The 57671-nt window shown below is 58.8% G+C and carries 49 protein-coding genes, 1 tRNA gene and 1 other RNA gene; 22 read left to right on the forward strand and 29 right to left on the reverse strand.

All coding sequences use genetic code 11. The features are described 5' to 3' along the window. The coding region (locus ACEG18_RS03465) for a toprim domain-containing protein (RefSeq protein ID WP_372541251.1) at positions 1–1159 on the forward strand (1159 nt) is incomplete at its 5' end. Positions 1160–1204: 45 nt separating this feature from the next. Beyond that, the gene (locus tag ACEG18_RS03470; RefSeq protein WP_372541252.1) at positions 1205–3445 is read left to right on the forward strand and encodes a DNA gyrase subunit A; all 2241 of its coding nucleotides are present in this window, start codon (positions 1205–1207) and stop codon (positions 3443–3445) included. Positions 3446–3538: 93 nt separating this feature from the next. Here ACEG18_RS03470 and ACEG18_RS03475 read toward each other — a convergent pair whose 3' ends face one another. Further along, positions 3539–4747 (reverse strand): ATP-binding protein, encoded by a 1209-nt coding sequence (locus tag ACEG18_RS03475; RefSeq protein ID WP_195404655.1) that lies wholly within the window; start codon positions 4745–4747, stop codon positions 3539–3541. A gap of 62 nt (positions 4748–4809) precedes the next feature. Here ACEG18_RS03475 and ACEG18_RS09705 point away from each other — a divergent pair, with 62 nt between their 5' ends. Continuing rightward, complete coding sequence (locus ACEG18_RS09705) at positions 4810–5022, forward strand: DUF8462 domain-containing protein (protein ID WP_505442469.1); 213 nt, start codon at positions 4810–4812, stop codon at positions 5020–5022. A gap of 108 nt (positions 5023–5130) precedes the next feature. Here the strand turns inward: ACEG18_RS09705 and ACEG18_RS03485 are convergent, their stop codons facing one another. Further along, on the reverse strand, positions 5131–5661 hold the full coding sequence (locus ACEG18_RS03485; protein WP_372541254.1) for a flavodoxin family protein: 531 nt from the start codon (positions 5659–5661) through the stop codon (positions 5131–5133). Between the two features lie 320 nt (positions 5662–5981). On the opposite strand from ACEG18_RS03485, the gene ACEG18_RS03490 reads away from it, so the two are divergent. Continuing rightward, positions 5982–6866 (forward strand): LPXTG cell wall anchor domain-containing protein, encoded by an 885-nt coding sequence (locus tag ACEG18_RS03490; RefSeq protein ID WP_372541255.1) that lies wholly within the window; start codon positions 5982–5984, stop codon positions 6864–6866. A 289-nt stretch (positions 6867–7155) separates the two neighbouring features. Here ACEG18_RS03490 and ACEG18_RS03495 read toward each other — a convergent pair whose 3' ends face one another. Continuing rightward, complete coding sequence (locus ACEG18_RS03495; RefSeq protein WP_372541256.1) at positions 7156–7440, reverse strand: hypothetical protein; 285 nt, start codon at positions 7438–7440, stop codon at positions 7156–7158. 70 nt (positions 7441–7510) lie between these two features. Here ACEG18_RS03495 and ACEG18_RS03500 point away from each other — a divergent pair, with 70 nt between their 5' ends. Beyond that, a complete protein-coding gene (locus tag ACEG18_RS03500; RefSeq protein ID WP_372541257.1) occupies positions 7511–7801 on the forward strand; it encodes a hypothetical protein in 291 nt (96 codons plus the stop codon). Here the strand turns inward: ACEG18_RS03500 and ACEG18_RS03505 are convergent. After that, positions 7798–8562: a carboxymuconolactone decarboxylase family protein gene (locus ACEG18_RS03505; protein ID WP_372541258.1), complete on the reverse strand. Its 765-nt coding sequence runs from the start codon at positions 8560–8562 to the stop codon at positions 7798–7800. The two genes, ACEG18_RS03500 and ACEG18_RS03505, sit on opposite strands and share 4 nt — an antisense overlap. Before the next feature lie 187 nt (positions 8563–8749). Here ACEG18_RS03505 and ACEG18_RS03510 point away from each other — a divergent pair, with 187 nt between their 5' ends. The 3 genes from ACEG18_RS03510 (at position 8750) to ACEG18_RS03520 (ending at position 10257) form a co-directional block, all read left to right on the forward strand. Further along, complete coding sequence (locus ACEG18_RS03510; protein ID WP_372541259.1) at positions 8750–9190, forward strand: MerR family transcriptional regulator; 441 nt, start codon at positions 8750–8752, stop codon at positions 9188–9190. A 140-nt stretch (positions 9191–9330) separates the two neighbouring features. After that, a complete protein-coding gene (locus ACEG18_RS03515; RefSeq protein ID WP_372541260.1) occupies positions 9331–9537 on the forward strand; it encodes a hypothetical protein in 207 nt (68 codons plus the stop codon). Between the two features lie 300 nt (positions 9538–9837). Further along, positions 9838–10257 (forward strand): YjdF family protein, encoded by a 420-nt coding sequence (locus ACEG18_RS03520; protein WP_372541261.1) that lies wholly within the window; start codon positions 9838–9840, stop codon positions 10255–10257. A 102-nt stretch (positions 10258–10359) separates the two neighbouring features. Here ACEG18_RS03520 and ACEG18_RS03525 read toward each other — a convergent pair whose 3' ends face one another. The 4 genes from ACEG18_RS03525 to ACEG18_RS03540 form a co-directional block, all read right to left on the reverse strand. Continuing rightward, on the reverse strand, positions 10360–11082 hold the full coding sequence (locus ACEG18_RS03525; protein ID WP_372541262.1) for an AAA family ATPase: 723 nt from the start codon (positions 11080–11082) through the stop codon (positions 10360–10362). Positions 11083–11283: 201 nt separating this feature from the next. Then, positions 11284–13539 carry a YecA family protein gene (locus ACEG18_RS03530; protein ID WP_372541263.1) on the reverse strand — a complete coding sequence of 752 codons (2256 nt, stop codon included), beginning with the start codon at positions 13537–13539 and terminating at the stop codon, positions 11284–11286. A 5-nt stretch (positions 13540–13544) separates the two neighbouring features. Further along, positions 13545–13784, reverse strand: coding sequence for a hypothetical protein (locus ACEG18_RS03535; RefSeq protein WP_372541264.1), 240 nt, complete (start codon positions 13782–13784; stop codon positions 13545–13547). A 543-nt stretch (positions 13785–14327) separates the two neighbouring features. Continuing rightward, complete coding sequence (locus ACEG18_RS03540; protein ID WP_372541265.1) at positions 14328–15881, reverse strand: AlbA family DNA-binding domain-containing protein; 1554 nt, start codon at positions 15879–15881, stop codon at positions 14328–14330. A gap of 1327 nt (positions 15882–17208) precedes the next feature. On the opposite strand from ACEG18_RS03540, the gene ACEG18_RS03545 reads away from it, so the two are divergent. Further along, entirely contained in the window at positions 17209–17883 is a 675-nt protein-coding gene (locus ACEG18_RS03545; protein WP_372541266.1) for a DUF3800 domain-containing protein, read from the forward strand. 257 nt (positions 17884–18140) lie between these two features. Here the strand turns inward: ACEG18_RS03545 and guaA are convergent, their stop codons facing one another. Then, positions 18141–19739, reverse strand: coding sequence for a glutamine-hydrolyzing GMP synthase (guaA, locus tag ACEG18_RS03550; RefSeq protein ID WP_035136929.1), 1599 nt, complete (start codon positions 19737–19739; stop codon positions 18141–18143). Positions 19740–20007: 268 nt separating this feature from the next. Here guaA and ACEG18_RS03555 point away from each other — a divergent pair, with 268 nt between their 5' ends. Continuing rightward, a complete protein-coding gene (locus ACEG18_RS03555) occupies positions 20008–21021 on the forward strand; it encodes an asparaginase (RefSeq protein ID WP_372541267.1) in 1014 nt (337 codons plus the stop codon). A 22-nt stretch (positions 21022–21043) separates the two neighbouring features. Here the strand turns inward: ACEG18_RS03555 and ACEG18_RS03560 are convergent, their stop codons facing one another. Beyond that, the gene (locus tag ACEG18_RS03560) at positions 21044–21262 is read right to left on the reverse strand and encodes a helix-turn-helix domain-containing protein (RefSeq protein ID WP_035136926.1); all 219 of its coding nucleotides are present in this window, start codon (positions 21260–21262) and stop codon (positions 21044–21046) included. Between the two features lie 76 nt (positions 21263–21338). On the opposite strand from ACEG18_RS03560, the gene ACEG18_RS03565 reads away from it, so the two are divergent. Then, positions 21339–21728, forward strand: coding sequence for a hypothetical protein (locus tag ACEG18_RS03565; RefSeq protein WP_372541268.1), 390 nt, complete (start codon positions 21339–21341; stop codon positions 21726–21728). Positions 21729–21737: 9 nt separating this feature from the next. On the opposite strand, the gene ACEG18_RS03570 is transcribed toward ACEG18_RS03565, so the two are convergent. From ACEG18_RS03570 to ACEG18_RS03595, 6 genes are all read right to left on the reverse strand, one after another. Then, positions 21738–22121 carry a DUF1648 domain-containing protein gene (locus tag ACEG18_RS03570; RefSeq protein WP_118384797.1) on the reverse strand — a complete coding sequence of 128 codons (384 nt, stop codon included), beginning with the start codon at positions 22119–22121 and terminating at the stop codon, positions 21738–21740. An 11-nt stretch (positions 22122–22132) separates the two neighbouring features. Further along, complete coding sequence (gene ychF / locus ACEG18_RS03575; protein ID WP_118095113.1) at positions 22133–23209, reverse strand: redox-regulated ATPase YchF; 1077 nt, start codon at positions 23207–23209, stop codon at positions 22133–22135. Between the two features lie 114 nt (positions 23210–23323). Then, on the reverse strand, positions 23324–24577 hold the full coding sequence (locus ACEG18_RS03580) for a 4Fe-4S binding protein (RefSeq protein WP_372541269.1): 1254 nt from the start codon (positions 24575–24577) through the stop codon (positions 23324–23326). A 151-nt stretch (positions 24578–24728) separates the two neighbouring features. Continuing rightward, a complete protein-coding gene (locus tag ACEG18_RS03585) occupies positions 24729–25796 on the reverse strand; it encodes a glycerol dehydrogenase (RefSeq protein WP_118270536.1) in 1068 nt (355 codons plus the stop codon). A gap of 113 nt (positions 25797–25909) precedes the next feature. Further along, complete coding sequence (locus ACEG18_RS03590; protein ID WP_152078432.1) at positions 25910–27010, reverse strand: glycerol dehydrogenase; 1101 nt, start codon at positions 27008–27010, stop codon at positions 25910–25912. An 84-nt stretch (positions 27011–27094) separates the two neighbouring features. Next, the gene (locus ACEG18_RS03595; RefSeq protein ID WP_055251037.1) at positions 27095–28318 is read right to left on the reverse strand and encodes an iron-containing alcohol dehydrogenase; all 1224 of its coding nucleotides are present in this window, start codon (positions 28316–28318) and stop codon (positions 27095–27097) included. A gap of 500 nt (positions 28319–28818) precedes the next feature. Between ACEG18_RS03595 and ACEG18_RS03600 the strand changes: the two genes are divergently transcribed. From ACEG18_RS03600 to ACEG18_RS03615, 4 genes are all read left to right on the forward strand, one after another. Further along, positions 28819–29895, forward strand: a complete 1077-nt coding sequence (locus ACEG18_RS03600; protein ID WP_099432707.1) for a tetratricopeptide repeat protein — start codon at positions 28819–28821, stop codon at positions 29893–29895. Then, entirely contained in the window at positions 29895–30938 is a 1044-nt protein-coding gene (locus ACEG18_RS03605) for a hypothetical protein (protein WP_372541270.1), read from the forward strand. The genes ACEG18_RS03600 and ACEG18_RS03605 overlap by 1 nt, the downstream gene beginning before the upstream one ends. Positions 30939–30983: 45 nt before the next feature. After that, entirely contained in the window at positions 30984–33161 is a 2178-nt protein-coding gene (locus ACEG18_RS03610; protein WP_372541271.1) for a MurT ligase domain-containing protein, read from the forward strand. 298 nt (positions 33162–33459) lie between these two features. Then, positions 33460–33536, forward strand: a tRNA-Glu gene (locus ACEG18_RS03615). Positions 33537–34173: 637 nt separating this feature from the next. On the opposite strand, the gene ACEG18_RS03620 is transcribed toward ACEG18_RS03615, so the two are convergent. Continuing rightward, positions 34174–36261 (reverse strand): glutamine synthetase III family protein, encoded by a 2088-nt coding sequence (locus ACEG18_RS03620; protein WP_372541272.1) that lies wholly within the window; start codon positions 36259–36261, stop codon positions 34174–34176. Between the two features lie 427 nt (positions 36262–36688). Between ACEG18_RS03620 and ACEG18_RS03625 the strand changes: the two genes are divergently transcribed. The 6 genes from ACEG18_RS03625 (at position 36689) to ACEG18_RS03650 (ending at position 44078) form a co-directional block, all read left to right on the forward strand. Next, positions 36689–37561 (forward strand): methylenetetrahydrofolate reductase, encoded by an 873-nt coding sequence (locus ACEG18_RS03625; RefSeq protein WP_372541273.1) that lies wholly within the window; start codon positions 36689–36691, stop codon positions 37559–37561. Next, positions 37561–38349, forward strand: a complete 789-nt coding sequence (locus ACEG18_RS03630) for a hypothetical protein (protein WP_372541274.1) — start codon at positions 37561–37563, stop codon at positions 38347–38349. Before ACEG18_RS03625 ends, ACEG18_RS03630 begins: the two co-directional genes overlap by 1 nt. Before the next feature lie 9 nt (positions 38350–38358). Further along, on the forward strand, positions 38359–40917 hold the full coding sequence (locus ACEG18_RS03635) for a homocysteine S-methyltransferase family protein (RefSeq protein WP_372541275.1): 2559 nt from the start codon (positions 38359–38361) through the stop codon (positions 40915–40917). A 108-nt stretch (positions 40918–41025) separates the two neighbouring features. After that, entirely contained in the window at positions 41026–42390 is a 1365-nt protein-coding gene (locus tag ACEG18_RS03640; RefSeq protein WP_372541276.1) for a PFL family protein, read from the forward strand. A gap of 375 nt (positions 42391–42765) precedes the next feature. Then, positions 42766–43596, forward strand: coding sequence for a methyltransferase domain-containing protein (locus ACEG18_RS03645; protein WP_372541595.1), 831 nt, complete (start codon positions 42766–42768; stop codon positions 43594–43596). Between the two features lie 182 nt (positions 43597–43778). Further along, positions 43779–44078 carry a YhbY family RNA-binding protein gene (locus tag ACEG18_RS03650; RefSeq protein WP_117786383.1) on the forward strand — a complete coding sequence of 100 codons (300 nt, stop codon included), beginning with the start codon at positions 43779–43781 and terminating at the stop codon, positions 44076–44078. Between the two features lie 69 nt (positions 44079–44147). Here ACEG18_RS03650 and ACEG18_RS03655 read toward each other — a convergent pair whose 3' ends face one another. The 8 genes from ACEG18_RS03655 to ssrA all read right to left on the reverse strand — a co-directional run bounded on the left by ACEG18_RS03655 (position 44148) and on the right by ssrA (position 53466). Further along, positions 44148–47147 carry an AfsR/SARP family transcriptional regulator gene (locus ACEG18_RS03655; RefSeq protein WP_372541277.1) on the reverse strand — a complete coding sequence of 1000 codons (3000 nt, stop codon included), beginning with the start codon at positions 47145–47147 and terminating at the stop codon, positions 44148–44150. A gap of 443 nt (positions 47148–47590) precedes the next feature. Further along, positions 47591–48319, reverse strand: coding sequence for a glucosamine-6-phosphate deaminase (gene nagB, locus ACEG18_RS03660; RefSeq protein ID WP_372541278.1), 729 nt, complete (start codon positions 48317–48319; stop codon positions 47591–47593). 272 nt (positions 48320–48591) lie between these two features. Next, a complete protein-coding gene (locus tag ACEG18_RS03665) occupies positions 48592–49059 on the reverse strand; it encodes a PTS sugar transporter subunit IIA (RefSeq protein ID WP_320676340.1) in 468 nt (155 codons plus the stop codon). 101 nt (positions 49060–49160) lie between these two features. Then, the gene (glmM, locus tag ACEG18_RS03670) at positions 49161–50498 is read right to left on the reverse strand and encodes a phosphoglucosamine mutase (RefSeq protein ID WP_055251011.1); all 1338 of its coding nucleotides are present in this window, start codon (positions 50496–50498) and stop codon (positions 49161–49163) included. Positions 50499–50621: 123 nt separating this feature from the next. After that, on the reverse strand, positions 50622–51017 hold the full coding sequence (rpsI, locus tag ACEG18_RS03675) for a 30S ribosomal protein S9 (RefSeq protein WP_022094634.1): 396 nt from the start codon (positions 51015–51017) through the stop codon (positions 50622–50624). 2 nt (positions 51018–51019) lie between these two features. After that, the gene (gene rplM / locus ACEG18_RS03680; protein WP_022094635.1) at positions 51020–51463 is read right to left on the reverse strand and encodes a 50S ribosomal protein L13; all 444 of its coding nucleotides are present in this window, start codon (positions 51461–51463) and stop codon (positions 51020–51022) included. A 193-nt stretch (positions 51464–51656) separates the two neighbouring features. Then, entirely contained in the window at positions 51657–52535 is an 879-nt protein-coding gene (locus tag ACEG18_RS03685) for a patatin-like phospholipase family protein (protein WP_148346525.1), read from the reverse strand. A gap of 567 nt (positions 52536–53102) precedes the next feature. Then, positions 53103–53466, reverse strand: a transfer-messenger RNA (tmRNA) gene (gene ssrA / locus ACEG18_RS03690). Positions 53467–53705: 239 nt separating this feature from the next. Here ssrA and ACEG18_RS03695 point away from each other — a divergent pair. After that, the gene (locus ACEG18_RS03695) at positions 53706–54140 is read left to right on the forward strand and encodes a hypothetical protein (RefSeq protein ID WP_372541280.1); all 435 of its coding nucleotides are present in this window, start codon (positions 53706–53708) and stop codon (positions 54138–54140) included. A gap of 58 nt (positions 54141–54198) precedes the next feature. On the opposite strand, the gene ACEG18_RS03700 is transcribed toward ACEG18_RS03695, so the two are convergent. From ACEG18_RS03700 to ACEG18_RS03715, 4 genes are all read right to left on the reverse strand, one after another. Further along, a complete protein-coding gene (locus ACEG18_RS03700) occupies positions 54199–54714 on the reverse strand; it encodes a type II toxin-antitoxin system VapC family toxin (protein WP_372541281.1) in 516 nt (171 codons plus the stop codon). After that, on the reverse strand, positions 54711–55064 hold the full coding sequence (locus tag ACEG18_RS03705) for a hypothetical protein (protein WP_372541283.1): 354 nt from the start codon (positions 55062–55064) through the stop codon (positions 54711–54713). Before ACEG18_RS03705 ends, ACEG18_RS03700 begins: the two co-directional genes overlap by 4 nt. A 139-nt stretch (positions 55065–55203) precedes the next feature. Continuing rightward, positions 55204–57219, reverse strand: a complete 2016-nt coding sequence (locus tag ACEG18_RS03710) for a heavy metal translocating P-type ATPase (protein ID WP_372541284.1) — start codon at positions 57217–57219, stop codon at positions 55204–55206. A 78-nt stretch (positions 57220–57297) separates the two neighbouring features. Next, positions 57298–57543 carry a DUF6110 family protein gene (locus ACEG18_RS03715; RefSeq protein ID WP_022094642.1) on the reverse strand — a complete coding sequence of 82 codons (246 nt, stop codon included), beginning with the start codon at positions 57541–57543 and terminating at the stop codon, positions 57298–57300. Positions 57544–57671: the final 128 nt, after the last annotated feature.

Here is a 57671-nt window from a genome sequence, read left to right on the forward strand (position 1 = left end):
CACCTTCATGATGCAGGAGTACTACCACAACTCGTCATGGCTCGAGAACGGCGGTTCGCCCGAGAAGGCGGCCCGCAGTGCTCTGACTAGCGCCATCGACGCCTACATCAAGCAACAGGGCAAGTACAACAAAAACGAGAGCGGCATCAAATGGCAGGACGTCCAGGACTGCCTGGTGCTGGTGACCAACTGCTTCTCCACCCAGACGTCCTACGAAAACCAGACTAAGAAGGCCATCAACAACCGCTTTATCCAGCAGGCCATGACTGCCTTCTTTAAGGAGCGCCTCTCGACCTACTTGATCGAGAACAAAGACGCTGCCAACAAGATCATGGAGCAGGTGCTCATCAACAAGCGTTCGCGCGAGAACGCCGAGAAGACGCGCCAGAGCATCAAAACCAACCTGCAGCAGAAGACCGACATGGCCAACCGCGTGCAGAAGTTCATCGACTGCCGCTCCAAGGACAAGGACCGTCGCGAGATCTACATCGTAGAGGGCGACTCGGCAGCAGGCGCCATTCGCACCTCGCGCGATGCTGAGTTCCAGGGCGTTATGCCCGTCCGCGGCAAGATCCTCAACTGCCTAAAGGAAGATTATCCGCGCATCTTTAAGTCCGACATCATCATGGACCTCATGCGCGTGCTGGGCTGCGGTGTGGAGATCAAGGACAAGCGCATCAAAAACCTTGGTGCCTTCGACCTAGACAACCTCAACTGGAACAAAGTCATCATCTGTACGGACGCCGACGTCGACGGTTACCACATCCGCACGCTCGTACTCACCATGCTCTATCGACTGGTGCCCACGCTTATCGACGAGGGCTACGTCTATATCGCTGAGTCGCCGCTCTACGAGATCAACTGCAAAGAGAAGACCTACTTTGCCTACACCGAGCTCGAGAAAAACGGCATCCTTAAGGAGATCGGCGACCAGAAGTGCTCGATCAACCGCTCCAAGGGTCTTGGTGAAAACGATCCGGACATGATGTGGCTCACCACCATGAACCCCGAGACGCGCCGCCTGATCAAGGTGGAGCCCGAGGACGTCACCAAGATGGAGACCATGTTCAACCTGTTGCTGGGCAACGACGAGGCGGGCCGTAAGCGCCATATCTCCGAGCACGGCAAGGAATATCTGGACCAGCTGGACCTGCAATAGCAGCTAATAGATAACGACGGCCCATAAGAAGTTCAAGAGGATATCGTGGCAAAGAAGAAGACGAAGAACCAGCCAAAGAAAAAGCAGGTTAACGCCGAGAACGTCATCGGCCTGCACTCCGAGGTCACCGACCAGCCGATCACGCAGACGCTCGAGGTCAACTACATGCCCTACGCCATGAGCGTCAACGTCTCGCGTGCATTTCCCGAGATTGACGGCTTTAAGCCCTCGCACCGCAAGCTGCTCTACACCATGTACAAGATGGGCCTGCTCAAGGGCGAGCGCCAGAAGAGCGCCAACATCGTGGGCCAGACCATGAAGCTCAACCCACACGGCGATGCCGCGATCTACGAGACGATGGTGCGCCTGGCCACCGGCAACGAGGCGCTGCTCGCCCCCTTCGTGGAGTCGAAGGGCAACTTTGGCAAGTACTATTCGGGCGACCTGAGCTACGCCGCCTCGCGCTATACCGAGGCCAAGCTCTCCCCCATCAGCGCCGAGATCTTCAAGGACATCGACAAAGACCCGGTCGACTTCGTCGACAGCTACGACGGCGCCATGAAGGAGCCGCGCCTGCTGCCCACCACGTTCCCCAATATCCTCGTCTCGGCCAACAAGGGCATCGGCGTCGCCATGGCGTCCGATATCTGCGGTTTCAACCTCAACGAGGTCTGCACCGCCACGATGCACTACCTGCAGGATCCCAACTGCGACTTGCTCGAGTACATGCCCATGCCCGACTTCTCGACCGGCGGCGAGATCATCTACCGCCGCGAGGAGATGGAAAAGATCATCGAGACCGGCCTCGGCAGCTTCCAGATTCGCTCCCGCTGGCGCTGGATTCCCGAAGAGCGCATCATCGAGGTGTACGAGATCCCCTACACCACCAAGACCGATGTCATCATCGAGCGCATCGTCAAGCTCTCCAAGGAGGGCAAGGTCAAGGAGATCGCTGACATCCGCGACGAGACCGACCTCTCGGGCCTGCGCATCGCCATCGACCTTAAGCGCGGCGTCGACCCCGACAAGCTCATGGCGAAGCTCTATCGCTCGACCACGCTGCAGGATTCGTTCTCGTGCAACTTCAACGTGCTCGTCGACGGCTATCCCCGCGTTATGGGCGTGCGCCAGATCCTGCACGAGTGGGTCAAGTGGCGTATTGAGTCCACGCGCCGCCGCATTAACTTTGACCTGGGCAAAAAGTCCGAGCGCCTGCACCTGCTGCACGGCCTTGAGGCAATCTTGCTCGATATCGACAAGGCGATCGCCATCATCCGCGGCACCAAGCTCGAGGCCGAGGTCGTGCCCAACCTTATGAAGGGTTTCGACATCGACGAGACCCAGGCCGAGTTTGTTGCCGAGCTCAAGCTCCGCAACATCAACGAGGAGTACATCCTCAACCGCACCAAGGACATTGCCAAGCTTGAGGGCGAGATTGCCGAACTTGAGGAGATCCTCTCCAGCGAGGAGAACATCAAGAAAGTCATCAGCGACGAGCTGGCCGCGGTCAACAAGAAGTACGTGATGCCGCGCCGCACGGGCAGGATTGAGCCCCATGAGGTCATCGAGGTGAGCCTGGAGCCCGAGGTCGAGGAGTACCCGGTCACCATCATGCTCTCGCGCGATGGCTACCTTAAGAAGATGACGGACCGCGTGCTCAAGAAGGCGACCACGCTCAAGTACAAGGACGGCGACAAACCCTTTATCGAGTTCCCGTCCTCCAACACCCACGAGCTGCTGGTCTTTACCAACAAGAGCCAGGTGTACAAGTGCAAGGTTGCAGCGTTTGAGGACACCAAGTCGGCCCAGCTGGGCTCGTACCTGCCGACCGATCTTGAGATGGAACCCGATGAGAGCGTGATTTGGATCATCGACCCCGAGGATTACAAGGCCGACGTGCTCTTTGTCTTTGAGAACGGCCGCGTGGTGCGCGTCGCGCTTTCTGGATACGTCACCAAGACCAACCGCAAGCGCCTCAAGAACGCCATCTACGGTGGCAGCAAGCTGCTGTATGCCCAGGTGCTCAAGGAAGACCGCGACATCGCGCTGGTCTCGAGCGACTATCGTTTGATGAACTTCAACACGTCGCTGCTCAAGACCAAGACGACCACCAACACGCAGGGCGTCCAGGCTTTCACGGCCAAGAAGGGCCGCTCGGTCACCACTGTCGGCACAACCGAGGACATCCTTGGCGCTGGCGTCTCGGCCGAAAAGTTCACCGCGCAGAGCCTGCCCTCCGCCGGTGCCCTCATGAAGGAAAACGACATGCCAAGTTTGTTTGACTAAAACAACGGTGGCCAAACCGTCATGGTTTTACAAAGCAGCGGGGCCCGGAGCGCAGCAACATCGCGCTCCGGGCCCCGCTCGTTGCAACGTATATCATATGCCCCACACGGGAATCGCTTGGACATCCTTGGTAATAAGGTATGGATCCGGGGTTTGACAGACAACGTGTCCAAACCCAATTTCATAGCCGGTCAGGCCCTCGAGACAGGAAAAATTCTTTACTGCATCTTTGCCCACCGTGGCTGACATCTTCACCTCGACGGGATGGAGAATATGGCCCTCTTGAATGAGCAAATCAATTTCGCGCTTCTTTTGGTCTCGATAGAACCATACGTCGCGAAGGCTCTTCCCCGCGTTCATAAAGCTCTTCAAAATTTCCGAGACAACGAACGTCTCAAATATATGCCCCGCCGCGGCCCCGTTGCGCAATTGCTCCGGCGTTATCCACCTCGTTAGATGACAAACAAGACCTGTATCCATAAAGAATATCTTAGGGGTCTTGGTCAGACGCTTATCGACATTAGGCCAAAAGGGCTCGACAATCCGAACGATGTTCGACGCCTGCAAAACCGAGAGCCAAGCCTTCACCGTCTTACGGTCGACGTCAACGGTGTTTCCAATATCGGTGGCATTTAACAGTTGCCCCGTTCTCGCTGCGCACGCGACCATAAAGCTGTAGAACTTCGCCTCATCCTTCACGTTTACAAGATCGCGAACATCGCGTTCGAGATATGCGGCAACGTAGTCGGAATAATAGGAGTCCCAATCGATATTTGGGTCTTGCAGTTCGGGCATCGAACCCCTATGGATGATGTTCCAAATATTTCCCGAAGACATCTTAGAGGCCAAGGAAACCTTTTTGGGGATATACGGACGAGGGCCCTGGGAACCACCAACAAGCTCTCGCAAGCTTAAAGAGGGCATCTCCAGAATTCTAATCCTCCCCGCCAAAGATTCGCTCACCCCTTTCATGAGGTGATATGTCTGGGATCCCGTGAGGACGATTCGGCCCTTCTCCTCTGATTGATCGACAACCCACTTCACCGGAGAAAAAAGCTCAGGCACGCGCTGAATCTCATCAATGATGATCGGCAAATCATGAGACTCGAAAAACAGGGCGGCATCCTCTTTTGCAAGAAGATAATCCCGCGGGTTCTCCATCGAAACATAGTCGAATCGGTCGCCTAGATGTTGCTTGAGAACCGTCGTCTTCCCAACTTGGCGCGCTCCGGTCACCAGGACAACTTTTCCCTGTCCCAGCATCGAATCTATCGTCTGTTCAATTTCGCGCTCGATGTACATAGAATCGCCTCCCGTTATGGAGCCTATTATCTCGTACAAACGTTAATTGGTCAAAATCGGGAGTGCTACTCCCGATTTTCACTCACAATCTTCTGCCTGATTCTGGATCCAGCAGGGTCTCGGAGATCGCCAAGCGTATGGGCGTCGCCAGCAACTACGCAAGCCAGTACAAGCGCCGCCTCCTCGAGGACGGCGTTATCGGGAAACGTGGACGTGGCCTCGTCGGCTTCGACATCCCCGCATTCAGGGAGTTCCTGAGCGAGAAGGCCTCCTAGCACGCCGAGATTGTCCGAAAGGGCATCAGCGCATGGCAATCAGCACTCTTCTTGGTAAGGGCAGCAAGCATTTCCGCTAGTGCTGATTGCCATGCGCTCTTCTTGCCCTTAGGCGAGCTTGCGGGCGAGCTCTCGCACCTCTTCCAGCTTGGGCGAGGAGGCCATGCTGTCGCGCTCGGTCATACCGCTGATGGTGACAATGCCCCGGTCCTCCCACTTGCAGTATGCGCAGGTTGACTTGTACATGGCGATCGCCGCGTCATAGACACCCTCGCTGTGACTATCGAGCAAAAGGGCCACCTTGGTGAACGGGAATCCCGTGGCACCGAAGGCGTACAGGCGGTCGATGGCGGCCTTCTCCTGCGCGGTGATATCAAACCAGTAGATAGGCGAGGCGAAGACGACCATATCTGCGTCTTTCAGCGACTCGATCACGTCGGCCATGTCATCCTTCTGCACGCAGACGCCCTCATGGGCGAAGCAGTACTGGCATCCCAAGCAGCCGGCGATCTTCTTGCCGGCAACGCGGATGACCTCGACCGTATGGCCGGCCTCGAGCGCGGTCTCGGCAAACGCCTCGACCATGGTATCGGTATTGGCGCCCTTACGCGGGCTGCCGCTCAACACAATGATATTCATAGGATTCCCTCTCTTTCATGCCGCAGGCGCGCGGCACACATTTCGTTGTAACCAAAACGGATGGAGCTATCCAGTCGTCCGCAGACCACATCTCCCGTTCGCGCTCTCTAGGCACAATCTCATTGCCTGACAACTCCTCAACTGTCTTGATTCTCTCTCCGAGAATTGAACAGCAAATCGTTGGCCGCAAAGTGTCGACTGTGGGAAAATTAACTAGAGCTTTCTCCTGCTCGCGTGAGCGTTCGCGTGTATGAGCCTGGCCGAATCGGGCAGGCGCAATATAGATCCAAGGAAACCGGCCTACGAACAAGGAGCGCCTTATGTATGGACAGCATGTTGCACCGCAAACCCATAACAAACGCACTGGCCTGTCTATCCGCAACGTCAAGCTTCATGCAGGCGCCAGAGTCGTCGCCTTCGGAGTAAGCATTCTTATGGCAGGGCAGCTTTTGCTACCCTGCGCAGCACTGGCGACCGAAATGCCCGAACCCGATGTCGCAGCACCCATCACCTGCGAAGAAGTCAACGCGGAAGGCAGCCTCACAGCAACCACCGTCGTCGATCATTACTACGATTTGGAGCTACCCCCTGCTTTTGAGTTGGTCCAGAACGAGGCTCTTGTATACGATTTTCCAGACAAACCCGAGGACTTCATCTACGAGCTTAACGACACCGTCCATCTCTTCAAGATCGACACCGATACCGAAAGCCTTATAAAAACCGAGAACCCCAAAGAGGCCAGCGTCTCTATTGCCCTGACCATGATCGACAATCACGTTAGAGCAACCGTAGTCTTTACAGGCAGTTACGCCGACGACCAAATCCCTTACAGGCTGAACCTCAACAGCTCAACCTACCTTGGCACACACGTTGACCGTGACTTCGACAGCGGGCAGGGGATTATGCACGAGACGCGGCACGATTACTACATCCGTTACGTCTTCGACAGTGACGTGCACTTGATTGCAACCGATACGAGCAGTTCCAAACCCGAACCGGAAACCAAGCCCGAGCCCACACCGCAGCCCAATGCAAAAAAGCCCACGGCAAATCCCGTTTCCACCAAGGCAGTAGCGGCGGTTAAACCAGCCGGGGCCACCCTACCCGCGACGGGCGACAACGGTGCGATGGCTGCCGCCCTGAGTGTTGCCGGTGCTGTAGTTGCGGCAGTTGGCATTTCTGCAACAAGGCGTCGCAACCGCTAGCCAGCATTTCGTACCCCGCAGACAAAGCTCATCCCCGCTCCGATGAGCTTTACTCACCGAGAAGTTTCTTCCCCACGGAAATGAGCTTTTCCAACAGTCGCCTTCACGCCATCAACGCCCCGCGAAACCGATGAAACAGACTGTGCCGAACCGCCATCGAGCTCTGCCCCATCGCAAACAGCGTCGACGGCGTCTTCTGGCAACATTTTTGGTCGCCATAGCTCCGATTCGGCAGGGCCCAGTCTCCGCTCGATCTCGAGCAAGACTTGTAAGGAGTCCACAGTCAAGATCAACTACGGAAATCGTGACGAGTCGATACCGCCCGCATGCCCCCTTCGGAATAGGCGCTGAGCAGCTCCTGGGCGTGGGCGAACTCGGGCCCTCGCCTCCAACCGAGCAGGCGGTTGACCGCTAGATTTCCCTGAACGCTGTGGACAAAGAGCAGTACCGCAAGGTATCCGACTGGTTCGATGCGCACGCGCATCAGAAGATTCTTTTCCTTGAACTGGGCGTGGGATTGCGCAACGGCGTCATAAAGCACATGCTCGCTCAGATCGCAAACGCCTGCGAACACACCACGTGCACCGTGCTCAACTACAGCCAGACCATGGCGCTCGATGCTTCGTGCGAGACGATTCTCGTTGATGGCGATATGGCCCCGGCCTTCGCGCGAGAACCTCGAGCGATACGAGCGCTTTGTGAGCGAGCGCGGCAATGGCCGCATGCTGTTGCTGGAGCTCGGCGTGGGCGAAATGACCCCTGGCATCATCACGCTCCCGTTCTGGAGCATGACCGCGAAGCTGCCGGATGCGCACCTGTTGAGCGTCAACATCACGGGCGACTCAGCCCCATTGCAGCTTGGAAGCAAGGCAGAGGCGATCCAGGCCGATTTGGGCGCCCTGCTCTCGGTGACGCGGACGGGCGACGGTGCTTAAGCCTCCTTGTTGGTCGCTTTAAGGTACGCGTCGTCGTCCACAGGCTCCAACCACTCGTTAGAGGTCTCCTCGCCCGGAACCTCCAACGCCAGATGCGAGAACCAGCTGTCAGGCGCGGCGCCGTGCCAGTGCTTCACTCCCGGGGCGATGTTGACCACGTCGCCGGGGCGCAGCTCCTGTGCCGACTTTCCCCATTCTTGGTAAAACCCTCGGCCAGCCACGCAGACGAGGATCTGCCCGCCGCCGCTTTTGGCGTGATGGGTGTGCCAGTTGTTGCGGCAGCCGGGCTCGAACGTCACGTTGTAGACGCCAACCTGCTCGGTGGAAAGGGGCGCGAGGTAGCTTTGACCGATAAAGTACTTCGCGAACGCGTCGTTGGGGACACCGATGGGGAAAGCCATCTCGTTTTGGTGCCGTGCCTTTGCGTCGGCGGCATCGTCATCCGCCCAGACCTCCTTCGCCATGCGGAAGGCCGCCCATGCCTTGGGCCAACCCGCGTAAAACGCCGCGTGCGTAAGGATTTCCGCTATCTCCGCCCTGGTCACGCCGTTATTCTTCGCGGACATCAGATGATATTGGAACGAAGAGTCCGTCAGCCTCTGCGCCATTAGGGCCACCACCGTCACCACGCTGCGGTCGCGCAGGGAGAGCTCACTCTCCCGGCTCCACACCTCACCGAACAGCACATCGTCATTGAGCTGTGCGAATTTGGGAGCGAACTCCCCCAGGGCATCTCTGCCCGCCGTCTGCTTAATTGCCATAATCTATTTCCTCCTGTCGATGGTATTAGGCACAAATCTGCTTCCGCGCTGCCAAGCAGTCCGGCTAGATTCCCATGCCCATTACGGAACACCCCTTGCGCTCCCGATTTGTATTAATGAGAATGAAGGTAATACCTAAACCTGACTTTAGGTCAAGGAGTGAACTCGAGATTTATTCGGAGGAGCCATGTACACAATCGGACAGGTGGCGGAAATGTTCGGTTTGCCCACTTCAACGCTGCGATATTACGACAAGCAGGGATTGTTCCCGGGATTGGAGCGGGCATCCGGCATTCGCCGATTTAGTGATAAGGAACTCGAGGCACTTCGGGTCATCGAATGCCTGAAGAAGGCTGGAATGGAGATCAAGGACATCCGGCTGTTCATGGAATGGTGCGCGGAGGGTCCGTCAACATACCCCCAGCGCAAGGCCATGTTCGAGGAGCGGAAGGCCCACATGGAATCGGAGATCGCGAAGATGAACCGTGCGCTGGACATGCTGAAGTTCAAATGCTGGTACTACGAGCAGCTGAATCAAGGCGACAACGAGGCCGAGCTGAAGGCCATGATTCCCGACGGCTTGCCGAAAGAAATCAAAAGGGCCTACGAAAACGCTCACACTCGGTAGTGCTGTCCGATACTCAAGGGGCTTAGGCAAGGAGTCGTTTTTTGGGTAGGAGTGCGAATGCCGCTTCTGCTCCTTGGGCTCTATCCGTGTTTGCTATATCGCCCACAAAGAAATCGCCTGCACCTATTCTGTTAGAGAACATGGCTTGCTTCGACAGGGGCAATTTGATCGGCAACCGCGTCAGCTCCGAGCAGCCAAGCGTCATCGACGACCCCTCCATCAAGAACGGCTTCTATGGCGCGCCGACCGTCGTCTGCGATCTTAAATGCGTGATTGCGGACGCGGAGCGCGTCGTCGCCGGCGCGGTCGCGGGTTTCAACTATGCGGGAGAGCGTTTCGAGAAATGATAAAAGCCTTGGGAGGACAAGCGCGGCGTCCACTATTAATTGGGTGCGGAATACGACACGCAGGGAATTATCAAGTACCCCTTCTAGTGGATGACCAGCAAGAATCCCGAGGAGCGCATCCCGGTCGCACCATGTCAGCAGCGATATCGACATACATTTGCGCGTGCTACAATACGGGCACCAGAGATGAAAACACAGTCCCCGTCGGGCAGTCGTGGGCGTGCGGGAGTCCGCATCAGTAACCTGCCTCCTTGGTTGTCCCTTCTCTGCATGGTCATCTACATAAAGGAGGAATCAACCATGCAGATCAGCGTGTCGTCCACCCTGACCGTATATCACGACGGCCAGTTTTGGGTCGGGCTGGCGGAGCGCGTCGAGGACGGCAGATACGGCGTCGCCCGCATCGTCTTCGGCGCAGAGCCATCCAATGAGGAAATCCTGCAATTCATTACAGGCAAATGGGCGAAGCTCACGTTCTTCGGCGACGATCCGACCGAGGCGAGCAAGCCCGCGAAGAACCCCAAGAGACGCGCCCGCGAGGCGTCGAGGGCCCTTAAGCAACCGGCAATGGGCACGAAGGCGCAGCAAGCACTCGCGAGTCAGCGGGAGGCAATGAAACGGGAGTCGGTCCGCGCAAGAAGCCAAAGCCGCGCGAACGAGGCAGAGGCGCGCTTCGAGCAGCGGAAGCTGAAGCGCAAGCAGAAGCATCGCGGGCATTGATCGCCATTTGCGGCAAGCCTCATGCAGAAGCAGTGTCGGTTCCACTTGAAACCGACACCGCCATCTATTGCGCCGCCCGTCAACGGTCAATCTCCATCTCATCTAGAAGGTCCTCCCCTCCTGCATGAACTCGGGGATATTGGCATGGATGATGCCGTCCCTTTGCTGGATAGGATCGCTTCGTGTCAACAGGTACTTGGGGTAGTTGTCTCTGATCTGTTCGAAGGGGCGGTATTCACGCTCTTCGGTGGACCGATCTGCCATGATGGTCATTGCAACCTGAATGTATGTGTAGCCCATCTCCGGGTTTCTGAGGATGAAGTCGCATTCCAGCTTTCCGATGCGTCCGACACTGACCTTGCAGCCCTGTGCGCGGGCGTAGCGATAGACGATGTTCTCCAGCACGGGCCCGTAGTTGATGCGGTTGTCGGTGAGTCCGGAGTAATCCATTGCTTTCGGGAGGCCGCCCTCGAGGATGCAGGCGTCGAATTCCGTGACCGGGCCCGGGTTCACGGGCAGTTCAAAGAAGTGCTTCATCTGGCAATACTCGCTGAAGTCCAGCGTCTTCATCCCGAATTCGATGTAGCGCCCGCTCAGCTTCGTGGCTATCTCACCCGGAAGCAGATAGGAGTTTGACCCGGTGATGAAGATGGAGAAGCCGCCTTCGGGCCTCAGCTCTTCGGCGATGCACCGCATGAGGCAGGACTTGCCGCAGCGACGGACGCCGGTGATGACCCTGATCATTCCATCGTCATGGCAGAAGCCGCGAATCTTATTCAGGTAGTTTTCCCTAGTGAACAAACGAACGCCGGCTCCGATCTTCATTGGAGCCGGCGTATCAAATTAGTGGTTTATCGGGGTATTCTTTATCGATCAAATGATTTATACCCCCATAACTAAGGAAATCCCTATTCCCTCTCTCTTGCTCAATTCGTATATCCACTGGTCCATGGTGGCACCTGGGGACAAACTGCGACTAATTCTGGCACCAAGGTTTCAGGATCTAGGAACCATTTGGAAACCAATTTAATTGTTTCGCCCATGGCACTTTTTGTACTTCTTTCCGCTTCCACAAGGACAGGGTTGATTTCGACCAATTTTTCCGTGTTCCTTCTTGTGTTTGGCAACCCTGAAGTCACCCATTTGCTCGCCACGGCTTTTCAGCTCGTTAATTCGGCTCGGAGGGATTTGATCAATGTTAATCGAACGGGCGCCAACGCTTTGCAAAGCGTAATTTGCATCGAATCGGAAAAAAGCCATCATGCGCTCGTTCTCGTTATTGGCAAGAAGGAGAGAAGCGACATAATCGAACATCTCTTGGTCTGTTTGCGCATCATACAGTTCATCTTGAAAGACGAAGTAGGTCATGTGAATCGACTCTTCCGTGCCCGAGAATGAGAGAGCGCATTGTCTACCGGTGTTAGCTTGTCGCCTTAGAGCCATGTCTATACCGTCTGAAAGTTGCTGACGAGCTTCGCTGGAGAAATCAAGGAGGTACGAAGATATACTGACGGCCTGGGGATTGCTGGAGTTGAGCAATACGTCGATAATCTCGCGGAAACGCTTCGGCATGTTTTGTCGGGGTTTCTCGAGCTGAGGCAAAGGTGTGCCAACTCTCTCAAAATAACTATCCAGATCTTCCCTATAACCTGTCATGTACAGGTTTCCCATTTCAGGAATGCTGTCGACTTCGAGGGAGTAGCGGTTGTGGGCAATGTACATGCCGAGATGGTCAAACTCATCATTCAGGGCAAGCCTTTTGTTGAGAGACGCAATCTCCCTTTGCTTGAGAAAATGGAGAAATTCAAGAGGGTTCTCGAAGTATTCTCTATAGGTCATAAGGTCGTCGATGGCAATGCAGGACACGCCCGCTTCCAAATTCAAGAATTCAAGCTTTTCAGCACGCGCCGCATAAGTGTTGATGTTCTCTATCGTCACTGAAAGGCAGAAAATGCTATTAACATTCGAGATGTCAAGAGTCGCTTTCGGTTGCATACGCTGGTCGTATAGAACAAGTTCAGCACCAGAATTGCTAACGTAATCTCTCATCTTCACGCACTGGCTATTCGATTTCTGTATCAGATCTTTGTAGTGTTTAATGTGCGAATTGAAGTCAGACACTGGCGGAGCGTCGGTAAAACGGCCCGCTTTGACCTCGATTATCAAGAGTGCATCTCTGTAGACGACCAAAAGATCATTCTCGTTCCGATGCTTTTTGCTTCCATAACAATTGTCGGCATATGAAATACATCCAGGAAGCATTTCCTTGAAAACGGATTCGACCATGCTTTCACTGGCTTCTTTTTGATTTTGCTGCCACTGTTCTGAATAGCTGGGGTCGAGACGCAGAATTGCTTTCTGGATTGCTCTATAGAAGTTGTCGGTAAGCGAATAGTAGTCGAAACAATAGGTTTCCCCGTTTAGTGTGATGAAGGGCCTATCGACAATAGGAGGCGTGATGACAGGCCAATACTGCATTTCCTCTTCTTCGAAGAAATGACCCTCGCCAGGAGCGAACGACAGAGCGTCTATAAACGTTTTTGGCCAGTTTGTGATTCGTTTAACATTGAAATGATGCACGGAAAACGCTTCAAGGGATGCCTCCTCAGCGGCTTCCGAATCCTCCTCAAGAATTTTCGAAAAGTCGATTTCCTCCGCTGAACCAGCCTTCTCAAAGAGCTTCCTCAAAGTTGCCAAGCCTTCAAGTCTTCCGTTCGACAGTGCTTTTTCGAGCTTTCTATAACCGTCAATCACGATATTTGCAGAGATGCCAAACAGCTTTTGGAATTCGCTTTCGTGAACGCGTATTAGCGGTCGAATATAGTCAATTTGAAGGAAGCGGTATCTATTTCCCCTAACCATGCGCATCATTTGGGCTTCAAAGGCCACGCGGCTAGTTTCGCTTTCATCGTCGAGCGCCAATTCCCGATACATCAAATATTGTGTCGTTTTTTCAAACAACATTTCCTGATCGTGCAGGTATTGGTGGGCGAGCCGATCGATATCCTCGTCCGTGACATGAAGGCGAATCGTATTATTCGTTGAGGCGATAAGGCTTTGCAAGTATTCGACAGGGCGAGATGGCAAGTCATCTTGCTTGTAAATAAGAATGTTGCCTTCGAGAGAGGGGTTGCTGAAACTAGAAATATCGGTAACGGCCATCAGTAAGATTTCTTGCTGGTCAATCTGAATATAGCTTCTGATTGATTCGATGCATTCGTTGATTTCCTTAGCAAGGCATTCCATTTTGATCGGCGCAATGGCCTTTAATTCGTTTCTCATCAAACTTACCCCTCACAATGATCTTTCCAGTTTTGATAGGCGGCTTTGTCGCCGGTACTTTGCAACTCAACCCAAGCGAAGTTCCAGTCGCTGGCGAACTTATCCAGCTTGCTGCGACCAAACCTATCGGACAGCTGCCATGCAGGCTTGCCGCCAATCATCGAGGCATACCCGCCAAAGATATAATGCAAATCAAGCAGGCAGTTGAAGCCCTCGTTGGTGTTCCTGATGTCATAGCCCGTCAAGACCTCCTCGGGTACGACGAGGGCGTTAAAACCACTTCAAAACTACTTGTATCAGCTCATAAACTAATACAGCTTTTACGGTAAGTTACTCCCACTCGATGGCTTCAGTTCTGCTGTCCCGTCATTCCAGTTGCGCCCAGTTTTTGGTGCTGCCTCGAACCGAGTGCCGCCAAGTAACACCATGTCGTGTTTCGTCGGCTTTGGGGACAAAAGCTGGGACAGCTTCAAAAACTATTTTTAAACTCAGGGCATTGAGTTTTTGTTTTGTCCCAAAGGGCACGGTGGGCCGCCTTTGAAGGCTTGATAGCGCCGAAAACGCCCGTTTTGAAACTCAACATCCCTTTAGCGCGCAAGCCGCCAGCTGCAATCGTAAGTGAATCAACGCGGGCGGCTCGCTCACCGTTTGCAAACCCCAGGTCGCAGGTCTTTGCCATCGGTGGGCAAAGTGAGTAGTCTCGGGTAGCTTCCTCGTGAGTTGACTGGCGGCAAGCGGCACACGAAAAAACAACCGCGGTAAACGACCGAAACATCACACGAAGGACCTCAATGGCTCATGCTATTGGGGTCTCTATCAGGATTGTTGTAGCTAAACATGTCGGGAGGCCGTTCTTCTAGTCGCTCAGGATGATCCTGTAAGAACTTATTTAGCACGCGAGAAGGATCGAATCCCCAGTAATATTTGCTATCCTTCTGAAGCGATTCATTACTTGCAAGCCGATAAAGCTCCCTTAGACACATGGCAATCTTGTCATCATCATCGTCGGGGAGGAGCTCTCGTCGTGCTTTTGGGTTACCTCCTAGGATTTGCGAGACAACATTAGAGATACGCTTTTCGGAATAGAAGCAACAGGCGGGATATGCGAGACCAGTACCCACCCCGGCAACAAATACGCATAAGCAGTAAAGGAAGTCAAAGGAGCATAGGAGATCGAGGTATCTCTCATGCGCCGAAGTGTCACTGCTCATTTTAAGTCCGCAATCCGGTGCCACAATTGGATGATTCGTGGCGTTGTCTAAGGCAACTGTAATCATCATCCCCGAGCCGGCTTCATTGAAAAGCCCGGCGTTTACAGCCCTAACCTGGCAGTCTCGTATCCAGGATGCATATATGGAGTACGAGCGAGATGGAGATTGACGGTTGACGAAGGGGGCAATTAGGTCCCATCTTTTCATGCGAACCAGCTGCGCGCCCAATTCGTAACAAGCAACCGCCACAGCTAGACTTTTTGAAGCGGAGTCCGCTTTGCTATCATCAATTGCGGCATAGCAGTCGTAGAGAGCATCTGCCGCCTTCTCAAATATCGAGTCGTTGCAATAGCTAAGGGCATAGGCTCCGATGCCGGCAAGGCTGTTGATCGCATCTGCATCATCTTGAAACTCTGCGGCGACCTGAAAAATGAAGCGAGAAAGCTTCTCATTCTCCTTTTGCTCGAAGCAAGCTTCGAGCGAATGCACAAGCGCTTCTTCATCCATGCCGTAAACGAGAGGCGGCGTTTTACCCTTCTCTCCAAGAACGGCGATTATATTGTCCACGAGAGTATCCATTCGTTTGCTCTCGTCTTTCCTCACGCAAGCATCGTGCTGCTTCAATATTTCTGCCCACTGTGAATACTCAATGGGCCGATTCTGAGCTCCGTCGCGCCTAACTATTTCGCCCTCGCGAAACACGACAATTTGACGGCCTTTGCCATCTACTGTTTGTCCGAGCTTCGAAAAAGGAACGAGAAGCCCGTCTTCGAGGCTTAACAGGCAAACCAAACAGTATGTGTGTCCATCAACCTCATGTAATTGGGAGATGGCGGTCAAAGGCGCCTGAACATATTTTCTTATTTTGTCTGTTAAGACCGCGCCATCAAATTGCGTCCAGTTGGTATCTTCAGCTCTAGCCGATGGATTTCCATCATCGTCCACCCCAATGACGATGTAACCACCGGGATAACGGTTGCACATCGAAACAGCGTCTTTTACAAAATCGAGCTCATCGATCTTCTTGGAAAAATCTAGCGTCTCCTTAAAATCGAGCTCGCTGCATTCACCGCCAGATTTTAATAGCTCGAAAAGTTTTTCTCTATCGGTTCGTCCGTCTACTACGATCATCTATGCGCCAACCTATCGATTCCCTATGCCCGACAAACAATCTCTTCATTTCGTTCATGTGGGTGGCACCAATCGACTGATACGTAGAGAACGCTTTCATCAACGCATCAGTCAAAAGACGTCCTCCCATCTAAGTTAATACTGGACATTATCCCATCGTTTTGGCTACTTAGAGAACCATTGCTATGCTATCCGGTCAAATCAAGTATTGATCATTACCACTTTCATGTAATTGCCATGGTGAGCGCAAGCAAACTATCAGCTCAAACAACGAAGACCAGTTGTAGCGTTGCGCAAGAAAGCACACTGATTGACAAACCGATGCCCGCTCGTCCGTTCCAGTTTGCCCAGACGCCCCTCCCGCGGTGCCCACGTCCCAATGGGTGGGAACCATTTATTTGGGTGCATCTGGGGCAACGGGCCGGCAGGCCCGCACAAGGTCGCTCGCAAAACACGCAACATCAAACACGACAGAAGAGGCGAACGACAGATGCCGGACCCCGGACGACAGCACCGCGGAAAACAAGCATTCCAACCACAACCGAACCAACCTCGCTTCTAAGCAGGCGCCCGCATGGGCGCCTTTTACTTTTCAAGGACTTAGCTCGCAGCTAAGGCACGCGGCCCATGGCCGTTTCGTGGAGACCCGACCAGCTCGACCCACCTCGACCCGTCTCCGCCCCCGTCGGGCGCGCCAACCGCAATCAGGCGGTTCAATCGTCGCGCAGACGAAAAGGCACATGGTGTCGTGCGGCGTGCCCGCGCGGTGCCACACGGGAAGATTGGGGGAATCATGGCACGCACAGCCGAATGCGCCGCGCCCGAGGGCAACCAAGATCGCGGCGAATGGATGACGGTAATCAAGATGCAGGAGTACATGAGGGCGAGCCGAAACAAGGCGTACGACCTCATCTGGTCGGGAGAGAAATCGACTCGTACAGGCTCGGAAGGAAGCTCCTGGTTTCGAGGGCGTCCGTGGACGCCTACATCGGGTCGAGGAGCGGCAGGAAATGACGGCGGCGACCGCCCCGGGAGCCGCCCGCGGCCGGGCACGCGAGGGAGCCTCGAGACGAGAGGAGCTCGAGGACGACCATGACCAAGAGCACTAGCAGGAGCCAGGTGAGGCCCATCGCATCGACCAACGCGATATTCGGCGCCGACGAGGCGCGCGATGCTGCGCATCAGCCGCAACGCCATGTACCGGCTCGCCCCCCCTTGCACTCACCGTCAGAGCATGCTATAAGGTTATTGGTGGCTTATTGAGCTACCTCCAAGTGCCGGGGGAGTCCCCCGGCTATTTTTTTATCCATTCCATTAGGAGTCCCCATTGGCCAAGGAGCTCAGCATCTTCGTCGACGAGAGCGGCGACCGCGGCGGCAAAGCTCGCTACTATCTGCTCACACTCGTCTTTCACGACCAGGCAGACAGCATCGCCGAGGCGGTCACGGGCTATGAGGCCAAGCTTGCCAGGACCGATCTCCCTAACATTCCGTTTCACTCCGAGCCTCTCATGAACGGGCACAAGGATTATGAGTTTCTTAACATCGAGCAGCGCAAGGTGATGCTCGCCTACTTCTCCTCGTTCGTCCGCAAACTTCCCATTTCCTATATCACGTTCGTCTACCGCCGCAGCCAGTTCGAAGACCCGGCAAGGCTAATGGAGCGCATGGGGCGCGACATCTCCTCCGCCATGATTGAACACCTGGGCTTCTTCCAGTCCTTCGACGATGTGAAGGTCTATTACGACAACGGTCAGGACATTGTCAAGCAAGCGCTCGACCGCTCGGTGGGCAAGGTCCTCTCAAAAGGGGTCGTCCGACGCCGCAAGACCTCGATGACCGACTACCGCCTCGAACAAGTGGCGGATTACCTCTGCACTATCGAACTTGCCTTGGTCAAGTACGAAGCCAAGGAGAACGGTGAGACGTACAACAAGTTCTTCGGAGGTATAGGCTCTTTCAAGAGGAACTGGCTCAAGCAAGCCCGCAGCAAGCGGATATAGCTGGTCTCGCGATTTCGCAAGGAACAGTCAGCTCTCCTCTGGCGGGGAACTCCGGGCGACGTGCTTCGAGCAGCGGAAGCTGAAGCGCAAGCAGGAGCAGCGCGGGCAATGATCGGTGCCGACATCGGCCCAGACGTGAACAGTGCTACGTTCCCTGTTCACGGGGCGCGAAACCGCAAAGGTTGCACAGAGGTTGCAAAATAAGAAGCCCCCGACCTGTTGTCGCAGTTCGGAGGCTTGAAATCAACGAATATCGCTTACTCCCACTCAATCGTCGCGGGCGGCTTGGACGTGATGTCGTAGCACACGCGGTTGGCGCCGGGAACCTCGGCAACGATACGGCCCGAGATGCGGGCCAGCACGTCGTAGGGCAGCTTGGCCCAGTCGGCGGTCATGGCATCGCTGGACTCGACGGCACGCAGGATGATCGGGCGCTGGTAGGTGCGCTCGTCGCCCATAACGCCAACGGACTTGATGTCGGGCAGGACCGCGAAATACTGCCAGCAGCTGTGCTCGGAGTTGCGCTCGCCGGTCTGCTCAAACAGACGCTGGTTGTAGGCGTCGAGCTCCTCGCGCACGATAGCGTCGGCGTTCTTGAGGATCTCGAGCTTCTCCTTGTCGACCGCACCGATGATGCGGATGGCAAGACCCGGGCCCGGGAAAGGCTGGCGGAACACGATATGACCCGGCAGGCCAAGCGCCAGACCAAGCGCGCGAACCTCGTCCTTAAAGAAGTGATCGAGCGGCTCAATGAGGTCGAAGTGCACGCCCTCGGGGAACGGGATCAGGTTGTGGTGGCTCTTGATGGTGGCCGTCTTGCCGCCCGTCTTGCGAGCGCCGGACTCGATGATGTCGGGGTAGATGGTGCCCTGAGCCAGGTACTTGACCGGCTTGCCATCGGTCTCGAGCTGCTGCGCCACGGCGAAGAACTCTTTCCAGAACTGCGTACCGATGATGCGGCGCTTTTCCTCGGGCTCGGTCACGCCAGCCAGGAGCTCGGCATAGCGGTCCTCGGCGTGAACGTGGATAAAGTCGACATCGAACTGCTTGGTGAAGACCTCCTCCACCTGCTCGGGCTCGCCCTTGCGCAGCAGACCGTGGTTGATGAACACGCAGGTCATCTGCTTGCCCACGGCGCGGGCGCCCAGCGCAGCCACGACGGAGGAGTCGACGCCGCCGGACAAGGCCAGAATCACGCGGTCGTCGCCGACCTTCTCGCGGAACTCGGCCGTCATGGTCTCGACCAGGTTGTCCATGCTCCAGTTGGGCTCCAGGCCGCAGATCTCAAACAGGAAGTTGCTCAGCAGCTGCTGACCGTACTCGGAGTGCTTGACCTCGGGGTGGAACTGCGTGGTGAAAATCTTGCGCTCGACGCACTCCATGGCAGCAACCGGGCACACGTCGGTGCTGGCGGTAACGGTAAAGCCCTCAGGCACCTCGGACACGGCGTCGCGGTGGCTCATCCACACGGTCTGCTCCATGGGCGTGGAGTTAAAGAGCTTGGCGCCGGCCGTGCGCGTGATGGTGGCACGGCCGTATTCGCCCACCTCGGAGTGGCCGACCTTGCCGCCGAGCGTCACGGCCGTGATCTGATGACCGTAGCAAAAGCCCAGGACGGGAAGGCCCAGGTCAAAGATGGCGGGATCGATGGACGGAGCGTCCTCGGCATACACAGAAGCCGGGCCGCCGGAAAGGATGAGCGCAGAGGCGTTCATCTCGCGAATCTCGTCGGCCGAGATGTCGCAGGGGACAATCTCGGAATACACGTTGAGGTCGCGGACGCGACGGGCAATGAGCTGACCGTACTGCGCACCAAAGTCGAGTACGAGGACCTTTGCGGAAGCCTTTTGATCCATGGTTTCCCCCTCTTGTTGGCGGGGAGCCGGTGCCCACCCGCGTGAATGAACGAAAATAACTTTCATAGTGTACACGTTATATGGGGTTTCTCGTCCCTCGCAGCCATCAGCGCACGGCAAACGCACGACCTGGGCCCCTATTTAGCTCCAATTGAAGTGTTACCAAACGTTACAGATGATGTAATACGTTTGAACATTGAACGCCCTGTGCCACAATACTGCCGAAAGACTCCGCCCCTGTGGCGGCAAATACGATAGGAATACCAGCATGAAGCGCATCCTTCTCATCGCCACGGGCGGCACCATCGCATCGACCGAGGACGGCAACGGCCTCTCCCCCGCCCTGACCGGTGAGGAGCTCGCCCAGAGCGTCCCAGAGATCTCGGGCCTCTGCGAGCTCGACGTCGTGCAGCCCATGAACATCGACAGCACCAATATGCGCCCCAGTGACTGGATGTGCATCCGCGACGTCATCGTCGAGGGTTATGCCGACCACGACGGCTTCGTGGTTCTGCACGGCACCGACACCATGAGCTACACTGCCGCAGCGCTTTCCTATCTGATTCAGGACAGTCCCAAGCCCATCGTGCTCACCGGCTCGCAAAAGCCCATGGGCAATCCCTTTACCGATGCCAAGCTCAACCTGTACCAGAGCCTGCTCTATGCGCTCGACGAGCACTCGCACGACGTCTCGATCGTGTTTGGCGGCGTCGCCATTGCCGGCACGCGTGCCCGCAAACAGCGCACCATGAGCTTTAACGCGTTCATTAGCGTCAACTATCCGCCCATCGCCTATATCCGCAATGACCGCATCGTGCGCAACGGGCTTCACGGCACGCATCAGGGCGAAAACCCGGTGCGTTTCTACGACAGCATCGACCCGCGCGTATTTGTACTCAAGCTTACGCCCGGCGTAAACCCGGGCATCCTCGACGCCCTTGCCGATAGCTACGACGCTGTAATCCTTGAGACCTTTGGCATTGGCGGTATCCCCGAGTTTGGTGAGTCGGGCGAGTCGTTCCAAGAGGCAATTTTCCGCTGGGTCGATTCGGGCCGCACCGTCGTTATGACCACGCAGGTCCCCGAAGAGGGCCTCGATCTGGGCGTTTATGAGGTCGGCCGTGCTTACGCCGATCATCCGGGCATTCTGCGCGGCGACGACATGACCACCGAGACGCTCGTAGCCAAGACCATGTGGGCCCTCGGCCAGTCACGCGATGCCGCCGAGATCCAGCGCCTGTTCTACAGCCAAGTCAACCACGACCGCATCCCGATGGCGTAATTCAGTTGTCGACGGGTATCCCCTATTCGATGCCCTCGAGAAGCTCTGATACCGTCATGCCGAGTGCGGGCGCGATCTTAAATAGAACCTTGAGCGTGAAATTTGCCGTCCCATCTTCGATTCGGTCGAGGTAGGGTCGGCTGATTCCTGTCGCCACACAAAAATCAACCTTGGAGATGCCAAGGTCTCTGCGCGTCTCTTCGACCCGCCTGCCAAGAATCTGTTTCGCACGTTCGTCCATGCAGCCGAGTTTGAAATGGAGCCGAACATAAACGTAAACTATAGTTTACGTTTTGCCGAATACACAGGAGTTTTCTATGTCGGGTTCTTCGGTCCGCATGTACCGAGCTACGCTTCGCACAAACAGCGTACCGCCCAAGCTCGTCGTCGTTGAAGCCGAATGCCTTTCGCCCGATGAGCGCACAGCATTTGCATTGCTATCAAGTCGCGTCGCCGCCGTTCTGGTCCCTTGCCCGGCGCAAGGTGAACTTGCCATCCAATGCCAAACGCATAGCTGCTCGCTCAATCAGGCTGCCGTAATCGCAACCAGCCAACGCGGCCTGCCCCTTCTCCTGGAAGCCGGTATCGCACTCGCCCTTCGCGGCGCCGGATACGAAAACGAGGCCGCCGCCGACATGGTCTTTAAACCACGATCGAGCGGCGGCCTCGCAGCAGCCATCGAATATGCTTGCAGGCTCGTTGCCTAAAAGGACAAGCTAGAAACCAAAACCAAAGCCCGTTCCGGTAATCGCCGAGTACATAAAGTAAACGTTGATCACGTTGAGGAACACACCCGTGATGCAACCGTTGCGCAGGTAGCGCTCGCACACGATGCGCGCCATGGCAGCGGAGTCATCATTGTTTTTAGCCTGGCGCCCTGCCGTAAAGTACGTCGCCACGCTCAGCAGCAGGTTGAGCACCGGCAGTGCCAGCAACTCGTAGCTCTTACCCCAGCGCGTCACCTCGCCGGCGGCATTGAACTTTGTTGCCACCTCGGGACCAATGTTGGGGATCACAAACGCTGCGACCACCAGCGGAAGCACCGCAAGCACCAGCAGCGCGATACCCATGTAGCCGGCTTTTTTGCCATATTTAAACATGTGCGTCGTCCTTACACGTTAAAGCGGAAGTGCACGACGTCGCCATCGGCCATGACATAGTCCTTGCCCTCAATACGCAGCTTGCCGGCGGCCTTGGCGCCCTGCTCACCGCCGAGCTCGATGTAGTCGTCATAGCCAATGACCTCGGCCTTAATAAAGCCGCGCTCAAAGTCGGTGTGGATGACGCCGGCGGCCTGCGGGGCGGTCGCGCCCTGGCGCACCGTCCAGGCCTTGACCTCCATCTCGCCGGCCGTAAAGAACGACTGCAGGCCGAGCAGCTTGTAGGCTGCCTGTGCGAGCACGTCCAGACCGGGCTGCTCCAGGCCCAAGCTCTCCAGGTAGTCGGCCGCATCCTCGGGATCGAGCTCGGAAAGCTCGGCCTCGATCTTAGCGCAGATCGGCAGCGGCTTGACGCCATCGATGGGCGCCAGGTCCTCGTTGAGCATGTCCTCGTCTACGTTGGCCACATACAGGATGGGCTTCATGGTGAGCAGGAACAGGCCCTTGGCAGCGGCGCGCTCCTCGTCGGTCATCTCCATGGATGCGGCGCGCTTGCCCTCGTTGAGCCAGTCGAGCAGGCGCTTGGCCACCTCGAACTTGGGCATGAGCTCCTTGTCGCGCTTGGCCTCTTTCTCGAGCTTGGGCAGCTGCTTCTCGAGCGTGCCCATGTCGGCCAAGATGAGCTCGGTCATGATGGTATCGGCATCGCCGGCAGGATCGACGAACTCGCCCGTGCGGCCCACCTCACGCATGACGTTGGGATCCTTAAAGTAGCGCACGACCTCGCAGATGGCGTCGGTCTCGCGAATGTTGGCCAGGAACTGGTTGCCCAAGCCCTCGCCCTCGTTGGCGCCCTTCACCAAACCTGCGATGTCGACGAACTCGACCGTCGCCGGCACAATGCGACCCGGGTTAACGATGTCGGCGAGCTTTTGCAGGCGGCTATCGGGCACGTCGACGATACCCACGTTGGGGTCGATCGTGGCGAACGGATAGTTGGCGGCAAGGCCGGTCTTTTTGGTAAGCGCGGTGAACAGCGTCGACTTGCCTACGTTGGGCAGGCCCACGATACCGATGGAAAGGGACACGACAGCTCCTTTTGGTACAAGCATTTCAAACTGCATAAGTATAGCGCCGCCGCAGCATCTGGGCGAACCCGGACGCCACGGCGGCACGAATGAAGCAGAGATGGGGGTCGCTGGCTAGTCCGCGAGCTTCTCCACTTGGTCAAGCATCTTATCGAGCTTGGCCTTTGCCTCGGCCTTGACCTTCTGGGCTTCTTCGTGGGCCTTCGCCTTCTGGGCGGCCTTTTCCTCGGCTTCGGGATCGACGACGACCAGATTGGACGCGTCGTGCTCAACCAACTTGAGCGCATGCTCAGGGCACACCTTGACACAGGCACCGCAGCCCAAACAATACGTGGACTCCAACGCAAAGCGCCCGCTTCCCACCAGATCGCAGGCAAACGTGGGGCACACGTTGACGCACTCGCCGCACGACGTGCACTTGTCAAAATCGCATTCCGGCGTGCTCACCTGCATGTTCTGGGCAAGCTCGGGATGGTTTTGCAGCGTCGAGAGTACCAGCTGGCGCCCGTGCGTAAGCGTACGGCGACGCTTGGTCGTCGTGGTGCCGCACATGGTATTGAGCGTGCGCTCCAGCTGGGTAATCTGATGGCGATGAGCCTTGAGCTTCTGCGTCACCGAGGCCAGCGCCGCCGTCGCCGGGTTGAGCTTGGTCACGGTAAGGCCCGTGGTGCGGGCAATCTTATCCATGTACTCCTTGCGCTCGTACTCGCGGCGCTTATGACATTTGAGGCTCTTGGGGTCGATCTCCAGGCCCATGCCCGTACCGGCCCACTCCTCGGCAGTGGCGATGGCCTCGCCCAGAATATCCTCGCCACCGGTGTTGCGGCACTTATCGCACACGCCCAGCGGCAGGTACACGCTCACGTTGGGATAGTCGGCCAGCACCGAGAACCAGGTCTCGGCCGTAATATCGCCCACGCAGGCGACGACGACCTCGTTCTCGCGCGGCATGCGCTTGAGGGCGCGCGTGCAGGTGACGTAGGCGGTCTCGTGGCTCGTAGCAGCAGAGACGATATCGTCATATAGGTTTTTGGGCGCCAGGCGCGGAGAAATAATCGCCTCAGTCGGACAGGCAGCGGCGCACAGACCGCACTTGCGACAGGAGTCGAGGATCTCGATGGCGTCTTCCTCGACCTCGATAGCGTTGACCGGGCACACGTCCATGCACGCGGTGCAGCCGCTCTTCTCGTTTTTGCAGGTCAAGCACGGAATGGTGTTGCCGCGCGGACGCTCCTTATAGTCGGCAGGATTCCACTGCGGCGCTGACGGATCGAGCGCGTCGGTCACGCCGCCAAGCGGGTTTTTAAGAAAGTCGAAACCCTTGCTGATCTCGATAATGTCATCAAACAGATCGTGTTCCTGCGCCATGCGCGGCCCCTCCCTGAGCAGTGCAAACAAGCAAGAGATAATGATACGCTATCGGCCCACGCCTCGGGCAAATTACACGCGGAGCACCTTTGAGGCAAATAGCCCATGGCCTATCGCCGCCTCGATTGCACAAGGTCGATCAAGCGCCAAACTATGCCTCGCGCATGAGCTGCACGAGCTTTTGTTTGGTCACCTTGGCCTGCTCGTTGGCCATATTGCGTTCGTTTCTAAAGGCCGCATCCGCAACGCTCATCAGGTCGGCATCGGAAATCTCGCCAAGGCCCAGCTCCTCGAGCGTCGTCGGCAGACCAACGCGCTGGCAAAACTCGAGCACCTGATCAAGCTCGGGCGCACGCTCCAGGCGCAGCTGCACCACCAGACCAAATGCCACGGCCTCACCATGCATGGCCTTGCACTCGAGCAGAATCGTCAGACCGTTGGCGATGGCATGTGCCAACGCCAGGCCGCCACTCTCAAAGCCAACACCCGAAAGCAGAATATTGCACTCGATCAGACGCTCAACCGCAGGCGATATACGGCCCTTTTTGAGATCGCGCTTGGCAGCGACGCCGCACTCCATGAGCGTGTCATAGCAGGCACGAGCCGTAACCAAGGCCAAGTGCCCCGGCGCGCCACCGTGCTCGTTAGCGCCGTGCGCCGCGGCACACGAACGCGCCTCGAAGTACGTTGCCAGTGCGTCGCCCATACCAGCGACCGTCATCCGCAGTGGTGCTGCCGCAACCACGTTGGTATCAACCACGACCAGATCGGGATTTTTGTCGAGTATCAAGTAGCGGTCGAACGACCCATCCTCGTGATACAGCACCGAAATCGCACTGCACGGGCCGTCCATCGAAGCCGCCGTGGGGCATACACACAACGGCAGCTCGGCATAAAACGCAACGGCCTTGGCGATATCGAGCATCTTGCCGCCGCCAATGCCCACCACCATGTCGCAGTACTCGGCCTGGGCTTCCTGAGCCATTCCGACAACGGCCTCTTCCGTACACGGACCGTTATAAATCTTAAAGAACGGCTCGCTTAGATCTTCGTCCAGAAATCCATCGACGATCTGCCTGCACAGCCGATCCTCGGTGCCCTGGTCAAACAAGACATAGGCAGCGCAGCCCAACCATGACAAATACCTGCCCTGACGCGAAAGTTCGCCCGGCCCCTGAACATACCGGCCGGGACCGCCATAAACCATAGGAAGCGCCATACGAGAATCCGCCCTTCATCAAACAACGATTGGTGCAAAGTAACCTGACCCCTTTGCACCATAGCAAAAAGGGGCAAAACCATCTGTTGGTTTTGCCCCTTACTTAGCTTGATTTACTCATCCATGAGATAGTAGTGGCCCAGCGCGTCGGCACCCAGGATGGCGTTTGCGACCATCTCGGGCGTCACCTCAAACGGCATGTTGCACATGGTGTCATCGGGTGCGCAGGCGGCCTCGGCAACAATCATGGCCTGCTCGCGCGTAACCTCGGCAACGCCAAGTTCCTTCATCGTGACCGGCAGGCCCAGCTCAATGCAGAAGCCCAAGACTTCCTCGAGTTTCTCAGTCGGAGCATCCTCGAGTACCAGCTGGACGATGGTGCCAAAGGCGACCTTCTCGCCGTGATACATGCCGTGGCACTCGGGCAGCATCGTCAGGCCATTGTGGATGGCATGAGCAGCAGCAAGGCCCGAGCTCTCAAAGCCAATGCCCGAAAGCAGCGTGTTGGCCTCAATGATGTGCTCAACGGCAGGCGTGAGCGCACCCTTCTCCAGCGCGACCTTGGCCTTGACGCCATCGGCCATAAGCGTCTCGTAGCAGAGCTTGGCGAGCGCCAGACCGGCCATGCCGCCCTTGCCGCCAGCGCAGGTGCCACCGTCGGCATCATGCGTCGCCTGGGCCTCGAAATAGGTTGCGAGCGCATCGCCCATACCGGAAACCGTCAGGCGCACCGGGCTCGCCGCGATAACCGTCGTATCCATAAGGACGATATTGGGGTTTGCCTTAAGGAAGAGGTACTTGTCGAACTGGCCGTCGTCGGTGTAGAGCACCGAAAGTGCCGAGCACGGTGCATCGGTCGAAGCGATGGTGGGGCAAATGATAACCGGAGACTCCAGGTAATAGGCGACGGCCTTCGCGGTGTCGAGGATCTTGCCGCCACCGACGCCGACGATGATGTCGCAACCGTTGTCGCGAGCGAGCGCAACCAGGCGATCGACCTCGCCCTTGGAGCACTCGCCGTTAAAGTCCTCAAACAGCAGCTCGGCCTTAGCCTCGGCAAAGCCGCCCTCGATCTTGGCACCGACGCGCTTCTTGCCCGAAGGCGTCACGATGACGAGGGCCTTAGCGCCGAGCGGCTCGACATAGGAGCCGAGCTTGGCGAGCTCGTCCGGACCCTGGATGTACTTGCTGGGGCTATTGAAAATTGCAGCCATAACTATCCCATTCTCTAAAAGAAAAAAAGAAAGGGGCTCCGTACAGATACGTGCGGAGCCCCTCGTTACGATAACAAGAGTCGATTAGAAATCGATGTCGGTGTCGTAGTAGCAGGCCTTGAGGATCTTCTCGAAGTCGGCAGCCTTGGTCTCACGCGGGTTCTCGGGCGTGCAGGCGTCCTGCTCGGCGTTCGCGGCGATCTCGGGCAGCTTGGCGAGGAACTCCTCCTCGGAAACCATCTGCGGGTTCTCGGCGTCGACCTTCACGCCACCATTTGCGTAATCCTTGATGGACTGCGGGATGTTGAGCTGGTCGTTGAGGTCGCGGATCTTCTGGACGAGCGCAGCGATGAGCTCCTCGTTGGTCTCGCCGGGAAGGTGCAGGATCTCCTTGGCCACGTAAGCGTAACGCTCGGCAGCACGGGGATCCTTGGAATTCCACTGGATGACCTTGCCCAGGTACATGGCGTTAGCGGCACCGTGGATGATGTGGCCGTTCTCGAAGGCAGCACCGGTCTTGTGAGCCATGGAGTGAACGATGCCAAGCAGGCCCGAGGAGAAGGCGATGCCGGCGATGCACTGAGCCTCGTGCATGTGCTGACGGGCCTCATGGTCGCCAGCATAGGACTTGGGCAGCCACTCGACGATCTCGCGGATGCCGTGCAGAGCGTTGGCGTCGGTGAACATAGAGGCGAAGGTGGAAACGTAGGCCTCCATGCAGTGGGTCAGAGCATCCATGCCAGTGTGAGCGCACAGCTTGGCGGGCATGGTGTAGGTGAGCTCGGGGTCGACGATGGCGACATCAGGGGTGATGTTGAAGTCGGCCAGCGGGTACTTGATGCCCTTGGCGTAGTCGGTAATGACGGAGAACGCGGTGACCTCGGTAGCGGTACCGGAGGTAGAGGAGATAGCGCAGAAATGAGCCTTCTGACGCAGCTCGGGGAAGCTGAACGGCTGGATGATGTTGTCGAAGGACTCCTCGGGATACTCGTAGAAGACCCACATGGCCTTAGCGGCATCGATGGGCGAGCCGCCGCCGATGGCGATAATCCAGTCGGGCTCGAACTCGCGCATGGCCTCGGCGCCCTTCATGACCGTCTCGATGGACGGGTCGGACTCGACGCCCTCGAACAGCTTGACCTCGAAACCGCCCTCTTTGAGGTCGGCCTCAACGTCCTGCAGGAACCCGCCACGGCGCATAGAGCTGCCGCCAGAAACGATGATGGCCTTCTTGCCCTTGAGGTTCTTCACCTCGTGGCGAGCGCCCTCACCAAAGTACAGATCGCGAGGATTGGTAAAACGTCCCATACTGTGCCTCCTAAACAAGCCCCTCTTAGACTTGCGTATATAACGGAGCACCCAATTGGCTCCGTTAGGACCGGTTTGCGCGTTGCCGGCGATGACAATGCGCGATGTCTAAACGTCTCAACGCTCAGACAAACATTATTTTACCGTTCTGGTTGGTCAGTTATTCACCTAAAGCCGCCAATGATGAAACGTTTTTTCTATCCCTGAAGACCCTTGTGCGGCATTCATACTCCCAAGCTGGGCAAACGTTTTATCAAGGTTGACTACATATCCCGGGCAGGACGGTGCCCCTCCAAAATATGCACCGTTCGCCGCCAAAAATCGACCGTTTGCGGCACCGTGATACCACTCGGCCGTCCAAGGTGCCGACATTTGTGCGACATCCGTCTTCGTGGTGCAAAGGTGCAAGTCCAAGTGCGGCACCCCCGGTGTGCCACATGCGGGTAAACTAGAACCTTATATAGAGATATTTGAACCCTAACCGCAGCAAAGGAGGCTCCATGGCATTCGATCCCATTCAAGAGGATTGCCATCGCCTCGTTCTTGAGGCCTTGCGCCGCGACAACATCCCGCTCACCGACGCTGCCGCCGTAGAGCGTCTGATGGAACAATTCACCCGCAACCCCGCACCGCTCATCGTGCACGACCGCGACCGCGCCGGGCACCTCATTGCCAAGGTGGTCGAGGCCGTCGACTACCGCATTCCCTTTATCCCTGACGATACCCAAGCAGAGCAAGAAGAGGCAGCTGCCGAGAACATGCTCCGCGAGGCAGCCGCGCTCGATCCGGCCAACTGGGACGCTCAGCGCATGCTGACCGCCCTCACCGCCAGCTCCAACGAGGAATACGTGCAGTATCTGGTGTCCAAGTGCGACGAGGTGGAGCACGACCTGGCACTCAAGATCGCCTCGGCGCAGGACCCCTACGAGCGCGAGGCCGCAGGCGACCTGACCCGCCGCCCCTACCTGCGCTGGCTTGCCGCCTTGGCATCGCGCGCGCTCATTAGCGGCCGCTACCGCATGTCGCTCGAAGCCGCGAATCGCAGCTTGGACTTTGCGCCCAACGACCCCGCTGGTGTCCGCCACACCGCGATGCTCGCCATGGCAAAGCTCGAATACCCCGCCGAGGAGCTCAAGCGATTTCGCTCTGCCCACTCCGTACCCTATCTCGCGAATACCCCGCTGCGCCGCCGCCCCAAAGATGCGGAGCGTGACTTGGACCCGTGGACGCTCATCGCGCTGATGAGCGCTGCCTGGCGCGAGCTGGACTACGAGGGCGCCGAGCACTACCTGCGCATCCTTGCGCGCTCGTGCCCGCACGCAGCCGAGGCGCTCTACTTCCAAACCGAGTTTCCCGATGGCGTCTATGCCCGCGTCAACGTGGGTGCAGGCTCCACCGACGAGCTCGTCCTTGCACTCTCCGAGGCGACGCCGGTACTGCAGGAGGGCCTGGGCGCGCCCGACAACGCCAGCTTTGCCGCCTGGGTCGCCACCAACGACATCGTGCGCTCCCAGATCGACGAGCGCATCCTGCGCGCAGCCGAGCAGGGGCTTCCATTTAAGGGAGGGGACCTCTAATGGATCCGAGCGTCTACATCCCCGCCTACTTGGAGCGCACCTATCTGGCGTCGCACCCCGAGCTCACCGATGCAGCACGCGAGCTTGTCCATAACGACATCAGTGCGAATCCTCACAAGTACGCGCAGTCCGAGCATGCCCAGGCGCTGCTGTCCTATGCCGGTGTTCATCGCCACCTGCTCGACGAGCTCCATCGCATTGAGGACATGGGCAGCGACGAGGAGTTCGAGCAGACGCGCAACCGCCTGTTCGACGATATGCGTGATGAACTGCTCAAGATCGTCCGCATCGATGCGCTGGCCGTCGATGCCCAGCTGCTCGCCATCATCCTAGCGGACACGCCCGTCGACGCCTGCCTGGGCGACCTGATGAAGCTCGAGACGAGCACGGCCGACTACCTGCAACAGAGCGTTCCCGGGTTTGATATGGAGGCCCCGCACTACTGGGCCAATAATGTTTTGGCCGACGGTGTCACCGCAGCGGATCTTACCGTGAGCGAGCCGGCCCTTATCGGGTGGCTCCACACGCTCGAGGCCATCTCGCAGCTGTGCATGGCGAGCGCTCGCTACCGCGCTGCTGCCAACTACGCCCGCCGCGTCCTTAAAGCAGAAGGCTATCCCACTCGGGCCGCCGGCACCGTGCTGCTTGCCCTCGCCCGCTTGGAAGACCAGGACGGCTTTTTTGCCCTAGCGCATCAGCTCGAGGAACAGATGGGGGCAGACGCACTCGAAAACTCTCCTTGGTACCTGCTCGCCCGCACGATTCTGCTGTTCAAAACAAACAAGATGCGCCCGGCGACGCGCGCGCTGCGTGAGTTCGCTAACCGTTGCGAGGGCGGCGCGTTCTTCTTGCTGAACCCCATGTACCAGACGCCGTATCTTCCCTGCCGGCCCGAGCCGCGCGACCCCTGGGACCTCTCGCACCAGGCGGTTTGGGAAGCCGACGGCATTATCTCGGACACCCCCGACTTTGCCCCCTGGGCCAACGCCTGCGAAGATGTATCGCAGCTTGCCCAGGAATTTGCGCGCCGCTACGGCTTTTAGCGACGCGATCGCCCCGACCATGTCATCTATGTTAGGAACGGCTTCATGAACCTCCGCTCATCTCTCGCCTGCACCTCGAGCGATATCGCCCGCTGGGGACTGCGCTCTGTCCTCAAACGCCAGGGCGGCGTGCTTCCCGGCCGCATCGCCATGAAGATCGACCCCGAGCTGCTAAGCGACCTCGCGAGCCTGGTCGACCGCAGTGTGGTGATCACCGGTACTAATGGCAAGACCACCACATCCAACCTCATCGCCGACGCCGTTGCTGCCAGCGGTGCTACCGTGGTGTGCAATCGTGCCGGCAACAATATGGAGCCTGGTGTGGTGGGTGCTCTGCTCGAGGCCCGCGGCGGCCTTAAGCACACCAGCAGCGGCAAGCGCGTGGGCGTTTTTGAGTGCGATGAACTTTACACCGTACGCGTTCTGCCCAAGCTCAAACCGACGTACTTTGTGCTGCTCAACCTGTTCCGCGACCAGCTAGACCGCTACGGCGAGATCGACCATACCCAAGACGTCATCGCCCATGCGTTGGAGCTCTCTCCGACGACAACGCTCATCTACAACGCCGACGATCCGCTGTGCGCCTCGATCGCCGCGCGCGTCCCCAACACGAGCATCGCCTTTGGCATCGACGGCGCCACGGGCACCGAGTCCGACCGCATTAGCGACTCGCGTTTTTGCTCGCAGTGCAACGCCCCGCTGGAATACGACTATGTGCAGTACGGACAGCTGGGCGCCTATCATTGCCCTTCGTGCGGCTGGGGTCGCCCCGCGCTGCTCCGCCGCGTGACGGGCGTTGAGCTCGGCTGCGACGGCTACGGCTTTGACCTGGTCTTTGGACCCGAGGCCAACGCGCCCGCCGTGCACATCGCCACGCGCTACAACGGCCTGTACATGGTCTATAACGTCGCCGCTGCCTTCTTTGCGGCGCACGAGCTGGGCGTGGACGCGGCGCATCTGCAGCCCACGCTTAATGCCTACGTGCCCGCCGGCGGACGCATGGGCCGCTGGGATATTGCCGGCCGCACCGTCGAGGCCAACCTGGCCAAGAATCCCGTGGGCTTCGATCGCCAGATCCAGTCCATTAAAACGGCAGGTGGCAGGCTCTGCGCCTTCTTCCTAAACGATAACGATGCCGACGGCCACGATGTCTCGTGGATCTACGATGTCGACTTCGAGCGCATCGCCGACACGCCGGGTCTTGTCACCTTTGCCGGAGGCACGCGTGCGCACGACATGCAGGTACGCCTCAAGTACGCCGGCATCGATGCCGCGATTATCTCGGACGTCGCGCAGGCGATCGGCGCCGTGGCAGACGAGGCCGCCGATGACACCTTCTACGCCGTCGCCAACTACACGGCCTTCCCGCCGCTGGTCAAGGAGCTCGACGGGCTCAAAGGCACCGATGCGGCCACGGTTGCCGCCCACGCTGCACCGTGCGCCGATGGTAGCGCTGTCCCCACCGATATTGCGCCGGTCGAGCTTTCGCGCCCGCTGCGCATCGTCTATCTGTACCCCGATGCCCTTAACCTCTACGGCGACGGCGGCAACGTCATCGCCCTCGAACGCCGCTGCGCCTGGCGTGGCATTCCCGTGCGTGTAGACGAGGTCCGTATGGGCGAAACGCTTGATTTGACCGATGCCGATATCGTCATGATGGGCGGCGGCTCTGATCGCGACCAGCTGGCTGTGGCGCACGAGTTGCTCGCTCAAAAAGACAAGGTTGCGGCCTATGTTGAGGATGGCGGCACACTGCTTGCCATCTGTGGCAGCTATCAGCTGCTCGGCCGTTCATACTACATGGGCGACGATCGCATTGAGGGTCTGGGCGTCATTGCCGCCCAGACTGTGCGCGGCTCCGACCGCCTGATCGGCAACGTCGCCGTCAAGACCGACCTGGCACCCGAGCCCTTTGTGGGATTCGAGAACCACGGCGGCCGCACCCTGCTCGACGCAGAGGCGACGCCGCTCGGAACGTCCGTCGTCGCGGGCACCGGCAACAACGGCGACGATGGCTTTGAGGGCCTCATCTACAAGGGCGTCATCGGCACGTATCTACACGGACCGGCACTGCCCAAGAACCCCGAGCTTGCCGACTGGCTCATTACCCACGCCCTCGAGCGCCGCGGCGATGCGCAGGCCACAGCCCTGCTGCCGCTCAAGCCCCTCGACGACACCTACGAGCACGCCGCCCACGACGCCGCGATGAAGCTCCTCCCCTAACGCCCCGCCACCACAAAGGGGACAGGCACCTTTGTGGTGGTTTTGATCTGCCACGTTTGTTTGTCTCGATCTGTAACATCTAGGCCGTTGAAAGTCGTCTTACTGTTACAGATTGAGATGTTCGTCCCGACGCCCGCCGTCTGTCTCGATCTGTAACAGATAGAGCCGATTTGCCCGCCCAGATGTTACAGATTGAGATATTTGAAAATCGGAATAAAAGCCTACTCCTGTGTGGTGGTTTTCCAGTTTGCCAACGATATACGCGCCGGCAAAAAAGTCTGCTATACTCTTTCCCGCTGTCCCCATCGTCTAGCGGCCAAGGACGCCACCCTTTCAAGGTGGATATCGCGGGTTCGAATCCCGCTGGGGGCACCATTTGAAATGCAAAGCCCGTTACCCTTGTGGTGACGGGCTTTTTTCTTCTCCAACGCCGGGATTCGAACCCGACAGGGTGTGGAGCTGAGGAAACGCGTAAGCGTTTTCCAGCGCAGCACGCAAGGAGCGGAGCGACGCAGCGAAAGCGGGCGGCGCCAGCCGCACGCGGACATCCCGCTGGGGGCACCACAGAATCTGAGAAGCCCGTTACCAATTCGGTAGCGGGCTTTTTGCTACCCATACGCCGGGATTCGAACCCCGAAGGCATAAAATCTCACTGTCATCCAAGGGCCCGTGGACAAAAAATAGCAAATATGAGTACTGTTACCAATTTAGTAACAGCGATTTCATGCCATCAGAAGGCGATTTGGACACAAGGCGTCCTACGGCGGAGGAATTGCAGACATTTATCGGCTAAGTACTTGGACATATGTTGCGTAACACTGCATCTTTTGCAAAAAGATAATGCTACAGGACTTGTGACAGTACTCATATTTGACGTTTTTTGCCCACGACCCCTTATTGCGTGGGCGAATCAGTTGCAAAGCGGGATCCAAAGCGTCCTTCGCAAACAAAAAGCCGGGGCCCACGCGATGCAGACCCCGGCTCGATACCGTGACGATATGTCAGTTACGTTCTACACGTAGAACAGGATGTCGTCGTAGGTCGGGACCGGCCAGTAGTCGGCGGCCACGATCTCCTCCATGGCGTCCACGGCGGCACGCAGCGCATCCATAGCGGGAACGACCTCGTGCGCGTACACGTTGGCCTGCTCCTGACCATCGAGGCCCTCGGCCTTCTGATGCACGGCGTCGAGCGCCTTGATGGAGTCATTGATGGCGGTGATGCCGTTGCAGAGCTTGTTGAGCGTGTTCTGCTCGCACTGCATGGCAGCCTCAGCACCGGCGGCACGAATAGTCTCAAGGCCCTTAGCGACCTTGGTGGCATAGGCGGTAATGACCGGGCGATAGGTACGACGCGCCTCGCGAACCATCGTGGTAGCCTCGATGTTCATGAGCTTGTTGTACTTCTCGAGCTTGCAGTCATAGCGGCACTGAGCCTCGGCCTTGGTCAGGACGCCCGTCTCCTCAAAGAGCGCAATGGCCTTATCGGAAACAAAGGCGGGAAGAGCGTCGGCCGTGGTCTTGTTGTTGGCAAGGCCGCGCTTCTCGGCCTCAATGGGCCACTCGTCGGAGTAACCGTCGCCGGAGAACAGGATGCGCTGGTGATCGGTCAGCACCTTCTTGCAGTACTCGAGCGCGGCGTCCTGGAACTTATCCTCGGGCGTACCCTCGAGTGCGTCGGCGAAGGACTTGAGCGACTTGGCCACGGCGGCATCGAGCACCAGGTTGGAGTCGGAGACGTTCTGCTCGGAGCCGCAGGCACGGAACTCGAACTTGTTGCCGGTGAAGGCAAACGGGGAGGTGCGGTTGCGGTCAGTGTTGTCCTGCATCAGCTTGGGCAGGGTATCGGCGCCCAGATCGAGCACGCCGCGCGTGGCATGGACGGAAGCCTTGCCATCGATGATCTTCTCGACAACCTCGGTGAGCTGGTCGCCCAGGAAGATGGACATAATCGCCGGAGGAGCCTCGTTGGCGCCCAGACGATGATCGTTGCCGGCCGAGGCAACGGAGGCACGCAGGAGTTCCTGATAGTTATCGACGGCTTCGATCACCGCGGTGAGGAAGACGATGAACTGCAGGTTGTCGAGCGGGGTGTCGCCCGGGTCGAGCAGATTCTCGGACTCGGTGCCAAGCGACCAGTTGTTGTGCTTGCCCGAACCGTTGATGCCCTCAAACGGCTTCTCGTGCAGCAGGCAGACCAGGTCGTGACGGGAGGCGATGAGCTTCATCTTCTCCATCATGACCAGATTCTGGTCGATGGCCTCGTTGACCTCGCCATAGACAGGGGCGAGCTCATGCTGGCAGGGAGCGACCTCGTTGTGCTTGGTCTTGGCAGGAATGCCAAGCGCCCACAGTTCATCGTCCAGGTCCTTCATATAGGACGAGACGGTGGGGCGGATAGCGCCAAAGTAGTGCTCCTCGAGCTCCTGGCCCTTGCAGGGAGCAGCGCCAAAGAGGGTGCGGCCGGTGATGACCAGGTCCCTGCGCTTGCGGTAAGCGTCCTTCTTGATCAGGAAGTACTCCTGCTCATCGCCCACGGAAGGAACGACCTTCTTGGGGGTCTTGCCAAACAGCGCCAAAACGCGCTTGGACTCACGCGAGAGCGCGGTCATGGAGCGCAGCAGCGGGGTCTTCTTGTCCAGGGCCTCGCCCGTGTAGGAGCAGAAAGCCGTGGGGATGCACAGAACATCGTCCTTGATAAAGGCGGGGCTAGTGGGATCCCAAGCGGTGTAGCCACGGGCCTCGAAGGTGGCACGCAGGCCGCCGTTGGGGAAGCTGGAGGCGTCCGGCTCGCCCTGGATGAGGTTCTTGCCCGTAAACTTGGTAATGGCGGTGCCGTCGTGGTTGGGCTCGAGGAAGCTGTCGTGCTTCTCGGAAGTAATGCCCGAAAGCGGCTGGAACCAGTGCGCGTAGTGCGTCGCGCCCTTGGAGATGGCCCAGACCTTCATGGCGTGGGCAACGGCGTTGGCCACATCCAGGTCGAGCGGCTCACCGTCCTCGAGGGTTACAGCAAGGCGCTTCCAAATGTCCTTGGGGAGGTAGTCCTTCATGACTTCCTCAGAGAACACCATGGTCCCGAAGCGGTCAGTAAGTTCGGCCATACGGAACTCCCTTCGTATCGGCACCGCGTGAGAAGCGGTGTTGATTACTAACGAACGAGTCATAGATTAGGCTCGTCGTGTTTCCGCAACATTACCGTTATGTTGCTGTCACGAAACCAATCAATGAGGTTACCGCATCGCGGCGGCGTTGCCGCCCTCAACAGCCAATCAACTGTATAAATTGCAGACCTCTCCCCATGGTTTAAGGGTAGTCAATTTGGGATGGGGCTCTATTAACTGGTATTTCGCATCAGATACCAGTCTTTATAGCCCCATCCTAGATTGGCCGCTCTGCTATAGGGAATGTCGATAGCAAGGCATCTTTGATTGGTATCCCCAAATAGCGAGTGAAACTCCGCCGTGGCACAGTGGTGCTGTAGAATCCTTACAACACATCACACTATTTAAGTATCTAAAGGAGCACGATATGCGCGTCGACGAGGTTTTTAAGCAGGCAGCATCCCAGGGCACCGCACCCGTTTCGTTTGAGATGTTCCCGCCTAAGGGCGAGCTTTCCCTCGACACGGCTCGCGAGGTGGCAGGCAATCTGTGCAAGCTTTCGCCGAGCTTTGTCTCGGTCACCTGCTCGGCCGGCGGCTCGGGCAACGGCGCCACCACCGCCCCCATCGCGCATATGATTACGAGCGAATTCGATACACCCTCGGTGGCACACCTTACCTGCGTGGGCCGCTCGCACGCCGATATCGCCGCCAAGATCGACGAGTATCGCACAGCCGGCGTAGAAAACATCCTGGCCCTGCGCGGTGATCTTCCCGCTGGCGCGACCGAGGACGACAAGCCCGCCTCGGACTACGCCTACGCCCGCGACCTCATCCCCGAGCTCGTCGAAGCCGGCTTTTGTGTGGGCGCCGCAGCCTACCCCGAGGGCCACATTGCATGTGAGGACCTCAACGCTTCGGTCGAATACCTCAAGCAAAAGCAAGATGCCGGCGCGAGCTTCTTTGTGACGCAGCTCTTCTTTGACAACGAGTGCTTCTACCGTTTTCGCGAGCTTGCCGACAAGGCAGGTATCACCGTGCCCATTACCGCGGGCATCATGCCGTTTATGGGCAAGTCGCAGATCAGCCGCATGGTCTTTATGTGCGGCGCGTCGCTACCCTCCCCCGTCATCAAGATTCTCGCCAAGTACGAGAACGACCCCGAGAGCCTGCAGGCAGCCGGTGTAGATTATGCCGCCCGCCAGCTTTGCGACCTCAAGGAGCACGGCGCCGACGGCCTGCACCTGTACACTATGAACCGTCCTGCGATCGCCGCAACCATTATGGAGCGCCTGGGGTAATGGAAAAACCGCACATCGATACAGCTTTTGTCGAAGTGCCGGCCGACCTTGCGTCGCCGGCGCTTTACCGTGTCGATGCTGCGTACCATCCCCGTGTCGACCGTGCCGAGATGCTGCGGTATCTGGGTTACGGCGGCCAGCAGATTGAGCCCGAGCTGTCACGACGTATTGAGCTTGTGGTCGAGCGTCTGGAACTGGACATTGAGCCCCGTGGCGTGCGCCGCGTGTTTGCCGTCGATGCCACGGGCGTGGACGAGCAGGGAGAACCCTGCATCCGTCTAGTCGGCACCAACGTTGAGCTGCGCGGTCGCGATATCTATCGCCACCTCAAAGACGCCCGATTTGCCGCGCTTATGGCATGCACCCTCGGCATGGACGCCGAGCGTCGCCTGCGCACCACGGGAGCCCAACATCCCCTGGAAGGCGCCGTGCTCGACGCCGCGTGCTCCGCTTACGTGGAAGCCGCCGTTGAGCAAATGGACCAGCAGGTCAAGACGGACGCCGCCGTTCATGGGCTCGCCGGCAACTGGCGCTTTAGTCCCGGCTACGGCGACTGCCCGCTCTCGGCCCAGCGCTCGATCGTCAATGCGCTCAACGCCACGCGGCTCATCGGGCTTACCGTCACACCCACCAGCCTGCTCATGCCCACCAAAAGCGTGACCGCGGTGATCGGCCTATTCGACGGCGAAGTCCACGACGCCCAGAGCCGCCCCACCTGCAATATCTGCCGCATGCGCGAGCACTGCCGCTTCCGCGCCGCCCACACCACCTGCTATTCCAGCCATTAGGAGCCCTCGATGTTTACTCCGCTTATCACTCATGATTCTGACGGCACTGCATTGGCGGCACCCGTTGATGCCGCACGCCGTAATGGCGCTGCATACAGGACGCGCACGATCGACGACCTTCGCATTAAGGACGATCGCCTGCGTGCCGCCATCAAGGGCACCGGGCACCTGCTGTTTGACGGCGGCATGGGCACCATGCTGCAGGCGGCCGGCATGAAGGCCGGCGCTCTGCCCGAGCTGCTCAACTTTGAGGAGCCCCAGGTCATCACCGATATCCAGCGTCAGTACGTCGAGGCTGGCTGTGACGTGATCACCGCCAACACCTTTGGCGCCAACGCCCACAAGCTCGACGGCGCCGCCACCGTGGCAGATGTCTTTGCCGCCGCCGTCTCCTGCGCCCGCGAGGCCGGCGCCCGCTACGTCGCCGGCGACATCGGCCCCATCGGCGCCCTGCTGCGCCCCCTGGGCACCCTCAGCTTTGACGAGGCCTACGACCTCTTTGCCGAGGAGGTGCGCGCTGGCGTCGCCGCGGGTGTGGACCTCTTTATTATCGAGACCATGACCGACCTTGCCGAGATCAAGGCGGCCGTCCTCGCCTGTCGCGAGAACTCCGACCTGCCCGTCTTTGCCACCATGACCTTTGAGGAAGACGGCCGCACCTTCTTGGGCACGAGCCCCGAGGTCGCCGCCATCACCCTCGACGCCATCGGCGCCGACGTCCTGGGCATCAACTGCAGCCAGGGCCCGGCCGAGCTCCGAGGACTCGCCGCTCGCATGCTCACCGTCACCGACAAGCCCGTTATGGTGCAGGCCAATGCGGGACTGCCCCGCGTGGACGATGACGGCAACACCGTCTTTGATATCCAGGCACCCGAATACGCCGTGGCCGTCGCCGGCATGATCGAGGACGGCGTGAGCGTCGTGGGCGGCTGCTGCGGCACCACGCCGGCGCACATGGCCGCCTTGCGCACCCTCATCGACAACCACACGCCCAGCCCGCGTCACCGCAAGCCCAGCATGTCGGTCACAAGCGCCCAGACCGTGGTGGACCTTCCCTGCGACGGCCACAAGATCGCCGTCATCGGCGAGCGCATCAATCCCACCGGCAAAAAGCGCCTGCAGCAGGCCCTGCGCGACAGCGACCTGGACTACGTCGTAAGCCAGGGCATCAGCCAGCAGGAGCAGGGTGCCGATATCCTGGATGTCAACGTGGGCCTGCCCGAGATCGACGAGGTCAGGATCATCCAGCAGGCCACCGAGCAGCTCCAGGGCTCCACGCTGCTGCCGTTGCAGATCGACTCCACCGATCCCGCGGCCGTCGAGGCCGCCGTGCGCCGCTACGCCGGCAAGCCCATCATCAACTCGGTCAATGGCAAGCAGCAGATCATGGATGAGATCTTTCCGCTGGTCGCCCACTATGGAACCAACGTCGTCGGCCTTACGCTCGACGAAGGCGGCATCCCCGATACCGCCGAGGCCCGCTTTGCCATCGCCGAGCGCATCGTGGCCGAGGCTGCCCGCTACGGCATCGGCCCGGACCGTATCCTCATCGACTGCCTGGTCATGACCGCCTCGACCAACCAGCGCCAGGCCGAACAGATTCTGCGCGCCATGTCCCTGTGCAAGGAGCGCCTGGGCGTCAAATGCGCGCTCGGCGTGTCGAACATCAGCTTTGGCCTGCCTGCCCGCCCGCTGCTGGGCTCGGTCTTTTTGGCCGCCGCGTTTGGCGCGGGCCTGGACGCCCCCATCATGAACCCGGGCTCTAAGCGCTTTATGGACACCGTCTACAGCTATCGCGTGCTGAGCGTTGAGGACGAGGGCTCGACTGGATACATCGAGCGCTACGCCGGCTGGACCGATCCGTACAAGATCGCCGCCAACCCGGCAGCGGCTCAGGCCGCATCGAATGATGCCGCGCCTGCCGCGGGCACCGCCGGCACCGACGGCAACGACGACCCGATTCGTCGCATGGTCGTCTCGGGCCGCAAAGGCGAGATCGCGGCCGAGACCGAACGCCTGCTGGCAGACCACGACGCCATGGACCTCATCAACAATCACTTTATCCCCGCCCTCGACGAGGTTGGCGTCCTCTTTGACCAAGGCAAGTTCTTCTTGCCGCAGCTTATGGCCTCGGCCGAAGCCGCACGCGTGGGCTTCGACACCATCAAGCGCCTGATGCCCGCCGGCGAGATTGCCGACAAGGGCAAGATCTGCGTGGCCACCGTCAAGGGCGACATCCACGACATTGGCAAGAACATCGTCAAAATGCTGCTCGATAACTACGGCTACACCGTCTTTGACCTGGGCCGCGACGTCGATCCGCAGGAGGTACTCAAGACCGTCAAGGAGCGCGATATCAAACTCGTCGGTCTCTCGGCGCTTATGACCACCACCGTCGTCGCCATGGAGGAGACCATCAAGCTGCTCCATGCCGAGGTTCCGGGCGTCAAGATCATCGTGGGTGGCGCCGTGCTCACCCCCGAATACGCCAAGCAGATCGGCGCGGACTACTACGCCAAGGATGCCGCCGAAAGCGCGCGCATCGCCGAAGAGGTCTTTGGGCAGTAACACAACGGAAACAACCGAGCACTAAAACGTGCCGCACGCGCCACTTGGCACGTGCGGCACGTTAGAATAGAAAAGACTATGCTCGTTTTGGCAGATAGGAGCGCAAGGATGGCGATCACGCCCGCAGAAATCGCGGAAACCCGCGGCATGGTTGAGGAGCAGAACCTCGACATCAGGACCATCACCATGGGTGTTTCGCTCATGGGTTGCGGCGACGAGAACCTCGACCGCATGTGCACGAAGATCTACGACCACGTGACGCACACGGCTGAGCACTTGGTCGAGACCGCCGAGAACCTCGAGCGCGAGTACGGTATCCCCATCGTCAACAAGCGCGTCTCCGTCACCCCGGTGGCGCAGATCGCCGCTTGCTGCAAGGATGAGGACCTCACCCCCATCGCGCACGCCCTCGACCGCGCGGCTGAGACCCTCGGCATCGACTACCTGGGCGGCTTCTCCGCGCTCGTCCAGAAGGGCATCGGCGACGCCGACCGTCGCGTCATCCAGTCCATCCCGCAGGCGCTCGCCGCCACCAGCCGTGTCTGCTCCAGCGTCAACGTCGCCAGCCTGCGTGCCGGCATCAACATGGACGCCGTACTCATGGCTGCGCAGACCATCATCGACGCCGCTAAGCTCACGGCAGACGAGGATTCCGTCGGCGCCTCCAAGTTTGTCTGCTTTGCCAACATGGTCGAGGACTCCCCGTTTATGGCGGGCGCTGTCCACGGCGGTGGCGAGGCCGACGCCGTCATCAACGTAGGCGTCTCGGGCCCCGGCGTTATGGCCGCAGCCCTGGAGACGCTGCCCGATTCCGCATCGATGATGGAGGTCGCCGAGAAGATTAAGCAGACCGCCTTTAAGATCACCCGCGCCGGCGAGCTCATGAGCCGCGAGGCCGCCCATCGCCTGGGTGTCGAGAAGGGCATCGTCGACCTGTCGCTGGCGCCTACGCCTGCCATCGGCGACTCCGTTGCCCGCATCCTCGAGATCATCGGCGTGGGCACCTGCGGTGGCCCTGGCACGACCTGCGCGCTCGCCATGCTCAACGATGCCGTCAAGAAGGGCGGCGTCATGGCCAGCTCCAGCGTGGGCGGCCTCTCGGGCGCTTTCATCCCCGTGTCCGAGGACGCCGGCATGATCGCCGCCGTCGAAGCCGGCGCGCTTTCGCTCGAGAAGCTCGAGGCCATGACCTGCGTGTGCTCCGTTGGCCTGGACATGATCGCCATCCCCGGCGACACCCCGGTCGAGACCATCGCCGGCATCATCGCCGACGAGATGGCCATCGGCGTCATCAACAACAAGACCACGGCCGTCCGCGTGATTCCCGCCATCGGCAAGGGCGTGGGCGACTGCGTCGAGTACGGCGGCCTGTTCGGCCGTGCGCCCATCATGCCGGTGAACCCCAACGCCGGCACCGTGCTTGCCCACCGCGGCGGACGCTTCCCGGCACCGCTGAACTCGCTGAAGAACTAGCTGAGGGGTTCGGGCGAGGAGCCCCGGGGAGGGCAAATATATAAGGTCGCCTGCTCGGACAGTCCTGACTCGCACGGAGAGCACATTAAGTGCTCTCCGGCTCGTGCGGAACTCGCGATCGACCTTATATATTTGCCCTCCCCGGGGCTCCCGCACAACGGGACCTCAGTTGGGTTCTATCCCGGTTGCAGTTGCTTCGCTCCTGCACCACTTGGCTGGTGCGGCGGTTTGGCGTTGGAACGGTTCTTTTTCTGATATATGCTGGTTGCGGCTCTTCTTTTGGGAGGAGTCGCTTTTTTGTTGCTAGGAGGTTGGCCCGTGATTGATGGGGATGCTCGCTCTGAGCTTCTTTCTGCTGATTGGAATCAGGAGTGGATGCGTCTGCAAGCTGTTCGGCGGCGGGCTGATGATTCTTTTGAGTGGGATAAAAGGGCTCGGCATTTTCGGCCGTTGGAGACTGCTCCGTATGCCCGGGATTTTATAAAGCTGTTGGCGTTAAAGCCTGGTGAATCCGTGCTGGATATGGGGTGTGGGGCTGGGTCGATTGCTATTCCGCTTGCTCAGGCTGGGCATTCCGTGATTGCTGCCGACTTCTCTCCTGCTATGTTGGGCACGCTTGATGCTGGCATTGAGTACTATGGACTCGAGGATCGCATTACACCGCTTGAACTTGCTTGGGATGATGACTGGGATTTGGTTGGACCGGTCGCGAAAGCGGTAGATGTTGCCTTTGCCAGTCGTTCTGTCACCACGACCAACCTAAAAGGCGCGCTTGCCAAGCTTGATCGAACGGCTCGTCGGCGTTGTGCTGTCACGATGGTCGCCAACTCCAGCCCGCGCTATGACCTGCACCTGATGAACGCCATCGGTGCCTCGGTTACCTGCAGTAATGGCTTTGTGTATGCCTTTAATATCCTCATTCAGATGGGGGCGCTGCCGCAGGTTACATACTTCGAATCGCCCCGTCGCGATACTTTCGATAGCCTTGAGGCGGGCGTGGCGGACTTCTCCCGCATGCTCGAGCACGGTAACGAGGATAAGATCGACCGTCTGCGCGACTACGTCGCTCAGCATATGATTGAGAATCCCCGTGCTGGCGAGCCGGGGTCCAAAGGAGTGCCGCAGGGACGCTATATGCTCGACCATATCCGCAAGGTCCGTTGGGCGTTTATTGCATGGGAGCCGGTCTCTTCGAGCCGTCCATAGACCGCTTTCGGCCGTCGTACACGTCCGCCTGTAACCCGCGCCGTTCTCCCGCTCGGCATCCGCATTCTTTTTGAACTGGGCAAACACGCCCCACACCGCGCCGTTCCTGCGCTATCGTGGGACAGCTCACGTAGATTAAGGCCCCATCGCGGGGCGCCCCATAACATAGAAAGCGAGAACCCATGGCACTGACAGGAGCCCAGGTCAAGCAGCTTCGCAGCATGGCCCATCACCTCAACCCCGCCATCATCATCGGCAAGTCCGACATCAACGAGGGCACCGTCGAGCAGACGGTCGCCTACCTGGAGAAGCACGAGCTCGTTAAGTGCTCCGTACTCGATGGTTCCAGCCTTTCTGCCCGCGAGGCCGCCGAAGATCTCGCCGATCGCTGCCACGCCGAGGTCGTCCAGGTCATCGGCCGCAAGTTCTCGCTGTATCGCGAGTCCTCGCGCAAGGACATCGAGAAGATTAAGCTCGTCTAAGAGCCGACGATCCGGCGAGCCAACATACATCAAGCTTGCGAGCGTCCGAGCAATTCGGGCGCTCATTTTTTATCGCTCGACGAGCACGCGGTTAAGCCTGCCCTCTACCAAGCGCTCGTACAGACGCCGCGTCTCGGGCTCGGGCACGCCATTGACCTGCTCCCTCAGGTGATGCATATGTCCACTGTACAGCTCGACGATATCGCGTCGTCGCCCCGCCGCACCGTAGACGCGCATAGCGCAACGCACCATGTCCTCGCGCGTTGTCTCTTGCCGCAGCCCCGACTCCACCAGCCATACCGCCGACTGTAGGTCGTTTTCTTCTAGGGCGGCATTCGCGCCCCGAATCATGCAGTCGATATACTTCGATTCCATAATGCGCCGCATACGCAAAAAGTAAGTGGGATTACAGCCATTGGGAACATACAACGGGCCGGCGTAGAGCTGCTCGATCTTAAGGCACAGCTCGACCAGATGGGGCCCGCGCGCACCCGTGCGATTTCCCAAAACTTCGCGGCTTATCTGATCAAACAACCGCACGTCGGTCTTGACGTAATCGCCGTTAAGCCCAATGCACTCGTTTTGGATCAGCACACACGACTTGCCGTCCGGTGTCGGCCCCAAGGCCGAACGCAGGCGCGATATCGTCGAGTACAGATTGTTACGAGCGCTATTGAACTCGGCATGGGGCCACAGCTCCATAGCCAGCGTCTCGCGGTCGACCAGTGTATCCATGCCCAGCGCAAGTCGCTCGGCAAGCGTCGCCGCTTTCTTGCGGCGCCACATCTTATCCGTGATGGGAAACCCGTCGCGCTCGGCGCGAAACGCCCCAAACATGCGGATCTCGATATGGCCAATCACATCGACACCCTCGGCATCGCCGGCCTGGAACAGACGCTCGCCTTCGCCCTCAAAGTCGTCACGCAGCGAATACCGCGACAGCTCGCGCACCGGGAGCTTCTTTCGAATTCTAGCAGCCGGCTCACCCAGACAATGCATCGCAAGACGCGCAAACAGCCGATACGACGGATCCAAAATCCCCGGGCGGTTCATGGACATCCAGGCTGCAAGGTCGCTATCGCGGCCCGCGGAGGCCAAATGCAGCGCCACCATCCAAGCCTCGGCACCACCGACCTGCGTCCGACTCAAATCGAGCAGCTCTGCCTCTTCGCGCACCGATACCATCGATGTATTGCGTAAGTACGCCGCGCGCTCTAGCAGCAGCGCGTTGTCGCGTATGTATCCAATCGATTCCTCGGCAAGCCTAAGCACCTGCACCGCACGGAATTTGGCATTGACCGGACGCCCCTCAGCCAACGACTGCCAGCCTTCCAGTATCAAGCCAAACAACTGGACTTGATTGTCACGCACACGCACGGCAAAACGGTCGAGCTCATTGAATGCCTGCTCGTCGGTCACCGGCATGCCGGCAAACAGGCGCCGCGCCGATAACACCATGCGCACCCAGATGGCGAGCGCTCGGATTCCACGCGCTTCAAGTGCCTCGAGCGTCAGAGCCATCTCGTCATCACGCTCGTCAGTCCCCGCATACGACCCATCAAATAGCTCCGTCAACATACGGTCCGCGCGCACAAACGTCCCCGCGATATCGAGCTCACAATCGTAGGCTTTATCCGTTTTGAGCCCCGCGAGGATCTCGCCACCCTTCGCCCGCTCGGTCAGTCCATGCTTTATCTCGACATGTGCGGACAGCATGTCGAGTGCGGCACAAGACGCCTCGCTTTCCAACGCCGTATGGCTTGCCGGAAGCCCCAGACCACTATCTCCATAACAGGCGGCCGTAAACGCGTGCGCCACCTTCCACGACACGGGATTGAGCTCGGAAATCGCTTGTTCGCCCGCACGCTCGATAATTGAGGCCATATACCGCGCAAGCTTTGTATTGGAGACGCTCACCGCCGCCAGATAGATGCCGAGCGCCTCGTCAGGCGTCGGCTCCGAGGCCCGGTCATCTGCCTCGGTCTTTCCCAGCGCCGCGCGGCAGACATCCCCTCCATGCCCCGTCAGGGCCAGATCGACCCCATACTGCCCGGCAAGCTCCAACACCGCACTGCGGTCCAAAAATGCGTCGGCGAGGTCCATCGCGGTATCGCAGCGCCCCGCTTTAATCAATATACGCGCCGCCCGCACAACGAGTTCGGGGCGAATTTCGGCGACCAGCTTGCGCAATCGCAGGCGTGCGTTGTCCTCGGTACCCAAGCAGGTAAAGCGCCGGTCTGCCGGATCAACGCCAAAAATGGGATAATCGCGGACAAGATAGGACTGGTCAATCGCCGAAAGCCTAGCACCGCAAGCCTCGAGCTCCGAAATATTGCCCTCACCCATTAAGACCATCAAGCATGCCACACTAAACAGGGCGTTGTTCTCGAGCGACGCCAGATCAACAAGTACCGCACCGTAGATATTGACGATCTCGTTTTCGAGCATCTGGGCAACGTCTCCCTGCCCGTATAGTCCCGACTGCATAGCCGAGACGAGCTCGGGCACGCCCTGCGTAAGCTGATAGAAGTCGAGCGACGTGCTGATCGAAAACGCCGATGCCCACGCCGAATACTCATAGGCATGCACCTTGAGCATCTGCGCGTTGACTTTAATCGAATCGCCCAGTCCGTGAATCAGCTGACGATTCGAAGGACGGCAGCTCATAAAGACCCCAACCCCCATAGCACGCAGGGTTCGGATTCGGTCGATCAGCTCCTCGGTCTCGCTCTGGCTGAGGTTAGGCACGTTATCGATTGCAATCAGGGAGTGCGGCTTGTCCTTAAGCTCTTCGGTAACGACCTCGAGCTGCATAAACACCTCGCGCCCAATGGCGCGGTCTGCCTCGATGATCCGCACAGGACCTCGCGTCGGATCGCTTTTAACCTCTTGGGCATACTGCAGCAGCACCGAGGTTTTCCCAAAGCCATCAGGCGCGTAGAGGACTACGATGCCGGCCTTTCGGCCCTTGGCGATAAGTTCGTTCATCAAGCGATCGCGTCGCACCATATAGCTACTGCCCAGCGGCATAAGCTCGAGGTCGTCCGTATTGCCCAAATCGTTAACCATGCCCGCTCCTCAACTCGACCACATGGACACCGTAACGCTAGACCATATGTATCGCTAGATGAATAGAGCGATGCTACGGTTTAGGATGTTTGTTGGTACGCAAATGGCAAGTTTTTGTTCAGCGTGGTCCGATTGAAACTTATCCCCAACCAATCAGTCTTTGCGCAGGTCAATGCGCTTGCCAGCTTGTCCCATCCTTTGGCAGTGTACCTTAAATGAGCGCTGTTCAATTGTGTTGCGCAACTCACCTAGCGCCAGCTACCGTCTGCGACCTTTTCATAGCATTTATGCATAGTATCTGTTATGGAATGAATCATGCTGTACCAGACGCACCCGTCAAGTTCGCGGCAAGGTTTTCGTCAAGCACACGGCGTGCGCTCAGCAAAAAGGCCCCCGCAAAGCGGAGGCCTTCGGCAAAGCTATGTCGAGGTGATAGGCTTTCGCTACTCGCAGAGCGAAAGGGCAGCCTCGTCGGCAACGACAACGCAGTTGGTGTGCAGTTGCAGGATCGAGGCAGGGCACTGGGGGGTAACCGGACCATAGCACATATCATGCACGGCCTGTGCCTTAGCCTCGCCGTTGGCGACGACCAGGATCATGCGAGCATACATGATGGTCTGAGTGCCCATGGTGTAGGCCTGACGGGGCACGTCGTCGATGCTGTCGAACAGGCGGCTGTTGGCCTGAATAGTGCTCTCGGTAAGGTCGACACAGTGCGTACCCTTGGAGAAGTGATCATCGGGCTCGTTGAAGCCAATGTGACCGTTGTTGCCGATGCCGAGCAGTTGCAGATCAGGGTAACCGGCAGCAGCGACGATCTTGTCGTACTCAGAGCAGGCAGCGGCAGCGTCGGGATTGGAGCCATCGGGCACATGCGTGTTGTTCAGGTCGATGTTAATGTGATCGAAGAAGTTCTCACGCATAAAGTAGTGGTAGCTCTGGGGATCGTCGTGCGAAAGGCCACGATACTCGTCGAGGTTATAGGTGCTAACCTCGGCAAAGTCGACGTCACCCTTCTTGTACCAAGCGGCGAGCTGCTTGTAGGCGCCAATCGGAGTGGAGCCGGTGGCAAGACCCAACACGCAATCGGGCTTGAGGATAACCTGGGCCGAGATGATATTGGCGGCCTTGCGGCTCATATCCTCGTAGTCTTTAGCTTTAATGATCTTCATTACGCGTCCTTTCTCGTACAAGAGAGGCAAGGCTCCCCTTACAAGCACTTGCCCGCGGCCCGCGTCGGCCGCAACCAACGTGTGCGGCCACCAGGGCGAGGTCGCGTAATGTATGTGTCTCGTGTCTACCCGCGTCGAGGCCCCTGCCCGTCCACGGTGACCCAAAGCTGTTTAGCTTCGGACAAATCCCATCTTGCCACGGAGGGCGCCCTCTTTCAAGGGCGCCCTCCATAAACGTGTTTGAATTGTAGGCTAAAGGCAAAGCGGAGCGACTAGCGCTCGCGAGCGACGATGAGCTGGTCCATCTCCTCGACATGCTCGCCAACGGAGCCTTTGATGCTCGAGAACTCAACGGAGTTGCACACCAAGATGGGAACCGTCACATCGTAGCCCTCGGCAGCAATTGCCTCCCGATCGAACTCGATGAGGACATCGCCCTTATGGACGATGTCACCCACTTGCGCATGTACGGTAAAGTGCTTGCCCTCGAGCTGAACAGTGTCCAAACCAACGTGAATGAGCACATCCAAGCCATCGACCGTGTTGAGCGCAACGGCATGTCCCGTGGGAAAAATGGCCTCGACCTTCGCGTCTGCCGGCGCAATCACGCGCGTGCCCGTAGGCTGAATGGCAACGCCCTGGCCCAAAAGGCCGGTGGCAAACGTCTGATCGTTTACCTCGGAGAGCGGAATGACATCGCCCGAGATGGGAGCATCCAGCGTAAGGACTCGACCACGCATACCAAAAGACCTTAGGACTTTAGTGAACATGATCCCCCTCGGACATACCAATCAACCAAAATAGCTTTAACAGTTTACCACTTGGCACCCGTTTTTGACCATTAGGGAAGTTCGCGCTTGACAACCTCGACGATGTCGTCGACAACGCGCTGGGTCAGTTCGTGCGTCTCGGCCTCGGCCATCACGCGGACCAGCGGCTCGGTACCACTCGGGCGCACCAGAATGCGGCCGCGGCCGTCAAGCTCCTTCTCGGCAGCAGCGACAGCATCCCAGATGGGCTGGCAATCGTCCAGACCAGCCTTGTTGTCGGAATGCACGTTGACGAGTACCTGCGGGTACTTCTTCATGATGCCGGCAAGATCGGTGAGGGTACGACCGGTGCGCTTGAGCACGGCCAGCAGCTGCAGAGCCGTCACCAGGCCATCACCGGTGGTGTTGTGCTCCAGGAAGATGATGTGGCCGGACTGCTCGCCGCCGATGACGGCGCCATCCGCAAGCATGCGCTCAAGAACGTAGCGGTCGCCCACGGCGGTCTGAACCATCTCGAAGCCCTGCTCCTTCATAGCGATGGAGAAGCCAAGGTTGCACATGACGGTCGAGACGATCTCGGAATTGGCGAGCTTGCCACGAGCGGCGAGGTCAGAACCACAGATAGCCAGGATGTAGTCGCCATCGATCTCATTGCCCTCGCTGTCCACAAAGAGCACGCGGTCGGCGTCGCCGTCGTGGGCCAGACCGATATCGGCATGGGTACGCAGCACGAGCTCGCGCAGGGGCTCAAGATGGGTGGAGCCGCACTCGACGTTGATGTCGGTGCCGCAATAATCGGTGTTGATAGCGTGCACCGTGGCACCCAGGCGCTGCAGTGCGGCGGGCGTAGTCTGGCAGGAAGCACCGTGACCGCAGTCGACGGCAACGACCAGGCCGTCGAGCCTCAGGCCATCAAGCGTATCGATGGCGTGGTCGACGTATGCCTTGCGAGCGTCCTTCATCTTGATGATATGGCCCACGCCGGCACCGGTCGGCAGCGTGTCGGCAGCCATGGCTTCCTCGGACATGACCCAGGCGCTGATCTCTTCCTCGACCGCATCGGGAAGCTTCATACCCTTGCGGCTAAAGAACTTGATGCCGTTGAACTCCGGCGGATTATGCGAAGCGGAGATGACGATGCCGCCGTCGAGCTCGTTCTGAACGGTGAGCAACGCCACGGCAGGCGTGGGGATGACGCCGCAGCAGTGCGGACGGCCGCCCTCGGCCATGATGCCGGCGGTCAGAGCGCTCTCGAGCATGGTGCCCGAAAGACGCGTGTCGCGGCCGACGCAGATGTCCGGACCAAGGAACTTGGTCGCCGCGCGGCCCAGGCGAAACGCGAGGTCGCACGAGAGGTCGGCATTGGCGACGCCACGGACGCCGTCGGTACCGAAGATGTTCTGGGGCATAGGATCGCTCCTTCCCTAGCAGGCGATATGCAACCGCCCACCCTAGTCGAAAAAGAAAAGCGGGACCCGCCGAGGAATCGGCAGGCCCCGCTTGTACATTGTATCTCGTAAGGAGATAAAACCTTAGCGCTTGGAGAACTGGGGAGCGCGGCGGGCCTTCTTGAGGCCGTACTTCTTGCGCTCGACCACGCGAGCATCGCGCGTAAGGAAACCGGCCTTCTTGAGGTCAGCACGGTAGTCGCCAGCGTTCAGAAGAGCGCGGGCGATGCCCAGGCGCAGAGCGCCGGACTGACCGGAGATGCCGCCGCCATCGCACAGAGCGATAACGTCGAACTGACCGGCGGTGTCGGTCACCTTGAAGGGAGCAAGGGCGTTCTCAACGAGCTGATGACGGCCGAAATACTGCTCGGCGTCACGCTTGTTGATGGTCACCTTGCCGGTGCCGGGGACGAGACGGACGCGGGCGACGGCGTTCTTACGACGGCCGGTACCCTGGTAGACAACGGTGTTCTCAGCCATCTTTAAGCCTCCAGCTCAATCTTCGTGGGGTTCTGGGCAGCGTGCGGATGCTCGGCACCAGCGTAGACCTTAAGCTTGGTCATCTGGGCACGGCCGAGGGTGGTCTTGGGCAGCATGCCGCGAACGGCGCGCTCGATGACCTTCTCCGGGTGCTTCTCCATAGCCTGGCGGAAGCTCTCAGCCTTGAGGCCGCCGTTGTAGCCGCTGTGGCGATAATAGGTCTTCGTGTCGGCCTTGTTACCGGTAAGCTGGACCTTATCGGCGTTGATGACGACAACGAAGTCGCCACAGTCGCTGTTGGGCGTGAACTGGGGCTTGTTCTTACCGCGCAGGATCATTGCGATCTGGGTGGCAAGACGGCCCAGGACAGCACCATCGGCGTCGACGAGAACCCAGTTGCGCTGGACCTCGCCCTGCTTGGCGTAGTGAGTCGATTTCGAAATCACTTAGACTCCTCCATGTACAGTACGTGTTGTTACAGAGATTCACGGGGCTCTGCAAGTAACCCGTCCATATTACCCCGCTCGCCGTACGAGTCAACAGGTATTTTGGCTCCGACCAGAGTTTCTGCACATGTCATCCACGAGCCGTGATTGTCCAGCTCTTTAGCTGTTGTCATTTTTTGAGGGTTCACCGTCGCTAGCGCTCAACGAACTCTTGGATTTCCGCGAGCAGACGCTTTGCCTCCTGACGGCCCTGGATATACAGGTCCAAAAGCTTTGCCGAATCGTGCTCGACATGGCCGACCTCGACCGGCTTTTGCGGAGCGACGACCAACGCACGGCCCTCGCGCTCATACTTCCACAGGTGCATGCGCTGGATGTTGTAACGGTCGTGGCGCGTCTCGATAGCCTCGAGCAGATAGGGGTAGTCGGCATAACGCGCACGCGCGGCCGGCAAAAACTCGTAGGGCTTTTTCTCATACGAACGGTCCTGCGTGACGATGACGACCGCACGGTCGAAGCCCGCCTCCTCAAGCACGTGCTCGATGGGGACCGAATCGGCCACGCCGCCGTCGACGTATTTGTGCCCGTCAATCTCGACCGGCGGCGTCACCAGCGGCAACGAGGTCGATGCGCGCACGGCATCGAGGTCAAGTACGGCGCTTTTGACCGGGAGGTACGTGGCGGTTCCAAAGAGCATGTCCGTCGCGACGGCGTACATCTCGATGGGGCTCGCGTCGAACGTCTCGTTGTCAAAGGGATCCAGGCGGTCCTGGACATCGTTGAAGATAAAGTCGTAACCCACAATAGAGCCCGTGGACGCAAACGATGCGGCGCCCATGAAGCGGCTATCGTTGCAGAAAGCCAGGTTGATGCGGTTGGCGCGGCCAATCTGGTGCGACTTGTAGTTCACGCCGTTGAGGGCGCCGGCCGATACACCGTAGACAGCCGGAATCTCGACGCCAGCCTCCATGAGAACGTCGAGCACGCCCGCGGTAAACTGCCCGCGAAAACTGCCGCCCTCCAAGACGAGCGCGACCTTGCCGGCGTTCTTTGCCTTATCTTCTGCAGTCATATTGACCTCCTGCGATTGCGTTTTGGCCTTCTTCTACCCAGTTTTGGAATGGAGGGCGCATGGGTTTTGGAGCAGAGTTCGATTCTCCGCGGTACGGGGCTTGCATTGAAGCGGGGCATGGCAAGCGGAAATACCATCGGCAGCACATCCGTTTTGGGTTGAGGCTTTGCGCGGAGAATCCGCGTATTTGCTTCGCAAATCCGCACCGGCTTCGGCCGCCTGCCGGCGTCCTCGCCCGCTCGCTACAAACGCTTCGCGTTTGCTTAACGCTCGCGCCCTGCATAGAGTTCGATTCTCCGCGGTTTGGGGTTCCGTTGATGCGGCGCATGGCAGGCTGAGATTCGATAACATCGCATCTATATAGGGTTGGGGCTTTGCGCGGAGAATCCGCGTGTTCGCTTCGCGAACCCGCACCGGCTTCGGCCGCCTGCCGGCGTCCTCGCCCGCGGGCTAAAAACGCTTACGCGTTTTCTTTACGCCCGCGCCCTGCATAGAGTTCGATTCTCCGCGGTATCTATAAGTAATAAAAAAGCAGGTAGAGACACTTCTCTACCTGCTTGTTACTTTTGGTGGAGGCGCGGAGAATCGAACTCCGGTCCACGAAAGCCCCCTGATTGGCATCTCCAAGCTCAGTCGCTGGTTTAGTCTCGGACGCTTTGCGCGCAGCGACACGCTCGCGACGTCCTAACCGGTTCGGTCTTAGCCCGCGCCATACCGATTACGTGCGCAGGAGCATTCCCCTAAAATGACGTCGCGCCGGTGTCGGGGAAATCACCGGGTTGACGCGCCGCTATAAATTAAGCAGCGAGAGCCATAGGCTCAAAAGAAGAGTTGTTGTCAATTCAATTTGACGGTACCCCTGTTTAACGAGGCGAGGAGACCTCGGCTTGCTTCCTCTCTCAGAGCTATCGTGTCGAAACCAGTCGCCCCCGAATGTCGGGAAAGTCTGGATGGTATCGGGCCTGCAAACACCCGATAACCGTCGACTTTTCAAGGAACATGCGGGGCAAGCCCCGCTTGTGGAGTGTTATCTTACCACGTTCTGAAAGCGGACAGCTGTTCTATGCACGAGCTGTGAAGACCCCAATGTGCGCCACACTTCGCACTTTTGCTACCGATCGCGTCACGTATATTTTCGCCAAGCAAAATTGACCCGTCGAAAGGACCGTTATGGATACCAAGCAGCAACTCGTCAATGCCCTCGCAGGCCTGGGCTCAACCATTACCGAAGCTATGGATGTCATCGAAGGCTTTGTCCCCTGCGGACATCCCGCCCTCACGGTATCGAACGCACTCGTCGCGCTGGACGCTGACGATGATGCAACTCTCGCCCAGCAGCTTGAGACCGTCGAGGGCTTTATCGACCACGTGAGTGAGAACCGAGGCGTGTCCGCCTACCACGACATCGAGGTCGAGCTCGCGGGCCCCAAAGCCGATCTGCTCGCAGCAATCCGCGAGGTAGGCGCCCTTATGCAGACCGCAGGCGTCAAAAACACCCAGGTCAACGAGTGGGTCTACCGCAGCCTGGCAGCACTCGACAGTTCCGACGAAAAGGCAGCCGAGCAGCTCACAGAAAGTGCTGCCATTAAGGCCGAGCTTTTGTAAATAGCAGACGCGGGCCCCTTGGCGCATCGTCGTCCAAGAGGCCCGCAAACAGTTCGCGTCAACCGATAGCCGCGCCGCCGCGTTCAGCCAAAGCCAGAATCGGCATCATTTGGCGCGGGGTCTTTGCTGCAAGATCGGCATGTTCGAGCAGCTTACGATCATTGGTCACCAAGTAATCGACCTGCGCGCGCTTGCACGCGGCGAGCACCAAGTTGTCCTCGTAATCGCGATGGAGCGCTAAGTATTTGTCAGCCAGCCAAAGGTCCGACGCATCTGCACCCACAGCCGTGGCGTTTTCGGTCATGTTCCGAACAAACGCCAGCGCCGCATCGCCAATTGCACGGGCAGACGCCTCGTCGAGCGCTCCCCCGCTGGCAAGAACGCTACGCTTCAGCTCGTGTTGGACAACGTACAGCACGTCCTTGGCGAGATGCACCGGAAAGAACAACGTTGCGCCCGATTCCGTCGCCCGCCCAATAAACGCACGCGCGGCAAGCGACTCGGCATGGTCGACGCAAAACGAATCGACCCATACGTTGGCATCCACCATTATTTTGAGGGGAGCTCCGCTCACAGGATCATCCCCTTTTGGCGATAGCGCTCGTCCATGGCTTCGGAATAGATTGCGTCCCAATCGCGATCGTCGGATGTAGACGATGTATCGACACCCAGGTCCGCGTAAAGCTGATCCGCCGCCGCCCAGGAAGCAGCAAACGGCGATTCTAACACGGCACCCCGCTGTCGGTCGTTAACGGCCTCGAGGATTTCCTCGCACGAACCGCCGCCCTGCGCAACCTTGGCCACGACCTTTTTGATGAGTTCGGGCAGCGTTCCGCCCGAAAGCCGCAGCGCCTCCTCGGCGCGTTCTTTAACCGAGCGATCTACGCGAACATTTACCTGCGCCATGCTGCCAGCAACGCTCATATCGATCACGCTCCTCTCGCCTGCTATCATTGCTAGCATCACTATATAGGGCTGATAGCACACGGTCAAACGCAAAAAAGCCCGCGCCCGGACGACGGCAATGCCGCCCGGGCGCGGGCCATAAACTCAAGCAAAAATGCTAGCGCAGATATGCCTTCGCATTGCTCAGGCTGTAGGCAATCGTTGAGCCGTTGTGCAGCAGTGACGACGCCTGCGGAGTAATCATGCCGGTAATACCCAATGCCAACAGCGCCGAGTTGGTGAGCATCACCTTGGAATATGAACTCGTCAGACGGTCGATAAGCCCCTGACTCATACGGCGCAGGCGCACGATTGCGGCCAGATCCGTATCGGTCAGAATGATATCGGCGACCTCCTTGGCGATGTCGCTTCCGCCGCCCATGGCCAGCCCCACGTCGGCCAAACCGAGCGCCGGCGAATCGTTGACGCCGTCGCCCACCATGGCAACGTGGCGCCCCTCGCCCTTAATGCGCTCCACATAGGCGTACTTGTCCTCGGGCAGCAGCTCGGCCTTAAACTCGTCGACACCTGCCTCGCGAGCAATGCGCTCGGCCGTGCGTTCAGAATCGCCCGTGAGCATAACGACATGTTTGACGCCCAGCGCATGCAGGTCGGCGATGGCTTCACGGACCCCGGGCTTGAGCGGATCCTCGATGCCGAGCACGCCCACGACCGTGCCGTCGACCGCCAGGTACAGCGGCGACAAGCCCTGCATCTGGGACTCGATGCGCTCCTTGATGTCGGATTCGAGCTGTGCGCCCTCGTCATCGAACACAAAGTGAGCGGAACCGATGATGGCGCGACGCCCTTCAATGGACGAAGCGATACCGTGCGCCACGATGTACTCGACGGCGGCATGGCGTTCACGATGCTCGAGCCCACGCTCGCGGGCGGCGTTGACCACGGCACGCGCCACCGGATGCGGGAAATGCTCCTCCAAGCAAGCGGAAAGGCGCAGGACCTCGTCCTCGCTCCAGCCATCGGTCGTGAGCACGCAAGCTAGGCGCGGCTGCGCCTCGGTGAGCGTGCCGGTCTTATCAAACACAATGGTGTCGGCCTTGGCAAACGACTCAAAGTACTTGGCGCCCTTGACCATGACGCCCATCTTGGCAGCGTCGCTCATGGCAGTCATGACGGCGACGGAACCCGTGAGCTTGAGTGCACACGAGTAGTCGACCATCAGCGCCGCCGAGGTCTTGATAAGGCTGCGCGTGGTGAGCGCAACCAAGCCCGCGAGCAGGAAGTTCCACGGAACGATCTTGTTGGCGAGGTCCTCCATATGCGACTGACCCTCGGACTTGAGCGAATCGGCCGTCTGCACGAGCGAGACGATTGAGCGCAGTTTGGTTTGCGCCGTATTGGCGCGCACACGCACCAAGATGCTGCCGTCTTCCACGACGGTGCCGGCGAACACGTCGTCGCCCACGCTGCGCTCGACGGCCAACGGCTCGCCGGTCAGGGTCGCCTGGTTGACCATAGCGCTCCCCTGCTCGACAACACCGTCGATGCAAATGGACATGCCGGTGCGCACGGCGACCAAATCGCCGGGTTCAAGCTCGGTCGCGGCAACGCTTACCTCGGTGTCGCCGACGACTTTTTGCGCCTTGTCGGGCACATCGAGCAGCGAGTTGATGAGCTCGTTTTCGCTCATGGCGCGGGTGTAGTCCTCGAGCAGCTCGCCCACGTTGAGCAGGAACATCGTCTGGCCCGCGGTGTCGACATCACGCTTGACGAACGAAATGCCGATGGCCGAAGCGTCGAGCACAGGAACGGTCAGGCGCGGCTGTGCCAGCTCATGAAGGGCGGCGCGCAAAAATGCCATGTAACCGGCCACGACAAACACCGCACGCAGAGGCGTCGGCAAGAACCAGCGGCGCGCGTAGTGGGCGCCGATAAGTGTGGCAAGATCCATGACGAGTTTGTGCTTGCGCGGCTCGAGTTGCATCACGTAGCCCGACTTGGCATCGGCGATAGCTTGAGCATCGAGTGCGCCTAGGGCGTCAAGCACGCTTGCGCGGCGCGGCTCGTCGTACTCCAGCGCCATCTGGCCAATGCGGGCATACACGCGCACCTTGTGCACGCCATCGATGTCGCCACCAAGCTTAAGAAGTGCATCGAGATCGCTCTCTGGCACAGGACCCGCCAATTGAAGACGGGTCCTGCCGGGGATCTCGCTAATAATCGAGAATCTCATAGTTTGTGCCTGGGAGCGTTACTCGGCTGCCTCGTCAGCAGCGGCCTCGCTCTGGGTGATGTAGGCCGCCTCGGCAACCATGTCGTCGACATTGGCCTTGGCCTGCTCGACCATGTCCTGGTAGCAGTTCTTGACGCGCATACCGCACGCGATACCCTGCACGCAGGCATTCTTTACCGGAGCGCTGGTGAGCAGCTTGATGCCAGCCGTGCCAAGCAGAAAACCGCCACCGACAAGCAGGGTATTGAACGTCGACTTCTTCATGTTGCTTCTCCCTTTTGCCGCATTGGACGCGGCACGGTGCCTCAGCACCCGAGTAAACAAGTTTGCTCGAGCACACTTTTGGAAAATAGTTTAGTTTATCTAACTATTAAGGTCAACAAAGGTTAACT

It is taken from the genome of Collinsella aerofaciens (assembly GCF_041537385.1).
Taxonomy (GTDB): Bacteria; Actinomycetota; Coriobacteriia; order Coriobacteriales; family Coriobacteriaceae; genus Collinsella; species Collinsella aerofaciens_BV.

Excerpts from the sequence above, each read along its gene's own strand:
- ACEG18_RS03580 (WP_372541269.1), bottom strand. The coding sequence starts at position 24,577 with ATGGCGCAGGAACACGATCTGTTTGATGACATTATCGAGATCAGCAAG.
- ACEG18_RS03705 (WP_372541283.1), bottom strand. The coding sequence starts at position 55,064 with ATGAGCGTTGCTGGCAGCATGGCGCAGGTAAATGTTCGCGTAGATCGC.
- ACEG18_RS03525 (WP_372541262.1), bottom strand. The coding sequence starts at position 11,082 with ATGAAGATCGGAGCCGGCGTTCGTTTGTTCACTAGGGAAAACTACCTG.
- ACEG18_RS03520 (WP_372541261.1), top strand. The coding sequence starts at position 9,838 with ATGCAGATCAGCGTGTCGTCCACCCTGACCGTATATCACGACGGCCAG.
- ACEG18_RS03635 (WP_372541275.1), top strand. The coding sequence starts at position 38,359 with ATGTTTACTCCGCTTATCACTCATGATTCTGACGGCACTGCATTGGCG.
- ACEG18_RS03610 (WP_372541271.1), top strand. The coding sequence starts at position 30,984 with ATGAACCTCCGCTCATCTCTCGCCTGCACCTCGAGCGATATCGCCCGC.
- ACEG18_RS03490 (WP_372541255.1), top strand. The coding sequence starts at position 5,982 with ATGTATGGACAGCATGTTGCACCGCAAACCCATAACAAACGCACTGGC.
- rpsI (WP_022094634.1), bottom strand. The coding sequence starts at position 51,017 with ATGGCTGAGAACACCGTTGTCTACCAGGGTACCGGCCGTCGTAAGAAC.
- ACEG18_RS03585 (WP_118270536.1), bottom strand. The coding sequence starts at position 25,796 with ATGGCGCTTCCTATGGTTTATGGCGGTCCCGGCCGGTATGTTCAGGGG.
- ACEG18_RS03485 (WP_372541254.1), bottom strand. The coding sequence starts at position 5,661 with ATGAATATCATTGTGTTGAGCGGCAGCCCGCGTAAGGGCGCCAATACC.
- ACEG18_RS03665 (WP_320676340.1), bottom strand. The coding sequence starts at position 49,059 with ATGCGTGGTCGAGTCCTTACGCTGGATGCTCCCATCTCGGGCGATGTC.
- ACEG18_RS03625 (WP_372541273.1), top strand. The coding sequence starts at position 36,689 with ATGCGCGTCGACGAGGTTTTTAAGCAGGCAGCATCCCAGGGCACCGCA.
- ACEG18_RS03630 (WP_372541274.1), top strand. The coding sequence starts at position 37,561 with ATGGAAAAACCGCACATCGATACAGCTTTTGTCGAAGTGCCGGCCGAC.
- ACEG18_RS03540 (WP_372541265.1), bottom strand. The coding sequence starts at position 15,881 with ATGATCGTAGTAGACGGACGAACCGATAGAGAAAAACTTTTCGAGCTA.
- ACEG18_RS03715 (WP_022094642.1), bottom strand. The coding sequence starts at position 57,543 with ATGAAGAAGTCGACGTTCAATACCCTGCTTGTCGGTGGCGGTTTTCTG.
- ACEG18_RS03655 (WP_372541277.1), bottom strand. The coding sequence starts at position 47,147 with ATGGTTAACGATTTGGGCAATACGGACGACCTCGAGCTTATGCCGCTG.
- ACEG18_RS03500 (WP_372541257.1), top strand. The coding sequence starts at position 7,511 with ATGGCGATATGGCCCCGGCCTTCGCGCGAGAACCTCGAGCGATACGAG.
- ACEG18_RS03650 (WP_117786383.1), top strand. The coding sequence starts at position 43,779 with ATGGCACTGACAGGAGCCCAGGTCAAGCAGCTTCGCAGCATGGCCCAT.
- ACEG18_RS03620 (WP_372541272.1), bottom strand. The coding sequence starts at position 36,261 with ATGGCCGAACTTACTGACCGCTTCGGGACCATGGTGTTCTCTGAGGAA.
- ACEG18_RS03595 (WP_055251037.1), bottom strand. The coding sequence starts at position 28,318 with ATGGGACGTTTTACCAATCCTCGCGATCTGTACTTTGGTGAGGGCGCT.
- ACEG18_RS03530 (WP_372541263.1), bottom strand. The coding sequence starts at position 13,539 with ATGAGAAACGAATTAAAGGCCATTGCGCCGATCAAAATGGAATGCCTT.
- ACEG18_RS03505 (WP_372541258.1), bottom strand. The coding sequence starts at position 8,562 with ATGGCAATTAAGCAGACGGCGGGCAGAGATGCCCTGGGGGAGTTCGCT.
- ACEG18_RS03565 (WP_372541268.1), top strand. The coding sequence starts at position 21,339 with ATGTCGGGTTCTTCGGTCCGCATGTACCGAGCTACGCTTCGCACAAAC.
- ACEG18_RS03600 (WP_099432707.1), top strand. The coding sequence starts at position 28,819 with ATGGCATTCGATCCCATTCAAGAGGATTGCCATCGCCTCGTTCTTGAG.
- ACEG18_RS03640 (WP_372541276.1), top strand. The coding sequence starts at position 41,026 with ATGGCGATCACGCCCGCAGAAATCGCGGAAACCCGCGGCATGGTTGAG.
- glmM (WP_055251011.1), bottom strand. The coding sequence starts at position 50,498 with ATGCCCCAGAACATCTTCGGTACCGACGGCGTCCGTGGCGTCGCCAAT.
- ACEG18_RS03590 (WP_152078432.1), bottom strand. The coding sequence starts at position 27,010 with ATGGCTGCAATTTTCAATAGCCCCAGCAAGTACATCCAGGGTCCGGAC.
- ACEG18_RS03645 (WP_372541595.1), top strand. The coding sequence starts at position 42,766 with ATGCGTCTGCAAGCTGTTCGGCGGCGGGCTGATGATTCTTTTGAGTGG.
- ACEG18_RS03685 (WP_148346525.1), bottom strand. The coding sequence starts at position 52,535 with ATGACTGCAGAAGATAAGGCAAAGAACGCCGGCAAGGTCGCGCTCGTC.
- ACEG18_RS03605 (WP_372541270.1), top strand. The coding sequence starts at position 29,895 with ATGGATCCGAGCGTCTACATCCCCGCCTACTTGGAGCGCACCTATCTG.
- ACEG18_RS03515 (WP_372541260.1), top strand. The coding sequence starts at position 9,331 with ATGGCTTGCTTCGACAGGGGCAATTTGATCGGCAACCGCGTCAGCTCC.
- ACEG18_RS03695 (WP_372541280.1), top strand. The coding sequence starts at position 53,706 with ATGGATACCAAGCAGCAACTCGTCAATGCCCTCGCAGGCCTGGGCTCA.
- ACEG18_RS03570 (WP_118384797.1), bottom strand. The coding sequence starts at position 22,121 with ATGTTTAAATATGGCAAAAAAGCCGGCTACATGGGTATCGCGCTGCTG.
- nagB (WP_372541278.1), bottom strand. The coding sequence starts at position 48,319 with ATGAAGATCATTAAAGCTAAAGACTACGAGGATATGAGCCGCAAGGCC.
- ACEG18_RS03475 (WP_195404655.1), bottom strand. The coding sequence starts at position 4,747 with ATGTACATCGAGCGCGAAATTGAACAGACGATAGATTCGATGCTGGGA.
- ACEG18_RS03560 (WP_035136926.1), bottom strand. The coding sequence starts at position 21,262 with ATGGACGAACGTGCGAAACAGATTCTTGGCAGGCGGGTCGAAGAGACG.
- ACEG18_RS03510 (WP_372541259.1), top strand. The coding sequence starts at position 8,750 with ATGTACACAATCGGACAGGTGGCGGAAATGTTCGGTTTGCCCACTTCA.
- ACEG18_RS03555 (WP_372541267.1), top strand. The coding sequence starts at position 20,008 with ATGAAGCGCATCCTTCTCATCGCCACGGGCGGCACCATCGCATCGACC.
- guaA (WP_035136929.1), bottom strand. The coding sequence starts at position 19,739 with ATGGATCAAAAGGCTTCCGCAAAGGTCCTCGTACTCGACTTTGGTGCG.